The sequence below is a fragment of the Photorhabdus tasmaniensis genome (assembly GCF_011189505.1).
Taxonomy (GTDB): domain Bacteria; phylum Pseudomonadota; class Gammaproteobacteria; order Enterobacterales; family Enterobacteriaceae; genus Photorhabdus; species Photorhabdus tasmaniensis.
The window spans coordinates 1-41,047 of the sequence record NZ_PUJU01000043.1; the positions used below are offsets into that span (position 1 = coordinate 1).

Annotated in this window: 28 protein-coding genes, 1 tRNA gene and 1 pseudogene; 10 read left to right on the forward strand and 20 right to left on the reverse strand. The window is 42.5% G+C overall.

What is annotated here, in order from left to right:
* Nucleotides 1-2,790 precede the first annotated feature (2,790 nt).
* The 4 genes from C5471_RS17260 to fdnG all read right to left on the reverse strand — a co-directional run bounded on the left by C5471_RS17260 (nt 2,791) and on the right by fdnG (nt 9,272).
* Nucleotides 2,791-4,113: an SLC5/6 family protein gene (locus C5471_RS17260; protein ID WP_133813394.1), complete on the reverse strand. Its 1,323-nt coding sequence runs from the start codon at nt 4,111-4,113 to the stop codon at nt 2,791-2,793.
* 531 nt (nt 4,114-4,644) lie between these two features.
* Nucleotides 4,645-5,286 (reverse strand): formate dehydrogenase cytochrome b556 subunit, encoded by a 642-nt coding sequence (fdoI, locus tag C5471_RS17265; protein WP_133813393.1) that lies wholly within the window; start codon nt 5,284-5,286, stop codon nt 4,645-4,647.
* The gene (gene fdxH, locus C5471_RS17270) at nt 5,286-6,212 is read right to left on the reverse strand and encodes a formate dehydrogenase subunit beta (RefSeq protein WP_133813392.1); all 927 of its coding nucleotides are present in this window, start codon (nt 6,210-6,212) and stop codon (nt 5,286-5,288) included. Before fdxH ends, fdoI begins: the two co-directional genes overlap by 1 nt.
* A 12-nt stretch (nt 6,213-6,224) precedes the next feature.
* Nucleotides 6,225-9,272, reverse strand: a complete 3,048-nt coding sequence (fdnG, locus tag C5471_RS17275) for a formate dehydrogenase-N subunit alpha (RefSeq protein WP_133813391.1) — start codon at nt 9,270-9,272, stop codon at nt 6,225-6,227.
* 495 nt (nt 9,273-9,767) lie between these two features.
* Between fdnG and C5471_RS17280 the strand changes: the two genes are divergently transcribed.
* The gene (locus C5471_RS17280; protein WP_133813390.1) at nt 9,768-11,312 is read left to right on the forward strand and encodes a Fic family protein; all 1,545 of its coding nucleotides are present in this window, start codon (nt 9,768-9,770) and stop codon (nt 11,310-11,312) included.
* A 113-nt stretch (nt 11,313-11,425) separates the two neighbouring features.
* On the opposite strand, the gene pepT is transcribed toward C5471_RS17280, so the two are convergent.
* A complete protein-coding gene (pepT, locus tag C5471_RS17285) occupies nt 11,426-12,679 on the reverse strand; it encodes a peptidase T (RefSeq protein WP_133813389.1) in 1,254 nt (417 codons plus the stop codon).
* 393 nt (nt 12,680-13,072) lie between these two features.
* Here pepT and C5471_RS17290 point away from each other — a divergent pair, with 393 nt between their 5' ends.
* From C5471_RS17290 to C5471_RS17300, 3 genes are read left to right on the forward strand one after another with little or no spacing between them, the layout of a single operon-like run.
* A complete protein-coding gene (locus C5471_RS17290) occupies nt 13,073-13,744 on the forward strand; it encodes a CsgG/HfaB family protein (protein WP_133813388.1) in 672 nt (223 codons plus the stop codon).
* Between the two features lie 21 nt (nt 13,745-13,765).
* A complete protein-coding gene (locus tag C5471_RS17295; protein WP_133813387.1) occupies nt 13,766-14,125 on the forward strand; it encodes a DUF4810 domain-containing protein in 360 nt (119 codons plus the stop codon).
* Complete coding sequence (locus C5471_RS17300) at nt 14,122-14,781, forward strand: DUF799 domain-containing protein (protein ID WP_133813386.1); 660 nt, start codon at nt 14,122-14,124, stop codon at nt 14,779-14,781. Before C5471_RS17295 ends, C5471_RS17300 begins: the two co-directional genes overlap by 4 nt.
* A 399-nt stretch (nt 14,782-15,180) precedes the next feature.
* Here the strand turns inward: C5471_RS17300 and C5471_RS17305 are convergent, their stop codons facing one another.
* Together C5471_RS17305 and C5471_RS17310 are read right to left on the reverse strand one after the other, a co-directional pair.
* Nucleotides 15,181-16,521 carry an MATE family efflux transporter gene (locus C5471_RS17305; protein ID WP_133813385.1) on the reverse strand — a complete coding sequence of 447 codons (1,341 nt, stop codon included), beginning with the start codon at nt 16,519-16,521 and terminating at the stop codon, nt 15,181-15,183.
* 1,127 nt (nt 16,522-17,648) lie between these two features.
* A pseudogene (locus tag C5471_RS17310) lies at nt 17,649-18,058 on the reverse strand (bleomycin resistance protein).
* A 459-nt stretch (nt 18,059-18,517) separates the two neighbouring features.
* Between C5471_RS17310 and tnaC the strand changes: the two are divergent.
* The 3 genes from tnaC (at nt 18,518) to mtr (ending at nt 21,467) form a co-directional block, all read left to right on the forward strand.
* Complete coding sequence (gene tnaC / locus C5471_RS25360; RefSeq protein ID WP_071993008.1) at nt 18,518-18,616, forward strand: tryptophanase leader peptide; 99 nt, start codon at nt 18,518-18,520, stop codon at nt 18,614-18,616.
* A gap of 127 nt (nt 18,617-18,743) precedes the next feature.
* Entirely contained in the window at nt 18,744-20,144 is a 1,401-nt protein-coding gene (tnaA, locus tag C5471_RS17320) for a tryptophanase (protein ID WP_133813384.1), read from the forward strand.
* A gap of 78 nt (nt 20,145-20,222) precedes the next feature.
* On the forward strand, nt 20,223-21,467 hold the full coding sequence (mtr, locus tag C5471_RS17325) for a tryptophan permease (RefSeq protein WP_133813383.1): 1,245 nt from the start codon (nt 20,223-20,225) through the stop codon (nt 21,465-21,467).
* Nucleotides 21,468-21,796: 329 nt separating this feature from the next.
* On the opposite strand, the gene C5471_RS17330 is transcribed toward mtr, so the two are convergent.
* Complete coding sequence (locus C5471_RS17330; protein WP_242688759.1) at nt 21,797-23,080, reverse strand: Tm-1-like ATP-binding domain-containing protein; 1,284 nt, start codon at nt 23,078-23,080, stop codon at nt 21,797-21,799.
* Nucleotides 23,081-23,313: 233 nt separating this feature from the next.
* Here C5471_RS17330 and C5471_RS17335 point away from each other — a divergent pair, with 233 nt between their 5' ends.
* On the forward strand, nt 23,314-23,937 hold the full coding sequence (locus tag C5471_RS17335) for a TetR/AcrR family transcriptional regulator (protein ID WP_133813382.1): 624 nt from the start codon (nt 23,314-23,316) through the stop codon (nt 23,935-23,937).
* Nucleotides 23,938-24,409: 472 nt separating this feature from the next.
* On the opposite strand, the gene fbpC is transcribed toward C5471_RS17335, so the two are convergent.
* From fbpC to cysJ, 9 genes are all read right to left on the reverse strand, one after another.
* A complete protein-coding gene (gene fbpC, locus C5471_RS17340) occupies nt 24,410-25,465 on the reverse strand; it encodes a ferric ABC transporter ATP-binding protein (protein WP_133813381.1) in 1,056 nt (351 codons plus the stop codon).
* A 15-nt stretch (nt 25,466-25,480) separates the two neighbouring features.
* Nucleotides 25,481-27,559, reverse strand: coding sequence for an ABC transporter permease (locus C5471_RS17345; RefSeq protein WP_133813380.1), 2,079 nt, complete (start codon nt 27,557-27,559; stop codon nt 25,481-25,483).
* 131 nt (nt 27,560-27,690) lie between these two features.
* Nucleotides 27,691-28,722, reverse strand: a complete 1,032-nt coding sequence (locus C5471_RS17350; RefSeq protein WP_133813379.1) for an ABC transporter substrate-binding protein — start codon at nt 28,720-28,722, stop codon at nt 27,691-27,693.
* Between the two features lie 30 nt (nt 28,723-28,752).
* Nucleotides 28,753-30,072 carry an MFS transporter family glucose-6-phosphate receptor UhpC gene (uhpC, locus tag C5471_RS17355; protein ID WP_242688760.1) on the reverse strand — a complete coding sequence of 440 codons (1,320 nt, stop codon included), beginning with the start codon at nt 30,070-30,072 and terminating at the stop codon, nt 28,753-28,755.
* A gap of 88 nt (nt 30,073-30,160) precedes the next feature.
* Nucleotides 30,161-31,705 (reverse strand): MASE1 domain-containing sensor histidine kinase, encoded by a 1,545-nt coding sequence (locus C5471_RS17360; protein ID WP_133813377.1) that lies wholly within the window; start codon nt 31,703-31,705, stop codon nt 30,161-30,163.
* Nucleotides 31,702-32,334, reverse strand: coding sequence for a response regulator transcription factor (locus C5471_RS17365; protein ID WP_133813376.1), 633 nt, complete (start codon nt 32,332-32,334; stop codon nt 31,702-31,704). The genes C5471_RS17360 and C5471_RS17365 overlap by 4 nt, the downstream gene beginning before the upstream one ends.
* A 183-nt stretch (nt 32,335-32,517) precedes the next feature.
* A complete protein-coding gene (locus tag C5471_RS17370; RefSeq protein ID WP_133813375.1) occupies nt 32,518-33,252 on the reverse strand; it encodes a phosphoadenylyl-sulfate reductase in 735 nt (244 codons plus the stop codon).
* Nucleotides 33,249-34,979: an assimilatory sulfite reductase (NADPH) hemoprotein subunit gene (cysI, locus tag C5471_RS17375; protein WP_133813374.1), complete on the reverse strand. Its 1,731-nt coding sequence runs from the start codon at nt 34,977-34,979 to the stop codon at nt 33,249-33,251. The genes C5471_RS17370 and cysI overlap by 4 nt, the downstream gene beginning before the upstream one ends.
* Nucleotides 34,979-36,781, reverse strand: a complete 1,803-nt coding sequence (gene cysJ / locus C5471_RS17380; protein WP_133813373.1) for an NADPH-dependent assimilatory sulfite reductase flavoprotein subunit — start codon at nt 36,779-36,781, stop codon at nt 34,979-34,981. The genes cysI and cysJ overlap by 1 nt, the downstream gene beginning before the upstream one ends.
* 267 nt (nt 36,782-37,048) lie before the next feature.
* On the opposite strand from cysJ, the gene queD reads away from it, so the two are divergent.
* A complete protein-coding gene (queD, locus tag C5471_RS17385) occupies nt 37,049-37,411 on the forward strand; it encodes a 6-carboxytetrahydropterin synthase QueD (RefSeq protein WP_133813372.1) in 363 nt (120 codons plus the stop codon).
* Between the two features lie 44 nt (nt 37,412-37,455).
* Here queD and queE read toward each other — a convergent pair whose 3' ends face one another.
* A complete protein-coding gene (queE, locus tag C5471_RS17390) occupies nt 37,456-38,127 on the reverse strand; it encodes a 7-carboxy-7-deazaguanine synthase QueE (protein WP_133813371.1) in 672 nt (223 codons plus the stop codon).
* A gap of 170 nt (nt 38,128-38,297) precedes the next feature.
* Between queE and C5471_RS17395 the strand changes: the two genes are divergently transcribed.
* A complete protein-coding gene (locus tag C5471_RS17395) occupies nt 38,298-39,680 on the forward strand; it encodes an amino acid permease (RefSeq protein ID WP_133813370.1) in 1,383 nt (460 codons plus the stop codon).
* Nucleotides 39,681-39,993: 313 nt separating this feature from the next.
* Here the strand turns inward: C5471_RS17395 and C5471_RS17400 are convergent, their stop codons facing one another.
* Together C5471_RS17400 and C5471_RS17405 are read right to left on the reverse strand one after the other, a co-directional pair.
* Nucleotides 39,994-40,776 carry an endonuclease/exonuclease/phosphatase family protein gene (locus C5471_RS17400; protein ID WP_133813369.1) on the reverse strand — a complete coding sequence of 261 codons (783 nt, stop codon included), beginning with the start codon at nt 40,774-40,776 and terminating at the stop codon, nt 39,994-39,996.
* A gap of 145 nt (nt 40,777-40,921) precedes the next feature.
* Nucleotides 40,922-40,998 (reverse strand) — tRNA-Asp (locus tag C5471_RS17405).
* Nucleotides 40,999-41,047 lie beyond the last annotated feature (49 nt).

A 41,047-nucleotide genomic window follows, 5' to 3' on the forward strand; every position in this document is an offset into this window, starting at 1 on the left:
ATTAAACGTCATTTTTTTAACTGATGATTTTAATCGGTATAAAGTTTTAACCGTTTTTTTACCCCTTTTAACGCCTGCTTTTTATTAAGTTTAATCATCATCCGCTATCATGTTTTACGTTTAACAAGCCCTAAATACCTCCACTTTTTATCTTTACCAACGCTGTTTTAGCCGCATTTTTCAGAACTTAAATCCTGCCACATTAACCGTTTTATCCCTTTTTTATTGCATTATTTTTAGGGTTTTATCCGTAAAATAACCGTCGATAAAACGCTTTAATATTTATTCCGTTCGGATAATATCCTTTTATATGTGGATTTCTTTTCAACTCTCTTTTAACGATTAATCATTTCCGATTAAATACCATTAAATCCGCAGCTGAAAAGTTGTATTTACCAAGTTAAATCCGACCTTGATACAAAAGCCAAAAGCTTTAATACCTTTTCACTTGCATTTTTAAATAATCATGACAGGTTAGGTAAATGTAAAATAAATCGCGCATAAAATTTTAACCCTTGTTTTCACCACTTTTAATATGGGATTTTTATTAGTCGAATCCGCCTTGCATTTAATCTTTTCCAGCACTTAAATCCTGTCACATTAACCGTTTTATCCCTTTTTTATTACATTACTTTTAGAGTTTTATCCGTAAAATAACCATCGATAAAACGCTTTAATATTTATTCCGTTCGGATAACATTCTTTTATATGTGGATTTCTTTTCAACTCTCTTTTAACGGTTAATAATTTCCGTTTAAATACCATTAAATCCGCAGCTAAAAACTCGCATTTACCGAGTTAAATCCGACCTTGATAAAAAAGCCAAAAGCTTTAATACCTTTTCACTTGCATTTTAAAATAATCATGACAGGTTAGGTAAATGTAAAATAAATCGCGCATAAAATTTTAATCCTTTTTTTCACCCCTTTTAATATGAGCTTTTTATTAGTCGAATCCGCCTTACATTTAATCTTTTTCAGCACTTAAATCCTGCCACATTAACCGTTTTATCCCTTTTTTATTGCATTGTTTTTAGGGTTTTATCTGTAAAACAACCGCTGATAAAACGCTTTAATACCTGTTCCGTTCGGATAATATTCTTTTATATGTGGATTTCTTTTCAACTCTCTTTTAACGGTTAATTATTTCCGATTAAATGCCATTAAATCCCCCGCTAAAAACTCGCATTTACCGAGTTAAATCCGACCTTGATACAAAAGCCAAAAGCTTTAATGCCTTTTCACTTGCATTTTTAAATAATCATGTCAGGTTAGGTAAATGTAAAATAAATCGCGTGTAAAATTTTAATCCTTGTTTTCACCCTTTTAACACGGGATTTTTATTACATTTAATCATCATGAAATATCATATTTTACGTTTAACAAACCTTAAACCTCTCCATTTTTTATCTTTACCAACGCTGTTTTATCCGCCTTTTTTAGAGTTTAAATCCTGCCACATTAACCGTTTTATCCCTTTTTTATTGCATGGTTTTTAGAGTTTTACCCGTAAAATAACCGTTGATAAAATGCTTTAATACCTATTCCTTTCGGATAATATTCTTTTATATGTGGATTTCTTTTCAACTTTCTATTAATAGTTAATGATTTTCATTTAAATGTCATTAAATCCGCAGCTGAAAAGTTGCATTTACCAAGTTAAATCCGACCTTGATAAAAAAGCCAAAAGCTTTAATACCTTTTCACTTGCATTTTTAAATACTCATGACAGGTTAGGTAAATGTAAAATAAATCGCGCATAAAATTTTAATCCTTGTTTTCACTCCTTTTAATACGGGGTTTTTATTACATTTAATCACCATAAAATATCATATTTTACGTTTAACAAACCTTAAACCTCTCCACTTTTTATCTTTACCAACGCTGTTTTACCCGTCTTTTTCAGCACTTAAATCCTGCCACATTAACCGTTTTATCCCTTTTTTATTGCATGGTTTTTAGGGTTTTATCCGTAAAATAACCGTCGATAAAACGCTTTAATATTTATTCCGTTCGGATAATATTCTTTTATATGTGAATTTCTTTTCAACTCTCTTTTAACGGTTAATCATTTACGATTAAATACCATTAAATCCCCCGCTAAAAACTCGCATTTACCGAGTTAAATCCGACCTTGATAAAAAAGCCAAAAGCTTTAATGCCTTTTCACTTGCATTTTTAAATAATCATGTCAGGTTAGGTAAATGTAAAATAAATCGTGTGTAAAATTTTAATCCTTGTTTTCACCCCTTTTAACACGGGATTTTTATTACATTTAATCATCATAAAATATCATGCTTTACGTTTAACACCCCTAAACCTCTCCACTTTTTATCTTTACCAACGCTGTTTTACCCGCCTTTTTCAGGACTTAAATCCTGCCACATTAACCGTTTTATCCCTTTTTTATTACATTACTTTTAGAGTTTTATCCGTAAAACAACCGTCGATAAAACGCTTTAATACCTATTCCTTTCGGATAATATTCTTTTATATGTGAATTTCTTTTCAACTCTCTTTTAACGGTTAATCATTTTCGCTTAAATGCCATTAAATCCCCCGCTAAAAACTCGCATTTACTGAGTTAAATCCGATCTTGATATAAAAACCAAAAGCTTTAATGTCTTTTCCTTTATTTGATTTTTCAGGTTTAAAACCAGAGGATAAAATATATTCCAATGATATTAAAATCAAAGCCTATTTCTTTAATCGTTTTTAATATTGGGCGAATTCGACTAATAAACGCAGTCTGGTAACAGACTGCGTTCAATTCAATGAATATTTTTTTAATTCAAGAAAATGCCAACAATGGTGAGATACACAATAGGAATCCGGTAAAGATAATCAAGATTAGCGATATTCCTTTATATTTGTGCAACGTTGGCACTTTGTAGACCAAATAAGCCGGGATTAGGCAACCGACCATACCGAATATGGGGCTACAGATTGAAGTAAAACTCAGTACTGGTGCATTCAGAATAATCGCTCCCCAAGCCAGCAGAATAGCGAAAACCATGATGCCTTTTTGTACCCAGTTTTTATTGATTTTTTCTGCTGGCATGATCCGCGCCAGAATATTCATCACTATGCCTTGGGTTGCTTCACGGAAGCCAAGATAAACGCCAAAGAAGGCGGTCATCACCGCAAAGATATTCAGCAAGACACTGATAACCGTTACCCAGCCACCGGGGAAGAATTTTGCCGCAATTGCCAGAGCAGAGATATTTTGTTCATAAGCTTGAACCGCTTCATCATGTCCCATTGCCAAGGTGAATGAAACTGCATAGAAGAAGACCGTACAGAACAGGACGCCAAAGGCAATATTCATTGCTCTTAATGCTTTATAGCGGGCAACTTCACGATTTTTCTCGTGATGGCGGTAAGAGATAACCATTGGGCTTAAGGTTTGAATAAACAGAATGGAAGTCAGGGTAAATGGCAGTGTAATGATCGCCTGTTTTATCAGCGTTCCGGCTGGTGGCAGTGCGCCGATATTATATAAGTGCCACATGCCTATCATGGATAAACCAAGTACCGCGACGACAAGCAGTTTGGACAACACCATAAAGCTGGATAATTTGAACAGGAGCCGTTCACCACAGGATGAAAGCGCAACCAGAATACAAATCAGTACCAGTCCGTAGAGAGGATTGTCAGAGAGTAGGCCGTCAGTGACACCGAAAGTTTGCAGATAGGAAGCACTGTCATTGGTGATGGCTGTTGAGTAAACAAACATCCAAATGACCAGCATAACAAAATAGAGTGTACCCAGCAAAATTCCCCAATTTTTTCCGAGATAGCCGCTGATAATACTGGGATAATCTTTACATTCGGGGGATTCTGCCAGCGTGTTGATAAACAGACGTTGGAACAGGTACATCGCCGGATAACCAATCACCGAGGATAGCAGGAAAACCCACAATCCCATTAAACCAACCTGAACCGGCAGGAAGACAATACCGGCACCGATTGCCATGCCGATACTCATGATGACCCAGCCAGCATCAAGATTGTTGAACTTGATAGCCTCCCGCCATTCACTTTCAGTCATGTTTGCCCGTTTTGCCGCAGGAGAATCTGCGACCATAATATGGTTGTTTTTTGCCGTTTCCATAATGGCTCTCGCTTATTATTTCCGTTAAGAATGTCAGTGTTATAGGGAAAAGATGCTGCATGATAATGCAACAATCCTAATTTTTGAGGTTCGTATTATAGTCAGTGTATTTCACTATGCAGATTGATTCGCCAGTAAGAAGGTAACGGGAGAACATTTTCATGTTATAGAATAATCGATCAGGTATAAGTGAAAAATAGAAATTACTTTTTAATGACATAAATTGATAGATCATAGTGAAGTATTGTAATTAACTAATTTTAATTTCTTTTTATTCTGTTATAAACAGAGAAAAGAAGAAAACTGAGTAAAAAGCCCACAATTATAAAAATAATTGTAAATGGCTTTCACATTAGGTAGTTTAAACAGGAATGACCGAATAAGATAATGATTTATATCAATTAAATATAAAATATCAAAATATTTCACTGCCAATATCGGGTATTATTGCAAATAATAAAGAACCATGCAGGAATATCTCTGTCAGTTATTCACATGGCATGGTTCAGGTAAATTCAGCAAGAAAATAGGCTAAGAGTTTTTCTCTTCCTGCTGCTCTTTTTGACGAATTTCTCTATACCAGCGAGGATGATGTTTCTTCGCCCAGCCGCGAGTTACCCAGCCTTCCACCATCGATCGGATAGAGCCTTTCACCCAAAATGCGGCATAGGCATGTATCATAATCAGCAGGATTAGGCCAACGCCGGCCAGAGAGTGCACCAAAAGCGCAAGCCGGATCAGCGGAATAGAGAAGAAATCGGCAAAATAGGGACGCCAGATGATCACGCCGCTGATAGCCAGTAAGATCAGGCAGCCGCTGATAGACCAGTAAATGCCTTTTTGACCCAGGTTATATTGGCCGATATCGCCAGCTTCCTCATTTCTCAGCACTTTATGGATGTTTTTCAGCCAGACAATGTCTTCTTTGTCGATAAAGTTATGTTTGAAATATCTGAAAAACATAAAGATAAACAACAAAAACATCATTGAGCCGATAAACGGATGCAGTATCCGTGCTAACTGCGGTGTGCCGAAAATATTCATTAACCAGTTAAAAGAGGGGAAGAAGAACCCCAACCCACTGATAGCAGTAAACAGAAAACAGAGCACTACTGACCAGTGATTCACCCGCTCAATCGGTGAGTGGCGGAGAATCGTATCCTGCTTTTTCATCACAGTTCCTCCCGATTAGCTGATTTTGCCGGTGTTTCGTCATCCTGACGGGCATGTTCTTCGTCTTCTTCACTGGTGCGGTTTGGACCAATGCCGACATAGTGGAAGAGGCTGGCGGCAAATGTTGCGGCGAAACCTACCGCTGCCAGTGGTTTCCAGATACCTTTCCAGAAAGTTACAGTTGGGCTGATGGTCGGATTATCCGGCAAGCCGTGATAAAGCTGCGGTTTATCCGCGTGATGCAAGACGTACATAACATGCGTGCCGCCAACACCTGCGGGATCGTATAACCCCGCGTTCTGATAACCACGGCCTTGCAGTTCAGTGACCCGCTCAGACGCCAGATTTTTCATATCTTCTTTGGTGCCAAAATGGATTGCCCCGGTCGGACAGGTTTTCACGCAAGCAGGCTCCTGGCCGACACCAACACGGTCAACACACAGGGTACATTTATATGCCCGGTTGTCCTCTTTATTGATCCGCGGCACGTTGAACGGGCAACCCGCGATACAATAACCACAGCCGATGCAGTGCTCTGACTGGAAGTCCACAATGCCGTTCGCATACTGGATAATCGCCCCTTCTGACGGACATGCTTTCAGGCAGCCCGGATCAGCACAGTGCATACAGCCATCTTTGCGGATAAGCCACTCCAGTTTGCCGTGTTCTTCCACTTCGGAGAACCGCATCACGGTCCATGATTTAGCGGTCAGATCGGTTGGATTATCATAAACACCGACGTTAAAACCCACTTCGTCACGGATATCGTTCCATTCTGAACAGGCTACCTGACAGGCTTTACAGCCAATACAGGTGGTAACATCGATCAGTTTTGCCACTTCTTCCTGATGATCACGCACACGAGGTGCCGGGGTAAAGGAATGAGTGGCGGATTTACGAATAATGTCTTGAGATTGCATTGCCATAATTCGCTCCTGTTAGACCTTTTCCACATTGACCAGAAACGCTTTGTATTCTGGTGTATGTGCGTTGGCATCACCCACGGAAGGGGTGAGCGTATTTGCCAAAAAACCTTTCTGGGTTGCCCCAGCAAAACCCCAATGGCAAGGGATACCAATGGTTTCAACTTGCTTGCCGTTAATGGTCAGTTGCTGAATTCGTTTGGTGACAACTGCTTTGGCTTTGATAAAACCGCGTTTAGAAGACACTTTGACTTCATCACCCTGAATAATGCCTTTTTCTGCCGCCAGTTTTTCACCGATTTCAATAAATTGTTCGGGCTGAACCACAGCATTAAGCTGCGCGTGTTTTGTCCAGTGACGGAACAGTTCGGTAATGGAATAAGTCGTTGCGACATAAGGGAATTCATTCGCTTCTCCCATATAAGCAGCATCGGCATGAAAGATGCGGGCAACCGGGTTAGAGACCACATTCGGGTGGAGTGGATTGGTACCGATAGGGGATTCGATCGGCTCATAATGTTCAGGGAATGGCCCGTCAGCCATTTTATCAATGGAAAACAGGCGGGCGACGCCTTCTGGTTGCATGATAAACGGTCCGACATGGGTTCCCGGCGCAGCGTTGCTGTAATCAACAACATCAAAGCCACGCCATTTGTTGCCATCCCATTTGATCAGCTCGCGGTTCGGATCCCACGGTTTGCCCTGTGGATCAACCGATGCGCGGTTGTAGAGCACCCGACGGTTTTGCGGCCATGCCCACGCCCAGCCCGGAGTACAGCCCAAACCGGATGGATCTGAGTTATCACGGCGGGCCATCTGGTTACCTTGTTCGGTCCAACAACCGGTGTAGACCCAACAGAAACTGGAGGTGGAACCATCATCTTTCAGTTGAGAGAACCCGGAAAGTTGCTGACCTTTTTTCAGTATGATATTGCCGTTTTCGTCTTTAATATCCGCTAATGCTTTACCGTTAGCTTCACGGGCAATCTCTTCCGGTGTCGGATCTTCAGGATTTTGGTAATCCCACGACAGATTCATAATAGGATCAGCATAAGCGCCACCTTCTTCACGGTAGAGTTCACGCAGACGCATCAGCAGCTTGCCAAGAATTTTACCGTCGTGTAACGCTTCTCCCGGTGGATGAGCGCCCGCCCAGTGCCATTGCAGCCAGCGACCGGAGTTGGCAATGGATCCATTCTCCTCGGCAAAACAGGAAGAGGGCAGGCGGAAAACTTCGGTTTGAATATCCGCCGGATTGACATCATTCATCTCACCGTGGTGCTGCCAGAAGTTAGATGATTCTGTCACCAGAGGATCGATTACCACCAGATATTTTAGTTTTGATAGTGCTCTGCTGGATTTATTTTTATCCGGGAATGCCGCCAGCGGATTAAAACCCTGAACAATGTAGCCGTTCATTTTGCCTTGAGTCATTAATTCAGCCTGAGCCAGAATATCGTAGCTTTTATCCCATTTAGGCAGCCAGTCGTAACCCCAGTCATTTTCTGCTGTGGCGTGTTCGCCCCAGAAACCTTTTAACAAGCTAATGAAGAAGTTTGGTGTGTTTTTCCAGTAATTAACCTGATTTGGTACCAGGGTTTTCGGTGTGGTTTGCGCCAGATAGGTTGCCAAGTTCTCCTGTTTTTCACTCGGCAGCGGCAGATAACCGGGCAGGTTAAGCGACAATAAACCAAGGTCACTGTAGCCCTGAATATTGGAGTGACCGCGCAATGCGTTAACACCACCGCCCGGCATTCCCACGTTACCTAACAGTAACTGAACCATTGCGGCGGCACGAATAATCTGAGCACCACCGGTGTGGTGAGTCCAACCCAATGCATAAAGAATGGTTGCAGTGCGGTTGGTGACCGAGGTACTTGCCAGTTGAGAACAGATATAGAGGAAATCCGCTTTTGAAGTCCCACACAGGTTGGAAACCTGTTCCGGGGTATAACGTTCAACGTGATTTTTCAGCAAGTTCCATACACAGCGTGGATGAGACAAGGTGTCATCCCGTTTGGCATAACCCTGTTCATCGGTTTCGTAATGCCATGAAGATCGGTCATAGCTTTTGGTGGCTTGATCAAAACCGCTAAATAAACCGTCTGTAAACCGATAATCTTCACGAACAATCAAACCCGCATTGGTGTAAGCCTTAACATACTCAGACTGGATTTTGTTGTTAAGCATCAAATAGCGGATCACACCCAGTAAGAATGCAGTATCTGAGCCAGCACGGATCGGCGCGTAAAAATCAGCGACGGCGGCACTGCGATTGAAACGCGGATCGACCACAATCACTTGCGCATTGTTTTTGATTTTAGCTTCAATCACCCATTTAAAACCTACCGGATGCGCTTCAGCGGCGTTTCCGCCCATGATCAGGACAACATTAGCGTTTTTGATATCGACCCAGTTGTTGGTCATGGCACCGCGGCCAAACGTTGGCCCTAGGGCAGAGACCGTCGGGCCGTGGCAAAGGCGCGCCTGACAATCAATGGCGATCATGCCCAAAGCGCGGGTGAATTTCTGATCGAGAATACCAGTTTCATTACTGGCAGCAGATGAGCAGAGCATACCCGTTGTCAACCAGCGGTTGACGGTGACATTGTGTTCATTCTTCTCAACAAAGTTGGCGTCACGGTCATCTTTCATCAGACGGGCAATGCGTTCGATCGCTTGATCCCAACGGATACGTTGCCATTGATCAGAACCCGGAGCGCGGTACTCGGGGTATTGGAGACGGTTTTTACTGCGAATATAATCGAGCACCCCAGCGCCTTTCGGGCACAGAGAACCCCGGCTGACCGGATGATCCGGATCGCCTTCGATATGAAAAATGCTTTCTTTGGCGTTTTTCGCACCATCACCCAGGCTGTACATCAGAATGCCACAGCCAACGGAACAATAAGTGCAGTTATTACGAATTTCACGTGAGCGCAGTAGTTTGTACTGACGGGTTTCAGCCAGCGCCACGGCGGGAGCAAATCCCAGCGCGGCGACTGTTGTTCCCGCCATACCACCCGCGCAGATCTTGAAGAAAGCTCTTCTGCTGACCTGCATCGGTCTTCTCCTTATTTTTTGAATGACGACATTGCTTTATTTTTTATGCAATAACACCTTGACGAATCAGGCGAAATTGCTTTCATAGCCCGCCCCGTTTTTCATTCAAAACACTCCTGGGTATCGCGGAGAACCCACTGCATTGATGAGTTATAAACTACCTGAGGTTATCATTATCCATAGTATCATAAAGCGTATTATGTTGCTAAATATGGATAAAATGGTTGCAAAATGATAAATAATATTAATATTGTTTTATTGTTATGTTATGAAATCATTAGTGACAAGATTGCGATATATTTAAGTCAGAAGCTCGTGTTCCAGCGTACGCCAACCTTCCCCCCCTTTGTTTACTAGATCTTAGCGCAACAGCGAGAAATGCAAGATCGTAAAAGCTAGAAATATAAGATCATAAAAGCTATAAACGTAATAGCGTAAAAACTAATTTTGCATTTTCATAACAGCTAATTATTAAGCATCTGGTGGGGAAAGAATATGGCAAAAACGGGAAACGAAAGGTTAGCAGAAGCACTGAAGGCGGCGAGTAATGCGGCGGTGGGCAATGTGCTCAACTCCAGATTAATCACTGATAAGCAACGCACTTTTCTCGTCAAGAAAGGCTATCTTAAGCAAATTATCAGGGGATGGTATCTCCTGGATGCAGACCTCACGACTGAGCAAACTGGCGACTCAGTGCTTTGGTATGAGTCTATTTGGTCGTTTGTAGGGCAGTACATTGAAAGTATCTTCGGGGATGATTATTGGTTGAGTCCAGAAGCCTCTCTCGACTTGCATACGGCAAACAACGCTTTATCAAACCAAGTGATCGTCTACACCACAGATACGACACCACGCACGCTTAACCTGCCGAATAACATGAGCATGGTGATCATCAAGGGAAGAATTCCCTGTAAGACTGCCAAGGTGAATGGTATTAATGCTCATTCATTGGAAAGTGCGTTAGTTGAAACTGGCCCACAAACCTTTAGAGCTAATCCCTTAAATATTCAATTGGCGCTCCAGAATGCTGATCTGAGTTTGCTTTCAGAGGCGTTGCTGACAACCAAGAACCTTGCATCGGGAAACAGATTAATTGGCGCCTACGAACAATTAAAGATGAAAGCTGAAAGCCGGAAACTACAAACCATCATGGAGGGAGCTGGTTTTGAAGGCGTTAAGCGGGTTAACCCGTTTGACCATGCTCCGATAATTGTAGGTGCTGGTCGGGGAGAATCCCCAAGCGCAGTTCGTGTGCGGATCCTGTGGCAGAAGATGAGACAGGACGTGATCGAGGTGTTTGACGGTTTCCTACCTCCTTTTGACTTCTTTGGGCGCGCAATCGAAGAGACTCACGCGATGATGAGCAGTCTCTACGTGAGCGATGCCTACAACTCGCTATCTATCGAAGGTTACAAGGTTACGCCGGAGTTAATCGAGCACTTATCTAATGGTGACTGGTCGCCGGATACCATCCAAAGGGATAAGGAGCAGAAGGACGCACTGGCTGCCAGAGGTTATTACGATGCTTTCAATAAGGTCAAAGAGTTGCTGCGTGAAGCGTATGAGGATAGGGAGAGCTTGGACATCCGTTATCTGGTCGATGTTGGCCTGACTGACTGGTTCACCGCATTGTTTAACCCCTGTGTGGATGCCGGAATTATTAACAGACTGGATTTGGCGGGATTCCGAAAAGGGCCGATCTATATCCGTACTTCAATGCATGTACCGCCAGCCAGCGAGCAGCTAATGGATTGTATGGAAGTACTAAAAGAGCTGATCGCTAATGAGGAATATTTTGCAGTAAAGGCCATCTTAGGTCATCTGTTCCTGGGTTACATTCACCCGTTCCCTGATGGTAATGGCCGCACTGCCAGATTTTTAATGAACTTCTTGCTGGTAATTGGTGGATACCCCTGGACGGTGATTAAGCTTAAAAATAGAACGCAGTATCTCTCGGCGCTGGAATCGGCTTCGGTAGGAAAGAACGCGAAGCCATTTGCGGAATTTGTGAAGCAATCCATGCAGGAAATAGCCGGGTAGCACTTGCTCCCGGCCATGGTGAACTGCCCCAAAAACTTGGGCAGTTTAACCAGACGAGCTGTCCGATGTTTATCGCCCGGTAAATTATTCTGTCAATATCGAGGGGATTGGCATCATATATCCGCTCCTGGAGCAAACCGGGCTGTCGTTAATTCCACTATCGTTTTCACAACTTCACTAGCCGCATACAGGGATTTCACCGGCAAATATTCATAAATTGAATGGAAATTATGTGCGCCAGTAAAGAGATTCGGGCAAGGTAAACCTTTCTGGGAAAGAACGGCACCATCATAGCCACCGCGCATGGGAATCGGGCGCGGGGTAATATCGCATTTTTCATAAGCGGCAATAGCGATATCAATTGGATAACGGTTTTCCCCTTGCAGACTGTTGTAAACATTGGTGTAACGAGCTGTCATCTTGAATTGTACACTGCCTTCTCCCCACAGGGCGGTACAGCTATCTGACAGATTTTTCAGGAACGTCATCCGATATTCATAACCCGCTTGAGTAAAATCACGAACATCCAGTTTCAGCACAGTACGGGCGTTGTTTCCTTGTATCTGTTTTACCCAATAATAACCTTCCCGGCCTTCGGTATATTCAGGGGCCTCACCACCTGGCAACATGGCAATGTATTTGTGTGCCATCAACAGGGAGTTTTTCAGTTTGCCTTTAGCGGACATTGGGTGTGCCGGTTGTCCGGTGAAGATAATTTCTACATCACCAGCATTCCAATTCTCATAAACCAGTTCACCAATCCCTCCGCAATCAAGGGCATAGGCAAAATCGGCACCAAATGCATTGACATCAAAAGCTTTCGCTCCCAGCAGCCCTTGTTCTTCATCAGGGACAAAACCCACTTTTATTGTGCCATGTTTAACATCAGGATTTTGCCGGAAGTATTGCAACATGTTCACAATGGCGGCCAGAGCGGCTTTATTATCCGCCCCTAACAAGCTGGTGCCGTCAGTAACAATAATATCGTCACCAATGTAGTTTTTTAACTCAGGGAATTCACTTTGGCGCAGGTAAATATTGAGCGCGTTGTTCAGGCATAGATCGCCGCCGTTATAAGGTAAGACTTGAGCCTTAGTCTCATTGATCAGCTCGGCGCTGGTATCAAGATGACCAAAAAATGCGATCGTCGGAACGAAATAGTCCACATTAGCGGGCAGAGTTGCCGTGACAATTGCGGTATCTCGCACAAGAATATCCTGTAATCCCAGTTGTTTTAGCTCGTTCCCTAATTTTTTGGCTAATACTCTCTGGCCTTCAGAGGAGGGCATAATACCTGCCGCTCCTTGCTTGCTATTGGTGGTGGTATTGATTTTGGTATAAGAAATAAAACGATCAACAATATTCATGTTTTTCTCCATTCTGTTTGCTATATACAGAAATACGTCTATTTTACTTATTTAACTTAATTAATTGATTATTTTGAACGATATTTAAACATCAATAACGAGATGCTTTTGATATTTAAGTTCCAGTAATTTCATTAACAGTATAAATATTAATGAAACATTTAAATTATAATTTAAGTTAATGTGACTTTATTCTCTAGGGGAATAAAAATTAATCATAAAAATGTGATACAACAAATGGTTTTTTATTGTTTTAGCATAAAATGCTGGTCACACAGCCTGGGCTTATTCATAATAATTTTTGATGTAAATAAATCTTTAATGGAATGCGTCATCTGCCTATTTTTGTATTTTAGGTGGATACACTAATCATTTTTTGTAGGAATAGGTTTTATGCAGAGTAAGTTGGTTTTATCTTCAATTTGTTTGGCTTCGGCAATATTATCAGGGTGTGCAACCGAATCTTCCAATACCGTCCAGGTGCAAAAAGTAAATTCTTATAACACGGTATATCAAGGTATTCGTAGTCCAATTGCTATCGGTAAGTTTGAAAACCGTTCCAGTTATCAAAACGGGATTTTCTCTGACGGCGTTGATCGTCTCGGTAATCAATCTAAAACAATTTTAATCACCCATTTACAGCAGACCGGACGCTTTACCGTTCTGGAACGCACCAATATGGCAGAGCTGAGAGCAGAAGCGGGTTTACAAGGTAAATCACAGAAGCTGAAAGGTGCGAGCTACGTCATTACCGGTGATGTGACTGAATTTGGCCGTAAAGAAGTCGGCGATCATCAGTTATGGGGCCTGTTGGGACGCGGTAAATCACAAGTGGCTTATTCTAAAGTCATGTTGAATGTGGTGAATGTGGAAACGTCCGAAGTGGTTTTCTCCGTGGCAGGTGCAGGTGAATATAAATTATCCAACCGTGAAATTATCGGTTTTGGTGGCACTGCCAGCTATGATTCCACGCTGAATGGCAAAGTGCTGGATCTGGCAATTCGTGAAGCGGTAAACAGCCTGGTTGAAAATATTGAAACGGGTGCATGGAAACCTTCTAACTAAGCAATATAGGGATATATTCTCATGGTATTAATGAAAAAAGCGGGCTTATTGCTGGCAGCTATGGCCCTGGCGGGTTGTGCGACTCAGCCAAAAACGATTTATGAATGGGATCAGTACCAACCTACCGTTTATCAGTATTATCAACAGGATAAGATGGGGTTTGAAGAGCAGTTACAGGCTTTGCAGAAAGTGATTGAAAAAGCGAAAGCGAAAGATAAACCGGTACCGCCTGGATTGCATGCACAGATGGGTTTGCTGTATAGCAAAACGGGTCGTATTTCAGAAGCGTTCCATCAGTTTGAAGCAGAGAAAAAACTGTTTCCTGAATCAGCGCCATTTATGGACTTTTTATTAAGTAAAAATAAAGGAACTATGCAATGAATCGTATTCTCGTGGCGTTAAGTTTATTAGCTGCGCTTGTGCTGACAGGGTGTGCCAAGACTACGCCTTATGACTACACTGCATTTAAAGAGAGCAAACCAAAATCCATTCTGGTTTTGCCGGCAGTGAATAAATCTTTGGAAGTAAAAGCAGGTCACAGCCTGATTTCTCAAGTGACTTATCCATTGGCAGAATCGGGTTATTATGTTTTTCCGGTTGCGGTCGTGGAAGAGACATTTCAGCAAAATGGCGTGACCGTGGGGCAGGATATTCAGAATATCAGTTATAAAAAACTGCATGATATTTTTGGTGCAGATTCCGCGCTCTATCTGGATATTGAAGAGTACGGCACGCAGTATCAGGTTATCAACAGCGATACCCGTGTAACGGCTTCCGCTAAACTAGTGGATCTGCGCAGTGGTAAACAACTGTGGAATGGTCGGGCAGTTGCCTCATCGACGGAAAATCAAAATAACTCGAATAGTAGCCTTATTGGAATCTTGGTGTCTGCGGTCATTTCACAAATCGCGAATACCATTACCGATAAAGGTCATGAGATTGCGGGTATTACAAGTCATCGCTTACTGACAGCTGGCGGTAGTCGCGGTTTACTTTATGGTCCCCATTCTGAGCATTATGGTAAAGAAAAGCATTAATCTCTGATTAGAGCGAATGGTAATAATGGGCAGGTAAACATCCTGCGCATTATTATGCTTATCTTTTTACTATTTTTAAAATTTCTTCGCAACTTAACCATCGTTGAGACAGTGGTAATTTATAAAACCATACGATACGAGAAAATTATTTTAAAACGTATACTTATAACCTTGAGACTGCTCCCCGCCGTAAACGGCCAGGCTTCCCACTTCTCAGGCCGCAACCGTCTGTACGACGGAAATCACTATTTATTCAAGTCGAATATAAGGTGTCTTCTATATAGAGGGTAATGGAATGATAAGATCCCCAATTGGGAAGGATACAACACTGGGGCTCCCGATGAAGGGAACCTCAGTGTTGAGATTAGGCAAATATTTCAATCATCCACAATCTGTTGATTAAAGATCTAATCGCTTTGTTTGCCATTTTTTAGATTTCCAACGCCAAGTATTAACGAATCCACGCAGCCATTCATCACAGAAGAAACCGATCCAAATACCTAAGATCCCCATTTCCATCTTGATGCCAAGGAAATACCCTATTGGAATAGCAACACACCACATAAAGAACATCGCAGTATATAGCGGGAAACGGGCATCACCGGAAGCACGCAATGCGTTCACCATAATGATATTGGCGGTACGGACTGGCTCCAGAAAAACAGACAGCAAGAATAGTGGCAACAACAGTTTTATGATGGATTCATCTTGCGTCAAGAAATGCAGAATCGGTACCCTGAACAGCCAGAAGGCGGTGACAACACCCACGGTCACGATACAGCCAATTTTCAGACTATTAAAGCCACGAATATAAGCATCTTCAAACCGTTTGGCACCGACCAGATGACCAACCATAATTTCGTTACCAATGCTGGTGGCAATACCAAACAACATGACAAATAGTGATAGCTGGAAATAGAGTGTTTGTGCTGCCAGTGGAATTTCACCCATCAATCCAATGAATGCTATGGCGGCCATATATTGCAGGACCCACACCATATTTTCGCCCGCTGCGGGTAAACCGATATGTAAAATTTTGCCCAATATACTTTTTGACCAGAGCAGGAAACCTGTCAGTTTAAATTTAATCCGCAGGCCATAACTTAGCAGACAGAATAACAGGATAACGGCAACAATCCGGCCAAAGACGGTAGACCAGGCAACACCTTCCAGACCATATTGAGGCAATCCGAAGAAACCATACAGGACTATCATATTACCCAGCACCGTCAACAAGTTAGCAATCAGCGTAACATACATCGCCGGCTTGGATTTTCCATAAACTCGTAAACAAGTTGCCAGGATAATCGAAATGGCTTCCGGGATCAGGCAGATCCCCAGAATGTGCAGATAGCTGAAACCATCTTCCATCAGGTGTTCTGGCATATTCATAATATGCAAGATCTTATAGCCGAAGAAGATGGTAATCAGTGCACAACTAAGCCCAAGTAAAAAGTTGAATGCAATAGAAATATGGATCGCCTGACTGGCCTTATCCCGTTTGCCGGCACCAATGTATTGCGCAATAACAACACTGCAACCGACACTGATAAAGCTGAAAATAGTGATAAACAGGTCAAAGACCTGATTACCTACTGCCATAGCAGCCAGGTAAGAAGTAGAAACATGGCTCACCATATAGGTGTTAATTAATAAAGTGGCCAGATGGAGGAGAATATCAATAAAAATCGGCCAACTTAGCGAAAAGAGCGAACGCTCAGTAACATCAGTTTGATGCATTTGAAAAACCTGCTTATTGAAAAAAGGTAAAATAAATAGTTTCTTGAGATGCCGCGTACTCAGAAAATATTCATGTATTGTACATGGTTTATTCATTTGTTAACAGAGAGAGGATAAGAATAAAAAGGTGAATGCTATTTTTCAATTTGTCTGTATCTGAATATTGGTTATGGTGTCTGATTACCAATCTATGATACCAGACCGATTCGTGAATAATTTCGTAACTGTATCAAGCAAATTGTTGTCTGATAACAGCAGGAAGTGGAAAATTTTATATGTTCTGTTTAATTGTTTTGGTAATTTTATCATATAATTAATATTAATATAAAAATTAGTGCAATTAAGGGTTGTGTTTTTATGTTTGGATAAAATTCCAAAATAATGTCTATATTTTTGTGTTTTGGCAATATTTAAAGTTTAATTTATCTAAATAATTTTATTATTTCATTAAAACTTAAACGCTTCATCAACGAAAAGATAAAAGAATTTATTTGGTTAAATCTTGTTCTATAATTAGTTTCAGGAGTAAAATATATGGAAATAAAAATATACCATTTAACGAGGTGATATGATGATAAATAGATTACAGCGTCGATTAATAATGACTATTTTGATGTTGACTTTTTTTTCTACTTTTTCTGCATCTATATATGCTTGTATATTAAAGCCACATTTCCCCATATGTGCAATAAAATGTGTCATTTTTTCATCCCACACTACGACATGTCTTATCGGTTCTGACGGTCCTAATAATTCAACTCCTGATCACTCAACCCCTGTTATATTTGAGAATGAATAATTAATCGAGGCTAGAATTAATTGATTTTCAGATGGCACAGTTATAGTGCTATACAGAATTCTATTTCTGTTATTTCTATTCCGCCCTTTAATAAGGGCGGATTTTTATAAATAAATTAAACGCTAAGGTGTCCTATTTAAGCTAATGAAAATAATCTAAATTAGTTGGTTCTAGATGTAAGTAATTAAAATTATTTATTAAACTTGAATATAATTAATCAATAACAAGCAATGTGTTTATTGGTATATTGTTTATCTCTTCCAGAGTCATAATAGCATTTAAGTGTAAAAAAAGTGAAGGAACTGTCGGGAATCAAAGAATATACCATTCAATATGTCATTATGTTCTCTATGAATTGGCTGAAACGTAGCAGATAGCCATCGGGATCTTGCACCAGGCATTCCCTTTGGCAGGCAAGTACTTCACCAACACGGTAATGATTGTCTTTAACTTCTCGGTATAGTGTTATGCCATTAGCTTTTAAGTTGTTAAGTAGAGGAGTTAAATCATCAACTTCGATTTGAAAATTTACACCTCTTCCCAAAGGATAATTTAGTGAGGCAGTATTCCAACCATCATCATGTAGTACTTCAAGCATTAGCTGTGCTTCGCCCAATTCTAGATAGGCGAAATCTGGGGTATCACGGCGAATAAGTAACTGGAAACCGAGGATTCTTTGATAGAAATCCAGAGATCGAGAGATCGAGAAAAATCAGTGACGGTCAGTTCAGGGACCATACGATTCCAATAAGGTTTATGTTGGTTCATACGTTACTCTTTAGCTCTGCGATATTTTTCCTATTGTATAAGTATTTTTCACTCTATGAACAGCTCTGTTTTTTGTAGTAATTGCCATACAGGAAATGCAGAAATTAATCATTAGGAAGAAAGATGTTTTATTTCCTTACCTGACTTGAAGGATGAGGTTTCTTTGATCTCTGCATGATTTTTATTAAAATATTCTTATTATTTTAATATGTTTTTTTATTGATTTGATTTAATTGTGTTGTTATATTTTTTCATTGGTTCTTATACGATGTTTATTAACTGTTTTTTCTTAGGTATATAATCGATTTACTTGAGTATATATAATTTTCTATTTTTTATGATTTTTGTTTTTTGCGTGATTGGTCACGGATAATTTAAATATTATCTATATCTTATTGAGCAGTTTTAACTGGGGGATAAGTTCATTTTATGATTTCTATATTTTTACATTATCATTTTATTTATTCTTGTAATATACAGGCATGGTTTAATGTCGATCACCGTATTTCTAACTATTTCCCTAATTAATTCCTCTGGTTGTATCTCTAATTAAATCTTTATTTTTAATCATTGCATTTATTGTGGCGTATTTCTGTGTGTTTTTCAGGATTTTTCCTGAATTACGCAGTATAAACAATTATTGGATAAAATATTCATGAAACGTATTCCAGAGCCTTTCCGTATTAAAATGGTAGAAAATATCCGTATGACGACGCGTGCGGAACGTGAAAAAGCGTTAGAAGAGGCTGGATATAATCCATTCCTGTTACCAAGTGATGCTGTTTATATTGATTTGCTGACAGATTCCGGTACCGGTGCAATGAGTGATCGCCAGTGGGCGGGAATGATGATGGGTGATGAGGCTTATGCGGGTTCCCGTAACTATTATCATCTGTGTGATAAAGTTAACGAGCTGATTGGTTATCAATACACTATTCCAACCCATCAAGGGCGCGGTGCAGAACAAATCTTATTTCCGACATTAATTGCTCGTAAAAAAGCGCAAGGTGGTGCAACCCATCCGGTCTTTATCTCTAATTTTCATTTTGATACCACCGCGGCTCATGTGGAATTAAATGGCGCAAAAGCAATTAACGTTGTTACGCCAAAAGCCTTTGATACGACCACCTATTACGATTGGAAAGGCGATTTTGATATTGATGAACTGAAAAAAACGATTGCAGAACAGGGGGCTGATAATATTGTGGCCATTATCACAACCGTGACTTGTAATAGTTCTGGTGGTCAACCTGTTTCTATCGCTAATATGAAGTCTGTGTATGAGATTGCAAAGCAATACGATATCCCTGTGGTGATTGATTCCGCCCGCTTTTGTGAAAATGCCTGGTTTATTAAGCAAAGAGAAAAAGGCTATGAAAATAAATCAGTCAAAGAGATCGTCAGGGAGATGTATCAATATGGTGATATGCTAACCATGTCAGCTAAAAAAGATCCGATGGTCAATATCGGTGGTCTTTGCTGTTTCCGTGATGACGAAGATCTGTTTAATGAAGTGCGTGTCCGTTGCGTGCCAATGGAAGGGTTTGTCACTTACGGCGGTCTTGCCGGTCGCGATATGGCAGCGCTGGCAATTGGCCTTGAAGAAGGTATGAATGAAGATTATCTGGCATATCGTATTAATCAGGTAGCTTATTTAGGGAAAAGATTAATGGATGCAGGCATTCCTATTCAATATCCAACCGGTGGTCATGCTGTCTTTGTTGATGCTAAATTATTATTGCCACATATTCCAGGAGAGCAATTTCCTGCACATGCCCTGAATAATGAATTGTATCTGGATGCGGGAATAAGGAGTGTCGAAATTGGTTCTTTATTGTTAGGGCGTGATCCAAAGACAGGAAAGCAAAAAGAATCACCAATGGAACTTCTGCGATTAACTATTCCTCGTCGGGTATATACCAATGATCATATGGACTATATTGCCGAAGCCTTTATTTCTCTGAAAGAGAGAGCCTCTCAAATTAAAGGGTTAACGTTTACTTATGAGCCTTCAGTATTACGGCATTTTGTTGCAAGATTAAAACCAATTAAATAATAAGAATAGGGGTGCTTCTATTTAAAAGCATCCCAAATTTTGTTTTATCCATTATAAAGTCACGCTAGGGTCACACATATGGCTACTTTGCCGATAAAAAAATCGTCTCCATCTTTACTTGGCGGCGCAATGATCATTGGCGGAACGATTATTGGCGCAGGCATGTTTTCCTTACCCGTTGTAATGTCAGGAGCATGGTTTTACTGGTCAATCGCTGCTTTGGTTTTTACCTGGTTTTGCATGTTGCACTCAGGGTTAATGATATTGGAGGCCAATCTTAATTATCGGATTGGCTCAAGTTTCGGGACTATAACAAAAGATCTTTTAGGTAACGGCTGGAATATCATCAATGGTATTACGATTGCTTTTGTTTTATATATACTAACTTATGCTTATATTTCTGCCAGTGGATCGATTATTCAGCATGTCATGCAGGAAATGTCGATAGATTTTTCGCCGCAACTTGCCGGGTTTTTGTTTGCTTTTGCCGTTGCGTTTATTGTCTGGTTAAGTACGAAGGCGGTCAGCCGGATAACCTCTATTATTCTTGGTGCAAAAATATTAACTTTCTTTATGACTTTTGGCGGCTTAATTTATAACGTTGAATCTGCTGTTTTATTTAATACCGCTGAAATTAATCCAACTTATTGGCCTTATGTATTAGCAACCTTACCTTTCTGCCTGGCTTCTTTTGGATATCATGGCAATGTTCCTAGCCTGATGAAATATTATGGAAAAGAGCCACAAAAAATAAAAAAATGTCTGCTTATTGGGACATCAATGGCGTTAGTTCTTTATCTGGTTTGGTTGATTGGAACAATGGGAAATATTCCCCGGTCAGGTTTTATTAAAATTACGGAACAAGGGGGAAATATTGATGTTCTGGTCCAGTCATTAAGTGGAGGCTTAAATAGTGCAACACTGAATTTATTGCTGACCCTTTTTTCTAACTTTGCTGTTGCCAGCTCATTTCTTGGTGTCACGCTGGGGCTGTTCGATTACTTGGCCGACTTGTTCAAATTTGATGATAGCAAACTGGGGCGTTTTAAAACTGCACTGGTGACGTTTCTTCCACCAATGGTTGGTGGAATGATTTACCCGAATGGTTTTATTTATGCGATTGGTTTTGCTGGCCTGGCTGCGACAGTGTGGGCTGCTATCGTTCCGGCTTTACTTGCCAGAGCATCCCGTAAACGGTTTGGTAGCCCGGCCTACCGGGTTTGGGGCGGCAATGCGCTGATCGGCTTGATTTTGCTGTTTGGTGTATTGAATGTCACTGCCCATATCTTATCAAGTTTTAATCTGCTGCCCGTTTATTCATAAAAAAACTCCTGCGGTGGGTGCCGCAGGAGCCTGGTGTTGACGGAGATAAGCTCCGAAAAGGAAGAAAACAAAGCAGGTGTATTTATGTTTTAATTTAGTTTGTTAACTCCCAATATCTTATAGCAAGGTTATTAACAGGAAGTTCTTATGGCTTCCCTTTAGAACACAAGCACCCTGACTGTTCTATTTAGTACAACATTCCGACAGATATATCGTAAGAGGTTGTAATAGAACAATAGCATCAGAACGCCCTGTTTTGACAACTTTTTACCTAGTCATTAATTAGTTGTATACAATCTTTCAGTGTCAATACTACTTCTGAACCCGTATTATTGCTGGTGATCAGGCCCATTAACATTTGCTCCTGCTTCAGTGGTTGTTCGTGTTGAGTCACAACTTACAGCCATCATCATCTGCTGATATTCGCTCATCACCTGTTGGCAGAATTCAGGTGAATTCACGTGATGAGGGCTTTTAATGAGTTGCCTGTTTTCCGTTTCTATAAATGTAGACTCAAAAGCGTTGATAAAGGCCTGAGTCGCATCAGGATCCCAGAAGGGGCCACCTTCAATGTCCAGAGCGGAAAAACCGCCTTCAGGAATAATAAATTTTACTTTTCCTTCGCACCGATTAAGCTTTTCAGCAATCCAAATCCCCATTTGGCGGTTTTCTTCAGGTATGGTGCGCATTAATGTTACCTGAGAATTATGGCGATAAAATTGACGGTATTTGTAGCGTTCCGGGATAGTATTCAGATGCCCGAAATTCACCATATCTAATGCACCGCAAGAGCCAATATAAGGTGTTTGTGTGCGGGCTATCGCCCCCAAACGGTCTGCATCACAGGCCAAGGCACCACCAAACAGATAATCACAGACTTCGGTTGTGGTGATATCCAACAGGCTATTCAGCAGGCGGCTTTCGGCCAGTTTTTCCATTGTTTTGCCACCGCTGCCGGTTGCATGGAAAACCAGACAGTCATACTGTTGCTCCAGTTCTTTGGTCAGTAATTGTATGCACGGTGTTGTGACACCAAACATTGTCAGACCAATAGCTGGCTTATCTTCAACATTGTTCTCTTGGTAGAAATAAACTGCACCTGCAATTTGGTTAGCCGCATTTTTCAATACCTGACGGGAGATACGATTAAGGCCGGACACATCAGTGACTGAATAGAGCATGGCGATATCACTGACACCGACATAACCTGAAACATCACCGGAGGCCATAGTAGAAACCATCAGTTTTGGTATACCTACAGGCAAAGATTGCATCGCGGGTGTGATCAGTGCTGTCCCGCAGGAGCCCCCCAAACCCAAAATCGCTAAAACATCAGTTTGTCTTGATAAAAAAAGACTAAAAGCGACTGACATTGCGGATATTGCTTTCCCCCTATCACCACAGAAAACGGCATCTTTGCCTTGTGGATGATGCTCTGCTACTGTTAATGCAGTGATGTCCGCACCTCTTTCGAGCGGGCCAGATTGAGTAGTTAAATCCACAGTACGAACGGCAAGGCCAGCTTGTTCTATCAGATCCCTGACGTAGAAGATTTCTGCGCTCTTGGTATCAAAAATAGTGGCGATATAAACACAGCCTTGGCTTTTTTTCATTATAATTATGAATACTTCCCCGGTGCTGACAACATTCATGGACAGATTATAGACAAGATGAGACTCTAGTATCACTATTATATTACCAAATTGGGACTGTCATCTCATTTTACCCATAAATAAGCTGAATCAATTTGGGTGTTTTGTAGATAGTTAAGTAGAGTGACGATAGCGAAAAAGAATTTTAACCATAAGCTTTATCTAGAGATTTTTATTGTGAAAGAGTTGTGGCAATGATGGATTCGAATAGTAAACCTCACTTTACCGGAACCCGGAAAAAAACGTATGCATTGTTGATAAACGCTGCACTGGAACTTTTTGAGCAGAGCGCGATACCTTCGGTTTCCGAATTAGCGCAGTATGCTGGTGTTTCCAGAGCAACGGCATACCGCTATTTTCCGACCCAAAGCGATTTAATTGACGCAATTGTTGGTGCCAGCCTTGGGCCAATTCTCACCTGGCAGCCTTCCAGCAAAAAAACCGAAGAGCGGATTATTGAGCTGTTGGATTTTGCCTATCCCCGAATGTTTCAACATGAAGGTGCATTGCGGGCGGCTCTGTTGGTTTCTTTACAGCAATGGGCTCATGGGCGCGATTTATCTGCGGATAAGCAGGAAAAGAAACTGGTACGCGGGCATCGTAAGGAGATCCTTGCAATGGTTGTTGAACCACTAAAAGGGCATTTTCCACCGGAAACTTTGGAAAATGTCATTCGTTCTTTTTCCCTAATTTATGGCTCTGAAGTCTTTCTGGTAATGAAAGATATTTGGAATATGGATGACGAGAAAGTTATTGAAATCACTAAATGGATGGCAAAAGCCATAATTAATCAGGCGTATAGAGATTCTGAGCTCTAGTTGTTTCTGATAAGCCATTTAATAACTCAGTATTAATTGGCGAATTTCACGAGGCGGATATTTTGCATAGATTTCATATAATTTATGATTATTCTTATGCAAAGTATCCCTATTTACGCTGAAAGAATAAAAAGGGTTGTTGAACCAGGTGGTTCGAATGGAGTTCAATATGTTTTTATCGCATTTATCATATTGATTTATAATAACTTAATTTTAATAATAGATTTAATGACTAAAAATTCCTAAATTATTTACTGTCTTATATGTAACAGGTTAAATTTAAAGTAAAAATTAATGTCTTTAGCAAAAAGTGCGATTTTTTAATCATAATTATTTTTTTAAGTGTGAAACTCGAAATCTCTATGATGACTCATCAATCAGCTTAGAATAATTCATTAGGTACTTGCTATCACTGCACAGGCCGCCGTTTGGCGGCCTCCTGATTTGAAAGCCAGGATTTTTTTAAATCAAATTAACCTTTGCTTTGCTCTTCCAAAATAAACATCCCAACTGGATGAATTTCCAGATAGTAGTTATCGCCAACATTGGGCTGTAATTGGGTAGCGTTAATCTGTAGCAGCAGAGTTTGCTCTTGCCAGTTCACAGTGACTTCATATTGTGGTCCCATATAAGCCACATAGCTAATAGTACAGCGTTGGCTGGCATTTCCGTGACGGCTCAAAGTGATGGCTTCCGGCCTGACACCTACCGTTACCGATTGACGGTGGGTGGTAAAGTTTTCTGGTCGCGGCAGGCGATAGTGGAAAATTTCTACATAATCAGCACCCAGAATAGCAGGGAAGATATTGGCATCTCCCATAAAGCTCGCCATAAATTCAGATGCAGGCTGGCGATAGAGCGTTTGTGGTGCGCCAATTTGCATAATTTTGCCTTTATTCATTACCAATACGGTATCGGAAACCGCAAATGCTTCACTCTGATCGTGAGTAACATATAACGAGGTGATATTGAATTGTTGCTGTAATTCGCGGATCTTTTCGCGCATGCTGCGGCGCAGATTAGCATCAAGGTTACTGAGCGGCTCATCAAAAAGCAGGACTTTCGGCTTAAGGATCAGAGCGCGAGCAAGTGCAACACGTTGCTGTTGACCACCGGAGATTTGATCGACATAACGATCTGCAAAACCAGTCAAGTCTACCAGTTCCAATGCTTCTTTAACCCGCGCGCGTATCTCTGCTTTAGGTTGCCCCAACATTTTCAGTCCATAACCAATGTTTTCTCCCAACGACATATGTGGGAACAGGGCGTAGGATTGGAATACCATACAGATATCCCGCTGCTGAATGGAACAATCTGTAACATCTCTACCATCAATGAAAATTTTACCTTCGCTGGGTTTTTCCAGCCCGGCAACCAGACGCAATACGGTGGTTTTACCACAACCGGATGGTCCTAACAGCGTGACCATATGTCCTTGTGGGATAGATAAATTCAGATTATCGATCACGGTGTTGCTACCGAACCGTTTGGTTACCTTTTTCAGTTCGACAAAATGTTGTTGTGCCATGTCGTCACTCCGTGATTACTGTGCATTTTTGGCTTTAGAACGGGAAACCCGCGCTTCGCCAATTAAATAGTCAAATAGGAAAATAATGGCCAGCATGACCACAATCAGGATAGAGCCGTAAGCGATAGCGACGCCGTATTCACCATCTTCCACCCGGTTCAGAATATAGGCAGTCGCCACGCGAGTATCTGGCGTCACCAGAAATACAATAGCGCTGACGGTGGTAATGGCGCGAACGAAGCTGTAAATCAGAGCAGACAGGATTGCCGGGCGTAGTAATGGCAACAGAATGTGGAAAAGGGTTCTCATCGATCCGGCGCGCAGGCTCAACGAAGCTTCATCCAGTGATTTATCAATCTGCCCAAGGCCGGCAATTCCTGCGCGGATACCTACCGGTACGTTTCGCATGGTCATAGAGATAATCACGATAGCCGCAGTGCCGGTGAGGTAGAAAGGTGAATCATTGAAGGCCAGAATGTAGGAAACCCCAGCCACGGTACCCGGTACGGCAAAGCACAGCATGGTGGTAAATTCTATCGTTTTCTTTCCACGAAATTCCTGACGTACAACGATATAAGCGATAAGCAGACCAAGGATAGCGGTGATGGGGGCGGCGATACCAGCGTAGAGCAGGGTATCCAGTAATGAAGGCCATGCGCCATCATGTATTCCCTGACCAAACAGCTTGATAAAGTTGTCCAGTGTCAGTGTGTAATCCACTCCCCAGTTTACGGTGAAACTGCCGTAGAAAATGCTGCCGTACAACAGAATGTTGAACACAACCCAGATAAACAAAATAGCACAGACACCCCAAACCAGCGAAGTCGGCAGCGGCTGTACATCACCACGATAGGATTTACCGGAAACCGTGACATAGGAACGTTTACCAATCCACATATACTGAACGCAGAATATCAGCAGAGAAAAAACCAGAAGCGAAGCGCCCAGCGTACTGGCTGCCTGATAATCAAGCTGGGAACCGGTGATGTAAAAATAAATCTGGGTTGCCAATACATCAAAGCTACCGCCCAGTACCAGTGGGTTACTGAAATCCGCCAGCGATTGAACAATCACGATCAGGAAAGCGTTTGCCAGTGCCGGTTTCAACAGCGGAATAAAAACATGGAAGAAAGTTTGATAGCGATTGGCGCGCAGAGTATAGGCGGCTTCTTCCAGTGAAGGATGGATAGTTTTGATGGCACCATCAAGGATCATAAACGCCATTGGTGTAAAGGCCAGTACCTGAGCCAACCAGATACCGGTAAAGCCATACAACCAGTTGGTATTAGTGAGGCCAAACCAGGTCGCCATAAACTCCGTAATATAACCGGAACGGCCCATCATTAGCGTAACACCTAAACCGACAACAAACGGTGGAGTGACGATGGGCAAGATAGAGAATACCCGGCCAATAATGGCGGAACGGCGTGCGATTCTGGAGGTATAAATTGCCAGAACCAGCCCGAAGAAGGTACAGCCCACACCCACTGCCAGCGAGAGCAGTATGGAATTAGTGATAACCTGAATAATATGTGCCTGTCCCAAGATCGAGATAAAGGCAAATGGAGCAAATTGACCGGTATCATCCGTAAACATCGGTATAAAGATGGCGATACTCGGATAAAGGATAAACATCCCGATCAGGGCAATAACCGCAACCAGTGAGCCGATAACAAAACTGTCACCACCCAGCCATTCAAGGCGGGTCAGGGCGAGGGTAATAATTGCGCCCAGTGAGATAAACAGCATAATCGTTGAGTAGCCCAGTCCACGACCGATAATGGCCGCACTGATAATGACAAACAAAGCGCATAATAAGGCGTAACCCGCATCAAAATAGTGGCGGCGACGCTGATTGCGGGTTGTGGGTGTGAGTGGGCGCAGTAATAGCGCTGATGGCAGCAGGAACCACAGTAAGCTAAAGTTTAATCCGTTCCAACCATAGGCGGTGAAAATTTCATCTTGAGTGGAGTCGAAAAGGCCGTAGTTTAGGCTCCAGGAGGGCAAAAGGGCGAAAGCCAGCCATGTCAGGGCAATCCACCAGAACACAGCATCCCGCTTCTGTCTGGTAGGCAAAGTAAGAGTGTAAGACATAATTTCCCTCTTTTATTATTATCGTGAGGCAACAACAGTAAGAATCTATCCTTGTGGCGTGATGAGTATGGGAAAACCAGATAGCCCGATGGATAGTTTCTAAGGGCGGTGTTATCCGCCCTTGGTAGACTTTATTTAGCCATCTTCACATCTGTCACCCATTCGGTGATCAGTGCCTTACGCATATCACTGGCACCAAATTTATCCATGTCGTAATTGATAAGCTTTAGATCGGACAATTTAAGTGCCAGAGGAGACGCTTTTGCCGTGGTATTGGTCAGGATCTGATAGGCTTTACCTTTCTTCCAGCTCAGTTCTTGTGCTTCTTTGGACAGCGCCCAGTCAATAAACAGTTTAGCGTTGTCCATATTGCGGGCATTTTTGATGATACTGACGCCGCCGATTTCATAACCGGTGCTTTCACATGGTGCAATAAGTTTCAGTGGTGCGCCGTTTTCCACTTCCAGAGAGTAATCATGCAGAAAACCGATGCCGATGGCGGATTCACCACGGGCGGCGTTACGTGCGGGTGCGACACCGGATTTGGTGTACTGGGAAATGTTGGCGTTCAGTTTTTTCAGGTAATCAAATGCCTGATCTTTGCCCCATAACTGAACAAAAGTTGCCAGTGCGGTGTAAGCGGTGCCCGAACTTTGAGGATCAGCGATCTGGATTTCACCTTTATAAATCGGTTTGGTCAGATCTTTCCAGCAGGTTGGGACAGGGATCTTTTTCTCTTTTAGACGCTCGGTGTTGACGCCATAGCCAAGAATACCGACATAAACCGCAGAAGTGTAGTTGCCCTTACGTTTGGCGGGATCACGAAATTGCGGCATGATCTGCGTAAGATTTGGGGATTTATATGGAGCCAGCAGATCCATCTCACCCGCCTGAGAGTGTGGATCCAGCGTGCCGCCGTACCAGACGTCAGCTTGTGGATTGCGTTTTTCCGCTTCAATTTTCGCCAGGGTACTGCCTGAACCGTTACGGACAAAAGTGGTTTTTACATTATATTTTTCACCGAATGCTCTGGTTTCGGCTTCACACAAGGCGTTAGTCGCACTGCAATAAACGATCAAACGGCCAGCGGCCTGAGCACTGTGGGTAAATGCAGCAACAACTAGGCCCGCTGCGATAAGTGTAGAGAGAGGTTTCAGTTTCATTATTTTGTCCTTTGTATTCAGAACTGCTTATCATTGGAAAGTAGCAATGCTACCCCCTGCCATATGTTCCCTTTTACTGACGTCTGCCATTAACAGTGGCATCAACAGCAAACCCATCATGGCGGCTGCGATGGTGAGCAGGGTAAACATCCCTGACCAGCCATAGTGTGCAACAACCTGACTTAGCGGCCAGCCTGCCATTGCAGCGCCCAGATAGGCGTACAATCCCAGATAACCAGTGACCGTTCCGGCGGCTTGTTTATGGCAATATTCTGTTGCCGCCAGCCCAATCAGCATTTGCGGGCCAAATACAAAAAAACCGATACTGAAAAAACAGACTGCCAACAGTGCATAGTGATGAATGGGCATTAGCCACAATGCGGTGACAGAGATAAACAACCCCAGAGCAAACAGTAAAATCATCGGGGCGCGTTGACCGCGGAACAGTAAATCAGATCCCCAGCCGGAAAAAAGTGCGCCAGTCAAACCACCCAACTCAAACAGCGAGAGTGTTGCATTGGCACTGAGCAGATTGGCGCCATGTGTTTCTGACAGCCACAGATTTCCCCAGTCATTAATCGTCATTCTGATGAGGTAGACCAGAATGTAGGAGAGCCCTAATAACCAGATAGTTCTGTTAATCAGAATCGTGTCCCGCAGTATCTGCATCACCGGCATGGGCCGCGATAACTGCTCGTGCCGAAGCTCCAGTGGATCCTGTCGCCAGTGCCCCACACTGGGTAAATTTTGCCTTTGTGGTATGTCACATAACTGATGGCAGAGCCAGATACCCAGCAAAATACCGATAATTCCCGGCATCATCAGCGCCGCTTGCCAGCCGTAAGTCATCGCCAGAAAAGCTGACAGCATCGGGATAGTGACACCGACAACATTGATGGAGATATTCCAGCATCCCCACCAGAAACCCCGTTCATTGCGGGAGTACCAGTGTGTCAATAATCTGGCACAAGGGGGCCATCCCCAACCCTGAAAGAAACCGTTCAGTGTCCAGATAATCAGTAGTGCAGGAAATGATGAACAAAAAGCGAAAATAATGTTCAGCACGCCAGTCATCACTAATCCGGCACCCATAAACCAGCGATAGCCGGTGCTATCATGGAATACACCGGAAACAAATTTTGAGCCGCCGTAAGCCAGGTAAAACAGACTGGTTATCCAGCCGATATCCCCTTTATCCAGCCCCAGTTCCAACTGCATGACCGGCATAACAAAGTTGAAGCTTTTTCGTGTCAGATAAAATGCGGCGTAGCCAATAATCATGGAAATCAGCAAACGGCTGCGCCAGTAGCGATAACGTTGTGAAACTTGTTCCTGGCTGGTGGTTTGCATATGCGGCTCCTCCATGAAAAGATAATGTAAAGAAAAATTAATGAAAATGAATGGGATAAGGTTTTAGGGCACTAGGAATAATTCTTAGTTATGCTTGATTTTCATCAGAATTTGTGGGCAGGTTAACAATTATGCGAGTGCCGTTATCGTTGTTTAACTGCCAGTCTCCGCCTAACGCCCGGATGCGTTCTTCAATCCCCTGGAGACCAAATCCGCCTTTCCTTTTATCTTCAGTGATACCAATGCCGTTATCACTGATTCTGAGTTCGAGCACATCCCCGCGTTGCCGCAGCGTGATATCGATGCGGGTCGCTTTGGCATGTTTGCTGATATTGTTCAGTAACTCCTGAACCAAGCGATAAAGGGTAAAGACCACGGTTTCATTCGCTGGATTTTGGGGAAGTTGATAATTCAACTGGCAATCAATACCCTGCTGCTTAAAAGCAAACTCATTGATTAAATGGTGAAGCGCTTTTTCTAAAGGCATCTCTTCCAGAACCGGTGGCCGCAATTGGCGCAGTAATTGACGGGTGGATTGATGGATTTGTTGGGCAAGATGATTAATTTGCTCTGCGATCATTGCTATTGCTGGGGTGGGCGTAGTGCGTTTTACCAGCGTTGCCTGAATTTGGATGGCAGTAATATTTTGACCGATTTCGTCATGTAGCTCGCGGGCAATACTTTTGCAAATATCTTCTTCTGTGTGAACCAGTTTCTGCATCAGAATATGGCGGGCGGTTAACTCCTTCTCCAATAATTCACGGTAGCGTTGCAGGTTTTCAGCGAGTTGCTGTTGACGGCTGATGGCTATTCCAAGCCCTATTCCTAATAGCGCCTGAATGGTCAGGAACATCTCCAATTCGCGTAAATCGTTAAAAGCGCCACTGAATTGCCGGGCTGACGTTATCATCAGACTGCCCAGTAAAGCCGCCAATACGCCACCTTGCCAGCCATAGCGATAGGCCATAAATACATTGGGAATAAATACCAAGATCACCAAAAGCCTCTCAATTTCCGGTGACATAAAGATCTGAGCGCTCAACCCCAGCAAGCAGAACAGACAGCACCACATCAGCAGTGAAGTACGTAACTGTGGATCCGGATGGTCAGGTTCCCGCATATTTCTCAAATGTTGCTGATGCAGATATTCATAGATCAGATAAACAAAAGGTGATAGTAAAACACCGCCGGTCAAAGAGGTAAGAAACAGATGGCTGGCACTGGCAGTCAGAGAAAATCCCAGACAGACCGCCTGTAACACACTATTGGCGGCTACGGCTGCCAGCAAAATAGAGAGCCGTTGCCAATACAAGGTATAGCGCCACCAGATCCGCTGTACCATAAAGGTAGGTATCAGGCTGAGAAATGGCGATAACAGAATAATATTGTTAGTAATAAGTTGCTCGCTATCGAGCCATAGTAAGATGATAACCTCGGTTGCTAATAGGGTTAACAAGTAGCGACGTCCCAGCAGAACAAGCAGCGCCAGCCGTAACCCTTGTGGCAGCAGCAGTGCTGCCTGTTGCCCATTGTCATTCAGGTAGAAGCTGATAGTCCACAGAGCAAGCCAACTCAGCGAATAAAAAATCAATAGAAATAGTGATAACAGGCTAAATCGTGCTCCTCCGCTCATGGGTTACCCGTCAGAATCTGATGTTGCAGGGCATAATGAACCAGCTCGATCGTGCTCTCGCACTGCAATTTGCCAAGAATATTGGCACGATGAACATGAACGGTTTTATGGCTGAGGTTAAGTTGTTCTGCGATAGCTTTAACCGTGATGCCATTGATGAGCAGATCAAATATCTCCCGTTCTCTGGGCGTCAGGGCTTGCAGTGCTTTAACTTTTTGTGGTGTTTGACGCAAGGCTTTCAGGGCATCAGCACACAGATAAAAACCGCCTTTATGTACTGAGCGTACTGCCTGTACTAATTCTTCCGGGCCGCATCGTTTGGTGAGATAACCGCATGCTCCGGCATCCAATGCGCTTTGTACAAATGCGGTGGTGTCATAAATGCTGAGAATAATGGTGCGAAAATCAGGCCGTTTTTGCCGTAATCGGGTGAGCAGGTGCAAACCGCTCTCATCCGGCATAGCGATGTCCATCACCGCCACATCAATCGAGTTTCTGAGTAAATCCAACCAGGCCTCGCTGGCACTGGCGTATTGCCCGGCAATTTCAAGATCATGTTCAAGCGTTAGTAATTGGGCAAAACCGGAACGGACGACTACATGGTCGTCAATAAGTGCAACTTTAATCATAGCTTTTGTTAAGAAGTCATTATAAATACAATAATTTCCATGATGTGCAGGAAAAGCAGGTTGTGCAAATTAATCAACTAAATCTGCAAGAAAGCTAACAGATTTAGCAAATTCCTGCTATTTCAAGTCAGTTGCTTTACGTATTGCTTTAACATCAATCCCACTCAGGAAATATCCGGCTTTTTAATTTTCATGTAACCCACATTCTCGCTTTAATCCAAAAAAACGGGTTTGTTCTTCACTCATGCCCGGTTCCCATTTTTGGGTTGTATGGGTATCGCCAACAGAGAGATAACCCTGTTCCCATAATGGATGATATTCCAACCCATGCTTTGTAAGATATTGATGCACATGTCTATTATCCCAGTCGATAATCGGCAAGATTTTAAATACGCCACGCTGTATAGACAAAACCGGTAATTTTGATCGGCTTTCAGATTGCTGGCGACGTAAACCAGCAAACCAGCTTTGCGCATTCAGATTTTTTAAAGCACGATTCATTGGCTCGACTTTATTAATCTGATTGTAACGTTCTATTCCCTCTACACCTTGTTCCCACAATTTTCCATAACGAGCTTCTTGCCAGGCTGGAGAATATTCAGCACTGAATACTTGCAGATTCAATTTCAGCTGCGTTGTTAATTTATCTATGAATTGATAAGTTTCAGGGAATAAATAGCCAGTATCGGTAAGGATGACAGGAATATCCGGGTATTCTTGTGTCACTAAGTGAAGACATACCGCCGCCTGAATGCCAAAACTGGAGGAAAGAACAAACTCCCCCGGCAAATTCTTTAATGCCCAATTTACCCGCTGATGAGCATCCATAATTTCAAGTCGCTGATTAATTTCAACCAGTGACGCCTCCTGCGATTCTGCCGCCACGCCAACGAATTGTAATAAGCTGAGTTGGCTCATACCGCCTCCTGCCAATCATAAAAATCGCGAGCTGAATCCAGTACCGGTTTGATAATATCGGTACGGATCAGGAAATCGCCAAAGCCCTCATTTGGTTGCCGCCCTGCCGCCCAGCGCCCGATAAGTTCATCCATGATGGATAAGATCGTTTCAGAACTGATATTTTCTTTATACATTCGAGGAATACGGGTGCCGATCCGGTTACCGCCAAGATGAAGGTTATAACGATCAAGCGCCTTACCCACCAGCCCCACTTCCGCCAACATCGCTCTGCCACAGCCATTCGGGCAACCTGTCACCCGCAAGACAATATGTTCATCACCAATACCATGTTTATTCATCAGTTGTTCAACGTAAGTGACAAACTCCGGTAAGAAACGTTCAGCTTCAGCCATTGCTAACGGGCAGGTTGGGAAAGAGACACAGGCCATTGAGTTTTCACGCTGAACTGTGGTTTTATCATTAATCAGCCCATGTTCTCGGGCAATAGTTTCAATTCGTTGTTTTTCACTTTCAGGAATACCAGCAATAACTAAGTTTTGGTTGGCTGTCAGGCGAAAATCCCCTTTGTGGATTTTTGCAATTTCGGCAACGCCACTTTTCAGTGGCCTGCCCGGATAGTCCAAAAGGCGGCCATTCTCAATAAACAGCGTCAAATGCCATTTATCATCGATTCCTTTCAGCCAGCCAATTTGATCACCACGGCCAGTAAATTCATAAGGCCGGATTGCTTCAAATTTCACTCCCGCACGTTTTTCCACTTCCTCTTTAAAGGTGTCAACACCAACCCGCTCCAACGTATATTTGGTTTTGGCATTTTTACGCTCAGTCCGGTTACCCCAGTCACGTTGAGTGGTCACCACAGATTCAGCAATCGCCAATGTATGCTCAAGCGGAATATAGCCAAATTCACTCGCCATACGTGGATATGTATTTTTATCACCGTGAGTCATTGCCAAACCGCCACCCACCAGCACGTTAAAGCCAACCAACTTGCCACCTTCTGCAATAGCAATAAAGTTCAGATCGTTGGCATGTAGATCAACATCATTTTGCGGCGGAATAACAACTGTGGTTTTAAATTTACGAGGCAAATAAGTAGCACCAAGAATCGGCTCTTCATCAGTCGTTGCGATTTTTTCTTTATCTAGCCAAAGTTCAGCATAAGCTCGGGTACGTGGCAGCAAATGCTCTGAAATTCTCTTCGCCCATTCGTAGGCTTGCTGATGCAGCTCTGATTGAATAGGATTCGAAGTACAAAGCACATTTCGGTTAACGTCATTCGCCGTCGCAAGCGAATCCAAACCAACCTGATTCAGTAATTGATGTGCAGGTTTGACATTCCCTTTCAAAATGCCATGAAATTGAAATGTCTGACGGTTAGTCAACCGGATACTGCCATACAGAGTGTTCTCTTCAGCAAACTTGTCAATACCCAACCATTGTTGCGGTGTAATAACACCTCCCGGCAGACGACAGCGCAACATCATCGCATGGCGTGGCTCCAGTTTTTGCTCTGCCCGTTCAGCACGGATATCACGATCATCCTGCTGATACATGCCATGAAAGCGAATCAGCAGGAAATTGTCCCCTGCAAAACCTCCCGTTAAGCCATTGGTTAAATCTTCACTGATTGTACCTCGCAGGAAGTTACTTGCCTGCTTCATACGCTCACTATCAGCCAGTTTACCTTCGACAATCAAAGGACCATATTGTTTATCACTCATTAGTACACATCCCTCTGATAACGGCGCTCAAGGCGCAGTTCACTTAAGAATTCATCAGCCTGTTCGGTATCCATGCCACCATACTCAGAAACAATATCCAGCAATGCACGTTCCACATCTTTCGCCATGCGGTTTGCATCACCACATACATACAGATGTGCCCCTTCCTTTATCCAACGCCATACTTCTTGGCCCTGTTCACGCAATTTGTCCTGAACATAAACTTTATGCTGCTGATCGCGGGACCACGCCAGATCAATACGAGTCAACAGGCCATCTTTGACATAACGCTGCCACTCCACTTGATAGAGAAAATCTTCCGTAAAATGTGGATTACCAAAGAACAGCCAATTTTCCCCCTCAGCGCCATCTGCATCTCTTTGCTGCATAAATGCCCGGAATGGAGCGATTCCGGTTCCCGGCCCAATCATGATGACCGGTGTTTGCGGATCGGCAGGCAAGCGGAAATTGTCGTTATGCTCGATAAAAATACGAATATCGCCCTCTTCCTGTAAGCGACCTGCCAAATAACCGGATGCACCACCAGTGCGAGCCCGGCCATCAATTTCATAACGAACAACACCGACTGTAATATGAACTTCATTTTCGACTTCAACCTGAGAGGAAGAAATTGAATAAAGCCTTGGCGTTAGAGGTCTCAGTAAATCGATAAACTGTTGAGCTTCTGGCTGAGAAGCAGCCTCTCTTACCATATCGGCAATCGGTTTATTATGAGCGTATTGCTGTAATGCCTGTTTATCGGCAATCAGAGACAGTAATTTTTCATTTTTTGCCAGCACAGCATATTTTTCTACAATCAAGCTGGTGTTTTGGGTTAGCTCAATATGGCTGATCAGAGCTTCCCTTAATGGTAATTTCTGACCATTAACCTCAACCTGTTCTGTTCCTTCCAACCAGAGTAAATTCAACAATTCATCCACAAGAACCGGATCATTTTTAAACCAGACACCCAAAGCATCACCCGGTTGATAACGCAGACCTGAATCTCCCAGATCAATTTCAATATGGCGAACATCTTTATCAGAACCACGGCCCGTTATTTTTTGACGGGTTGCTAAGACCGCTGTCAATGGTGCCTGTTTAGTATAAGAAGTTGAAAAAACTTCATGTACCAACCCGCTCTGTACAGAAGTAATCACCGTATTTGTCTGCGCAGGAATACGTTGTTTCAGGATTTCAGTTAACCGCTTACGCCACTGAGCCGCCACCTCCTGATATTCCACATCACCATCGACACGCTCCAGAAGCCGTTGAGCCCCCAATTCATTCAAACGATTATCAAAATCTTTTCCTGCCTGACAGAATTTTTCATAAGAAGTATCACCCAGACCAAAAACAGCAAACTCAATATCACTCAGCTTCGGTGCCTTTTTAGAATAGAGATATTTATATAATGCAATCGCTTCTTCGGCGGGTTCTCCTTCACCTTGCGTAGAAGCGACAATGATGAGCATTTTCTCTTGAGCAATTTGTTTGAATTTATAATCACCGGCATTGAACAGATTGACATTGAGTTTCTCTGCCAACAGATCATCACGAAGCTGTTCAGCTAAACGACGGGCATTACCTGTTTGCGAAGCTGAAATTAATGTAATCGTCTCCTGTACCGGAATCGCTGGAGCCACGGACTGAACCTTTGGCTGTTGATTCATCATTCCCCAAAAATAACCAGACAGCCAGGCTAACTGATTCGGTGAAAAATCCCCAATTGCCGATTGCAAACGCGCCAGTTGTTCAGGCGAAACCGGCAGAAGTGAAATTGAAGGTGGTTTTATGCTCATTATCCTGTGCAGCCCTTTACGATTACCAATGTCGGTTATCTTTAGTAAAGAAAATAAATAGGGGTAGTTAGTAAGGTTATCTCAGTGACTTGTCACTATTTAAAGAAACTATCGCAATATCAAATAACCAAAACGCCTAACCATATTTACAGATTTAATATATCTATAAAACAGTTAATAAGGGCAATTGCAAAAAAAGGAAAAAACCGGGTTTAATTCAGAAGATCAGGTAGAATAGCGGGTTTTTTGAAGTCAGAGAGAACCACTATGAGCACAACGATTTTTAAAGATTTTCAGTTTGAAGCCGCCCACCACCTGCCACATGTTCCAGACGGCCATAAATGCGGACGCCTGCATGGACACTCATTTATGGTTCGGCTGGAAATTACCGGGGAGGTCGATCCTCATAGTGGTTGGATTATGGATTTTGCTGATCTAAAAGCTGTATTTAAACCCATTTGGGAACAGCTAGATCACCACTACCTGAATGATATCCCTGGGCTGGAAAACCCAACCAGCGAAGTACTGGCAGCCTGGATTTGGGCTAAAGTAAAGCCCTCAGTTCCACAACTCAGTGCCGTTATGGTGAAAGAAACCTGTAACGCAGGATGTATTTTCCGCGGAAAGTGAAACAGGTTACTGCACCAGGAAACCTCCAGTGCAGTAATCTTCTCTCAGGCAATATTCAAATATTTATGTGTTTGCATAGAAAGCCGCCAATTACGCGCAATACAAGTTTTAATACATAAATGGGTAGCGTCTTCTTTCTGGCTAATAGGTTGCAATGCAATAATACGCGATGAGTTGTCATCCAATGTCGCTAATAACTCATCCAGTGCTTCAATGTCTCTTTCGCGTGCAACTGGATGTTTTATTTCATTAGCTCTCTGCAAAGCTTGCTGCAATACCTGATAACCACCACGCATTTTAACTTTTGGCGAAACTGTCACCCAAGTGGCAGAAGAACACTTAACATGATACGTGCCGCTGGTTTCTATCTGGCATTGATAACCAAGGCTTTCTAACTCTTCGGTCAGAGGAACAAGATCATAAAGACAAGGCTCACCACCAGTAATAACAACATGGCGCGCAGTATACCCCTGTTGAACAAACAGTGCTGCAATTTGCTTAGGTGATGCTTCACCCCATTCATCACTTTCACTCGTTTTCAGTAAAATAGTTTCCAACATCCGCTGCTTTTCAGCTTCTTGCTTCCAAGTGTGTTTAGTATCACACCAGCTACAACCGACAGGACACCCTTGCAGACGAATAAAAATTGCCGGGACTCCCGTAAAAAAACCTTCTCCCTGCAATGTCTGGAATATTTCGTTAATCGGGTAAAACATAAAAATCTCTGGTTTCATTAGATAAGAACGCATTATTGCAGATATCTATCCCGCAGACATCAATCTTTATGGTAAGGTACAGGGTTTGCTTCGCCCGGCTAATATAAGGCTTGTCGGGGCATTGTGTGCTTAAAATATATCTAGCACTGAGAAAGTGACAGGAATAAATAATGCAGAATAATGAAACTCAGCTGAAACGGGGTCTAACCGGGCGGCATATCCGCTTTATGGCATTAGGTTCCGCAATAGGCACAGGGCTGTTCTATGGTTCCGCAGCTGCTATCCAGCAAGCTGGCCCAGCCGTATTACTCGCTTATTTAATCGGCGGGGCAGCCGTATTTATGGTGATGCGTGCATTAGGTGAAATGGCTGTTCACCACCCAGTAGCCGGTTCTTTTTCACACTATGCCAGCCATTACCTCGGCCCTTTGGCCGGATTTCTAACCGGATGGAATTATATATTCGAAATGCTGATTGTCTGCCTGGCTGACGTTACTGCATTCGGCTTTTATATGAAGCTCTGGTTTCCTCATGTGGAACAGTGGATCTGGGTGCTGAGTATTGTCTGCTTCATTGGCGCAATTAATCTTTGCCATGTGAAGATTTTTGGCGAAATGGAATTCTGGCTGTCTATTGTGAAAGTTACCGCAATTATCGCTATGATTATCGGCGGCATGGCTATCATGGTATATGGATTCGGTCAGGAAACAGACCATGTAACCGGCATTTCCAGTCTATGGGAATATGGCGGTTTTATGCCTAATGGTATCAGTGGTGTAATCGCTTCACTTGCCATTGTGATGTTTGCTTTTGGTGGCATTGAAGTTATTGGTATCACTGCCAGCGAAGCTAAAAATCCCGAAAAAACTATTCCAAAAGCAATCAATGCTGTTCCGTTCCGTATTTTGCTGTTCTACGTATTGACCCTGTTTATTCTGATGTGTATCTATCCGTGGAATCAAATTGGTCAGGAAGGCAGTCCATTCGTACAGATTTTTTCCAGCTTAGGTATCAATTCTGCGGCTAATATTCTTAACATTGTGGTTATTACTGCCGCAGTTTCTGCAATTAACAGCGATATTTTTGGTGCCGGTCGCATGATGTATGGCATGGCCCAAGAAGGGCAAGCGCCTAAAACATTCACCAAACTGAGCCGTAATGGTGTACCGTGGATGACGGTGGTCGTTATGTCGGCCGTCCTGCTGATTGGCGTTGTTCTTAACTATCTACTTCCAGACGAAATTTTCGTTATCATTGCTTCTATCGCAACATTCGCCACTGTGTGGGTATGGCTGATGATCCTGCTTTCTCAGGTTGCTATGCGCCGCAAAATGAGTAAAGAAGAAGTTAAAACATTAAAATTCCCTGTTCCTATGTGGCCAATAGCACCAATATTAACAATTATCTTTATGGTATTCGTTATTGTATTACTGGGCTATTTTGAGAAAACTCGTATTGCATTAATTGTAGGAGTTGCATGGGTAGCCTTGTTGTCAATTACCTATTTCTTGCGCATAAAGAAAAATACTTCTCAAGCTCATCAAATTAAATAATTTATCCTGATAAATGCCAGAACAATCTGGCATTTATTTTTATTTATCTGAATATGATATAACTAATATCTTAATATTATTTTATTAATCAATGTAAATTAAATAATTTCAATCTATTTATATCATTGTATTTCGTTTTCTAAATTGCAATGATAGCATATATTACTTTAATAAGAATAATTTTGTATTTTTGAAATACAAATCCACTTATACATAACAAACAATTAATTGCATTTACTTTCAGTAAGTTAAATTAAAAATCAAATAATAATCTTTCATAAAAAATAGATAAACATACTTTTAAAATAAAATACTAATAAAAATTTGCAATAAGAGGATTATGATCAGAAGCATCCGTAGGCATAACAATAGCATTAGCTACATTTAACTCTCGGTAAAAAATAAAATCTAACGGTTTTCCAAATGCAATTGTTCGACAATCATTAGTAAAAGAGACTTCTTTAAGATGTAAATGTCCGGTAAAACGTTTGAGAGCTTTTAATCGTTGCTTACTCCATGCATTAAAGTCACCAGCCATAATTACCGGGCCATCATGTAAACGAATATGAGCACCAATATTATTCAACTGACGGCTATATACATCCACACCAAAACTGAAATTTATCGCATGTACATTAATAACCATTAACTGGCGATTATCCTGTAAAGAATAAACAGTGATGAGAGCTGATTTAGATAAACGTAAAAGAGGCTCTTTCTCTCTCAATGGACAACAATAGATAGGATGAGAAGTTGCTAGCGTCATTACACCAGAGGGATGTTGAGGCAATAAAAATGCGGGAACTTGATCAGCTGTCAGATAATTTGAAGTAGCAAATTCAACTAAATCAGGGGTTGTCTGCGCTTCTTGCAATAAAATTAACTGGCTTTCATTAGTAAGCTCCTTCAAAACCTTTCGCCATGAAGGACGCTGCTGTTTGTAGATATTCCATACAACAACCCTAAACTCATTTGTATCAGTAATCAAAGGAATACCTACAGGTAATGAACTTCCAAGCTGATGAGTTGACATCGGAAAGACGCGTTCAACCGGTTGCCCAGCGACATATCTTATTGCATAGGTTTTCTTTACCACGTGAAAAACCTCTTCAATGCAGAAAATAATATTAAAGCTATCTGATTTTATCAAATATAATAAGAAAATTATTGATTTTAATATTTATAATTTATAAACAGAAAAAAACCCTGAGATTTCTCTCAGGGTTTCTCTGGAAATTAAGTGGCGGTGCGGACGGGGCTCGAACCCGCGACCCCCGGCGTGACAGGCCGGTATTCTAACCAACTGAACTACCGCACCACCGAATTTCTTGTCTTCTATGTTGTTACCACAACATAAAACTTTAATA

What these genes read in the sequence shown, in the direction of transcription:
- C5471_RS17360 (WP_133813377.1), bottom strand. Translation starts at nt 31,705, where the DNA reads ATGAGCGGAGGAGCACGATTTAGCCTGTTATCACTATTTCTATTGATT.
- pepT (WP_133813389.1), bottom strand. Translation starts at nt 12,679, where the DNA reads ATGAATATTGTTGATCGTTTTATTTCTTATACCAAAATCAATACCACC.
- C5471_RS17365 (WP_133813376.1), bottom strand. Translation starts at nt 32,334, where the DNA reads ATGATTAAAGTTGCACTTATTGACGACCATGTAGTCGTCCGTTCCGGT.
- fbpC (WP_133813381.1), bottom strand. Translation starts at nt 25,465, where the DNA reads ATGGCACAACAACATTTTGTCGAACTGAAAAAGGTAACCAAACGGTTC.
- C5471_RS17305 (WP_133813385.1), bottom strand. Translation starts at nt 16,521, where the DNA reads ATGCATCAAACTGATGTTACTGAGCGTTCGCTCTTTTCGCTAAGTTGG.
- queD (WP_133813372.1), top strand. Translation starts at nt 37,049, where the DNA reads ATGAGCACAACGATTTTTAAAGATTTTCAGTTTGAAGCCGCCCACCAC.
- fdnG (WP_133813391.1), bottom strand. Translation starts at nt 9,272, where the DNA reads ATGCAGGTCAGCAGAAGAGCTTTCTTCAAGATCTGCGCGGGTGGTATG.
- cysI (WP_133813374.1), bottom strand. Translation starts at nt 34,979, where the DNA reads ATGAGTGATAAACAATATGGTCCTTTGATTGTCGAAGGTAAACTGGCT.
- uhpC (WP_242688760.1), bottom strand. Translation starts at nt 30,072, where the DNA reads ATGCAAACCACCAGCCAGGAACAAGTTTCACAACGTTATCGCTACTGG.
- C5471_RS17395 (WP_133813370.1), top strand. Translation starts at nt 38,298, where the DNA reads ATGCAGAATAATGAAACTCAGCTGAAACGGGGTCTAACCGGGCGGCAT.
- C5471_RS17290 (WP_133813388.1), top strand. Translation starts at nt 13,073, where the DNA reads ATGCAGAGTAAGTTGGTTTTATCTTCAATTTGTTTGGCTTCGGCAATA.
- C5471_RS17260 (WP_133813394.1), bottom strand. Translation starts at nt 4,113, where the DNA reads ATGGAAACGGCAAAAAACAACCATATTATGGTCGCAGATTCTCCTGCG.
- C5471_RS17350 (WP_133813379.1), bottom strand. Translation starts at nt 28,722, where the DNA reads ATGAAACTGAAACCTCTCTCTACACTTATCGCAGCGGGCCTAGTTGTT.
- C5471_RS17345 (WP_133813380.1), bottom strand. Translation starts at nt 27,559, where the DNA reads ATGTCTTACACTCTTACTTTGCCTACCAGACAGAAGCGGGATGCTGTG.
- tnaC (WP_071993008.1), top strand. Translation starts at nt 18,518, where the DNA reads ATGATTTCTATATTTTTACATTATCATTTTATTTATTCTTGTAATATA.
- C5471_RS17295 (WP_133813387.1), top strand. Translation starts at nt 13,766, where the DNA reads ATGGTATTAATGAAAAAAGCGGGCTTATTGCTGGCAGCTATGGCCCTG.
- C5471_RS17280 (WP_133813390.1), top strand. Translation starts at nt 9,768, where the DNA reads ATGGCAAAAACGGGAAACGAAAGGTTAGCAGAAGCACTGAAGGCGGCG.
- fdoI (WP_133813393.1), bottom strand. Translation starts at nt 5,286, where the DNA reads ATGAAAAAGCAGGATACGATTCTCCGCCACTCACCGATTGAGCGGGTG.
- fdxH (WP_133813392.1), bottom strand. Translation starts at nt 6,212, where the DNA reads ATGGCAATGCAATCTCAAGACATTATTCGTAAATCCGCCACTCATTCC.
- C5471_RS17370 (WP_133813375.1), bottom strand. Translation starts at nt 33,252, where the DNA reads ATGAGCCAACTCAGCTTATTACAATTCGTTGGCGTGGCGGCAGAATCG.
- mtr (WP_133813383.1), top strand. Translation starts at nt 20,223, where the DNA reads ATGGCTACTTTGCCGATAAAAAAATCGTCTCCATCTTTACTTGGCGGC.
- tnaA (WP_133813384.1), top strand. Translation starts at nt 18,744, where the DNA reads ATGAAACGTATTCCAGAGCCTTTCCGTATTAAAATGGTAGAAAATATC.
- C5471_RS17300 (WP_133813386.1), top strand. Translation starts at nt 14,122, where the DNA reads ATGAATCGTATTCTCGTGGCGTTAAGTTTATTAGCTGCGCTTGTGCTG.
- queE (WP_133813371.1), bottom strand. Translation starts at nt 38,127, where the DNA reads ATGTTTTACCCGATTAACGAAATATTCCAGACATTGCAGGGAGAAGGT.
- C5471_RS17335 (WP_133813382.1), top strand. Translation starts at nt 23,314, where the DNA reads ATGATGGATTCGAATAGTAAACCTCACTTTACCGGAACCCGGAAAAAA.
- C5471_RS17330 (WP_242688759.1), bottom strand. Translation starts at nt 23,080, where the DNA reads ATGAAAAAAAGCCAAGGCTGTGTTTATATCGCCACTATTTTTGATACC.
- cysJ (WP_133813373.1), bottom strand. Translation starts at nt 36,781, where the DNA reads ATGAGCATAAAACCACCTTCAATTTCACTTCTGCCGGTTTCGCCTGAA.